Annotated in this window: 50 protein-coding genes (2 of these 50 only partly in view); 44 read left to right on the top strand and 6 right to left on the bottom strand. The window is 50.5% G+C overall.

Annotated features, from left to right (window positions below; translation table 11 throughout):
* The 11 genes from E3U44_RS02790 to E3U44_RS02740 all read left to right on the top strand — a co-directional run.
* Positions 1 to 938, top strand: the 3' portion of a protein-coding gene (locus tag E3U44_RS02790; RefSeq protein WP_166804987.1) for a glycosyltransferase family 2 protein. Its footprint begins 139 nt before the window's first position; only the last 938 of its 1077 coding nucleotides appear in the window; the start codon falls outside the window, past its left edge; the stop codon is at positions 936 to 938.
* 261 nt (positions 939 to 1199) lie between these two features.
* A complete protein-coding gene (locus E3U44_RS02785; RefSeq protein WP_134356563.1) occupies positions 1200 to 1982 on the top strand; it encodes an ABC transporter permease in 783 nt (260 codons plus the stop codon).
* Entirely contained in the window at positions 1979 to 2704 is a 726-nt protein-coding gene (locus tag E3U44_RS02780) for an ABC transporter ATP-binding protein (protein WP_134356562.1), read from the top strand. Before E3U44_RS02785 ends, E3U44_RS02780 begins: the two co-directional genes overlap by 4 nt.
* A gap of 66 nt (positions 2705 to 2770) precedes the next feature.
* On the top strand, positions 2771 to 3643 hold the full coding sequence (locus E3U44_RS02775; RefSeq protein WP_134356561.1) for a sulfotransferase family protein: 873 nt from the start codon (positions 2771 to 2773) through the stop codon (positions 3641 to 3643).
* Positions 3644 to 3926: 283 nt separating this feature from the next.
* Positions 3927 to 7946 (top strand): glycosyltransferase, encoded by a 4020-nt coding sequence (locus tag E3U44_RS02770; RefSeq protein WP_134356560.1) that lies wholly within the window; start codon positions 3927 to 3929, stop codon positions 7944 to 7946.
* A 121-nt stretch (positions 7947 to 8067) separates the two neighbouring features.
* The gene (locus E3U44_RS02765; protein WP_134356559.1) at positions 8068 to 9159 is read left to right on the top strand and encodes a glycosyltransferase; all 1092 of its coding nucleotides are present in this window, start codon (positions 8068 to 8070) and stop codon (positions 9157 to 9159) included.
* A gap of 157 nt (positions 9160 to 9316) precedes the next feature.
* Positions 9317 to 9544, top strand: a complete 228-nt coding sequence (locus E3U44_RS02760) for a type II toxin-antitoxin system Phd/YefM family antitoxin (RefSeq protein WP_134356558.1) — start codon at positions 9317 to 9319, stop codon at positions 9542 to 9544.
* Entirely contained in the window at positions 9532 to 9933 is a 402-nt protein-coding gene (locus E3U44_RS02755; protein WP_134356557.1) for a type II toxin-antitoxin system VapC family toxin, read from the top strand. Before E3U44_RS02760 ends, E3U44_RS02755 begins: the two co-directional genes overlap by 13 nt.
* A 203-nt stretch (positions 9934 to 10136) precedes the next feature.
* Complete coding sequence (locus E3U44_RS02750) at positions 10137 to 10466, top strand: c-type cytochrome (RefSeq protein ID WP_134356556.1); 330 nt, start codon at positions 10137 to 10139, stop codon at positions 10464 to 10466.
* Between the two features lie 111 nt (positions 10467 to 10577).
* Positions 10578 to 11279 carry a glycosyltransferase family 2 protein gene (locus E3U44_RS02745; RefSeq protein WP_240761703.1) on the top strand — a complete coding sequence of 234 codons (702 nt, stop codon included), beginning with the start codon at positions 10578 to 10580 and terminating at the stop codon, positions 11277 to 11279.
* Positions 11272 to 11670, top strand: a complete 399-nt coding sequence (locus E3U44_RS02740) for a DUF2304 domain-containing protein (RefSeq protein WP_134359641.1) — start codon at positions 11272 to 11274, stop codon at positions 11668 to 11670. The genes E3U44_RS02745 and E3U44_RS02740 overlap by 8 nt, the downstream gene beginning before the upstream one ends.
* Positions 11671 to 11705: 35 nt before the next feature.
* Here E3U44_RS02740 and E3U44_RS02735 read toward each other — a convergent pair whose 3' ends face one another.
* On the bottom strand, positions 11706 to 13136 hold the full coding sequence (locus E3U44_RS02735) for a hypothetical protein (RefSeq protein WP_134359640.1): 1431 nt from the start codon (positions 13134 to 13136) through the stop codon (positions 11706 to 11708).
* A gap of 40 nt (positions 13137 to 13176) precedes the next feature.
* The gene (locus E3U44_RS02730; RefSeq protein WP_134356554.1) at positions 13177 to 15369 is read right to left on the bottom strand and encodes an O-linked N-acetylglucosamine transferase, SPINDLY family protein; all 2193 of its coding nucleotides are present in this window, start codon (positions 15367 to 15369) and stop codon (positions 13177 to 13179) included.
* A gap of 144 nt (positions 15370 to 15513) precedes the next feature.
* On the opposite strand from E3U44_RS02730, the gene E3U44_RS02725 reads away from it, so the two are divergent.
* The 11 genes from E3U44_RS02725 to E3U44_RS02675 all read left to right on the top strand — a co-directional run bounded on the left by E3U44_RS02725 (position 15514) and on the right by E3U44_RS02675 (position 27437).
* On the top strand, positions 15514 to 16230 hold the full coding sequence (locus E3U44_RS02725) for a prepilin-type N-terminal cleavage/methylation domain-containing protein (RefSeq protein WP_134356553.1): 717 nt from the start codon (positions 15514 to 15516) through the stop codon (positions 16228 to 16230).
* Between the two features lie 12 nt (positions 16231 to 16242).
* Positions 16243 to 17127: a type II secretion system minor pseudopilin gene (locus E3U44_RS02720; RefSeq protein WP_134356552.1), complete on the top strand. Its 885-nt coding sequence runs from the start codon at positions 16243 to 16245 to the stop codon at positions 17125 to 17127.
* A 142-nt stretch (positions 17128 to 17269) separates the two neighbouring features.
* The gene (locus tag E3U44_RS02715; protein WP_134356551.1) at positions 17270 to 18346 is read left to right on the top strand and encodes a PilN domain-containing protein; all 1077 of its coding nucleotides are present in this window, start codon (positions 17270 to 17272) and stop codon (positions 18344 to 18346) included.
* Positions 18343 to 18948 (top strand): type II secretion system protein GspM, encoded by a 606-nt coding sequence (gene gspM, locus E3U44_RS02710; RefSeq protein ID WP_134356550.1) that lies wholly within the window; start codon positions 18343 to 18345, stop codon positions 18946 to 18948. The genes E3U44_RS02715 and gspM overlap by 4 nt, the downstream gene beginning before the upstream one ends.
* Complete coding sequence (locus E3U44_RS02705; RefSeq protein ID WP_134356549.1) at positions 18929 to 19528, top strand: type II secretion system protein N; 600 nt, start codon at positions 18929 to 18931, stop codon at positions 19526 to 19528. The genes gspM and E3U44_RS02705 overlap by 20 nt, the downstream gene beginning before the upstream one ends.
* Before the next feature lie 278 nt (positions 19529 to 19806).
* Complete coding sequence (gene gspD / locus E3U44_RS02700) at positions 19807 to 22092, top strand: type II secretion system secretin GspD (protein ID WP_240761702.1); 2286 nt, start codon at positions 19807 to 19809, stop codon at positions 22090 to 22092.
* A 359-nt stretch (positions 22093 to 22451) separates the two neighbouring features.
* Complete coding sequence (locus E3U44_RS02695; RefSeq protein ID WP_134356547.1) at positions 22452 to 23015, top strand: Uma2 family endonuclease; 564 nt, start codon at positions 22452 to 22454, stop codon at positions 23013 to 23015.
* Positions 23016 to 23307: 292 nt separating this feature from the next.
* The gene (locus tag E3U44_RS02690) at positions 23308 to 23745 is read left to right on the top strand and encodes a hypothetical protein (protein ID WP_134356546.1); all 438 of its coding nucleotides are present in this window, start codon (positions 23308 to 23310) and stop codon (positions 23743 to 23745) included.
* Positions 23746 to 23946: 201 nt separating this feature from the next.
* Positions 23947 to 25359, top strand: coding sequence for a hypothetical protein (locus tag E3U44_RS02685; protein ID WP_134356545.1), 1413 nt, complete (start codon positions 23947 to 23949; stop codon positions 25357 to 25359).
* Between the two features lie 288 nt (positions 25360 to 25647).
* On the top strand, positions 25648 to 26280 hold the full coding sequence (locus E3U44_RS02680) for a hypothetical protein (protein ID WP_134356544.1): 633 nt from the start codon (positions 25648 to 25650) through the stop codon (positions 26278 to 26280).
* 200 nt (positions 26281 to 26480) lie between these two features.
* Positions 26481 to 27437, top strand: coding sequence for a peptidylprolyl isomerase (locus tag E3U44_RS02675; protein WP_134356543.1), 957 nt, complete (start codon positions 26481 to 26483; stop codon positions 27435 to 27437).
* Between the two features lie 71 nt (positions 27438 to 27508).
* Here the strand turns inward: E3U44_RS02675 and E3U44_RS19180 are convergent, their stop codons facing one another.
* Positions 27509 to 27682, bottom strand: a complete 174-nt coding sequence (locus tag E3U44_RS19180) for a hypothetical protein (RefSeq protein WP_166804985.1) — start codon at positions 27680 to 27682, stop codon at positions 27509 to 27511.
* 110 nt (positions 27683 to 27792) lie between these two features.
* On the opposite strand from E3U44_RS19180, the gene E3U44_RS02670 reads away from it, so the two are divergent.
* The 3 genes from E3U44_RS02670 to E3U44_RS02660 are packed head-to-tail and all read left to right on the top strand — an operon-like array spanning position 27793 to position 30696.
* Positions 27793 to 28572 carry an ABC transporter permease gene (locus tag E3U44_RS02670; RefSeq protein WP_134356542.1) on the top strand — a complete coding sequence of 260 codons (780 nt, stop codon included), beginning with the start codon at positions 27793 to 27795 and terminating at the stop codon, positions 28570 to 28572.
* A gap of 24 nt (positions 28573 to 28596) precedes the next feature.
* Positions 28597 to 29787: an ABC transporter ATP-binding protein gene (locus E3U44_RS02665; RefSeq protein WP_134356541.1), complete on the top strand. Its 1191-nt coding sequence runs from the start codon at positions 28597 to 28599 to the stop codon at positions 29785 to 29787.
* A gap of 12 nt (positions 29788 to 29799) precedes the next feature.
* Entirely contained in the window at positions 29800 to 30696 is an 897-nt protein-coding gene (locus tag E3U44_RS02660; protein ID WP_134356540.1) for a lysophospholipid acyltransferase family protein, read from the top strand.
* Positions 30697 to 30806: 110 nt separating this feature from the next.
* Here the strand turns inward: E3U44_RS02660 and E3U44_RS02655 are convergent, their stop codons facing one another.
* Positions 30807 to 31403, bottom strand: a complete 597-nt coding sequence (locus tag E3U44_RS02655; protein WP_134356539.1) for a methyltransferase domain-containing protein — start codon at positions 31401 to 31403, stop codon at positions 30807 to 30809.
* Positions 31404 to 31450: 47 nt separating this feature from the next.
* Here E3U44_RS02655 and E3U44_RS02650 point away from each other — a divergent pair, with 47 nt between their 5' ends.
* The 6 genes from E3U44_RS02650 (at position 31451) to E3U44_RS02625 (ending at position 41633) form a co-directional block, all read left to right on the top strand.
* Positions 31451 to 35164, top strand: coding sequence for a methyltransferase domain-containing protein (locus E3U44_RS02650; RefSeq protein WP_134356538.1), 3714 nt, complete (start codon positions 31451 to 31453; stop codon positions 35162 to 35164).
* Positions 35165 to 35279: 115 nt separating this feature from the next.
* Positions 35280 to 36200 (top strand): glycosyltransferase family 2 protein, encoded by a 921-nt coding sequence (locus E3U44_RS02645; protein WP_134356537.1) that lies wholly within the window; start codon positions 35280 to 35282, stop codon positions 36198 to 36200.
* Positions 36201 to 36235: 35 nt separating this feature from the next.
* Complete coding sequence (locus E3U44_RS02640) at positions 36236 to 37552, top strand: glycosyltransferase family 2 protein (protein ID WP_134356536.1); 1317 nt, start codon at positions 36236 to 36238, stop codon at positions 37550 to 37552.
* A 26-nt stretch (positions 37553 to 37578) separates the two neighbouring features.
* Positions 37579 to 38346: a class I SAM-dependent methyltransferase gene (locus E3U44_RS02635; RefSeq protein ID WP_134356535.1), complete on the top strand. Its 768-nt coding sequence runs from the start codon at positions 37579 to 37581 to the stop codon at positions 38344 to 38346.
* 7 nt (positions 38347 to 38353) lie between these two features.
* A complete protein-coding gene (locus tag E3U44_RS02630; RefSeq protein WP_134356534.1) occupies positions 38354 to 39565 on the top strand; it encodes a rhamnosyltransferase WsaF family glycosyltransferase in 1212 nt (403 codons plus the stop codon).
* Positions 39566 to 39584: 19 nt separating this feature from the next.
* Positions 39585 to 41633 (top strand): HAD hydrolase-like protein, encoded by a 2049-nt coding sequence (locus E3U44_RS02625; protein ID WP_240761798.1) that lies wholly within the window; start codon positions 39585 to 39587, stop codon positions 41631 to 41633.
* A 104-nt stretch (positions 41634 to 41737) separates the two neighbouring features.
* On the opposite strand, the gene E3U44_RS02620 is transcribed toward E3U44_RS02625, so the two are convergent.
* Positions 41738 to 43942 carry a glycosyltransferase family 4 protein gene (locus E3U44_RS02620; protein WP_134356532.1) on the bottom strand — a complete coding sequence of 735 codons (2205 nt, stop codon included), beginning with the start codon at positions 43940 to 43942 and terminating at the stop codon, positions 41738 to 41740.
* Positions 43943 to 44210: 268 nt separating this feature from the next.
* Between E3U44_RS02620 and E3U44_RS02615 the strand changes: the two genes are divergently transcribed.
* Positions 44211 to 46064, top strand: a complete 1854-nt coding sequence (locus tag E3U44_RS02615) for a hypothetical protein (RefSeq protein ID WP_134356531.1) — start codon at positions 44211 to 44213, stop codon at positions 46062 to 46064.
* Between the two features lie 6 nt (positions 46065 to 46070).
* Positions 46071 to 46619: a class I SAM-dependent methyltransferase gene (locus E3U44_RS02610; protein ID WP_134356530.1), complete on the top strand. Its 549-nt coding sequence runs from the start codon at positions 46071 to 46073 to the stop codon at positions 46617 to 46619.
* Between the two features lie 20 nt (positions 46620 to 46639).
* On the opposite strand, the gene E3U44_RS02605 is transcribed toward E3U44_RS02610, so the two are convergent.
* Entirely contained in the window at positions 46640 to 47362 is a 723-nt protein-coding gene (locus E3U44_RS02605; protein ID WP_134356529.1) for a polysaccharide deacetylase family protein, read from the bottom strand.
* Between the two features lie 181 nt (positions 47363 to 47543).
* Here E3U44_RS02605 and E3U44_RS02600 point away from each other — a divergent pair, with 181 nt between their 5' ends.
* From E3U44_RS02600 to flhB, 11 genes are all read left to right on the top strand, one after another.
* On the top strand, positions 47544 to 50072 hold the full coding sequence (locus E3U44_RS02600; protein WP_134356528.1) for a S8 family peptidase: 2529 nt from the start codon (positions 47544 to 47546) through the stop codon (positions 50070 to 50072).
* Positions 50073 to 50192: 120 nt separating this feature from the next.
* Positions 50193 to 51278 carry a glycosyltransferase family 2 protein gene (locus E3U44_RS02595; RefSeq protein WP_134356527.1) on the top strand — a complete coding sequence of 362 codons (1086 nt, stop codon included), beginning with the start codon at positions 50193 to 50195 and terminating at the stop codon, positions 51276 to 51278.
* 41 nt (positions 51279 to 51319) lie between these two features.
* Positions 51320 to 52369 (top strand): NAD-dependent epimerase/dehydratase family protein, encoded by a 1050-nt coding sequence (locus E3U44_RS02590; RefSeq protein WP_134356526.1) that lies wholly within the window; start codon positions 51320 to 51322, stop codon positions 52367 to 52369.
* Positions 52370 to 52958: 589 nt separating this feature from the next.
* Entirely contained in the window at positions 52959 to 53489 is a 531-nt protein-coding gene (locus tag E3U44_RS02585; protein ID WP_134356525.1) for a flagellar basal body-associated FliL family protein, read from the top strand.
* Between the two features lie 3 nt (positions 53490 to 53492).
* Entirely contained in the window at positions 53493 to 54542 is a 1050-nt protein-coding gene (gene fliM, locus E3U44_RS02580; protein WP_134356524.1) for a flagellar motor switch protein FliM, read from the top strand.
* Positions 54526 to 54984, top strand: a complete 459-nt coding sequence (fliN, locus tag E3U44_RS02575; RefSeq protein ID WP_134356523.1) for a flagellar motor switch protein FliN — start codon at positions 54526 to 54528, stop codon at positions 54982 to 54984. Before fliM ends, fliN begins: the two co-directional genes overlap by 17 nt.
* Positions 54981 to 55472 (top strand): flagellar biosynthetic protein FliO, encoded by a 492-nt coding sequence (gene fliO, locus E3U44_RS02570; protein ID WP_134356522.1) that lies wholly within the window; start codon positions 54981 to 54983, stop codon positions 55470 to 55472. Before fliN ends, fliO begins: the two co-directional genes overlap by 4 nt.
* Entirely contained in the window at positions 55469 to 56293 is an 825-nt protein-coding gene (gene fliP, locus E3U44_RS02565) for a flagellar type III secretion system pore protein FliP (protein WP_240761701.1), read from the top strand. The genes fliO and fliP overlap by 4 nt, the downstream gene beginning before the upstream one ends.
* Positions 56290 to 56559, top strand: coding sequence for a flagellar biosynthesis protein FliQ (gene fliQ, locus E3U44_RS02560; RefSeq protein WP_134356521.1), 270 nt, complete (start codon positions 56290 to 56292; stop codon positions 56557 to 56559). The genes fliP and fliQ overlap by 4 nt, the downstream gene beginning before the upstream one ends.
* Positions 56560 to 56563: 4 nt before the next feature.
* On the top strand, positions 56564 to 57340 hold the full coding sequence (gene fliR / locus E3U44_RS02555) for a flagellar biosynthetic protein FliR (RefSeq protein ID WP_134356520.1): 777 nt from the start codon (positions 56564 to 56566) through the stop codon (positions 57338 to 57340).
* On the top strand, positions 57340 to 57671 hold the 5' portion of the coding sequence (flhB, locus tag E3U44_RS02550; RefSeq protein WP_134356519.1) for a flagellar biosynthesis protein FlhB. Its footprint extends 802 nt past the window's final position; the window shows 332 of its 1134 coding nt (coding positions 1-332); it begins with the start codon at positions 57340 to 57342; its stop codon lies off the right edge, out of view. Before fliR ends, flhB begins: the two co-directional genes overlap by 1 nt.

Here is a 57671-nt window from a genome sequence, read left to right as displayed (position 1 = left end):
ACGCCTCTGCGGACGATTCCGTCGACCGGATTAAAGATTGGGCCAGGCGCCACTTCCAGCTGCAAGTGGATTCTCCAGCACAGCCACTGGGGGAGAGTGCCCCGCCTTCGGAGTGGGACTTTCTGCTGGTGCAAACCGGCGCCAATCGGGGTTATTCAGGGGGAAACAACGTGGGTATCCGTTGTGCCCTGGGGAGAGAGCAGTGCAAGTTTGTCTGGATTCTCAACAACGACGTCCTTGTCCACCCGCACGCCCTAACGGCATTATTGGCATGCGCCCAGCAGAATTCCCATGTGGGAGTCTTTGGCAGTACAATAGTCGATTACTATCGCCGCGATCGGGTGCAAATGGCTGGGGGATGCCGTTATCACCCCCTGACTACCCTCATGAAGCCCATTGGGAGGGGTCGGAGCTTAAATGAGGTGCTAGCCGGGGAGGGGGAGATCCATTTGGATTATATCGGCGGGGCCGCTATGTTCTGCCGCGCCGAGATGTTAACAAAGGTGGGTTTATTCGACGAGCGTTTTTTCCTCTATTACGAGGAAACGGACTTGGCCCGCAGGGCCTGTGCTAGTGGGTATGCCCTCCATTGGTGTAAAGAGAGCATGGTCTACCATAAGGGGGGGGTAAGCACCGGTGGAAGGTCGTCGGTCAATCGGAAAGAGTCCTGGCTGAGCAACTATTACGAAAATCTGAGCACGCTCCTGTATACGAGTAAGCACCACCCCAAGCTTCTGCCCATGGCGGCAATATTGCGGTTTTTTGGCAAATCCCTTATCTACCTCCTGCGCGGGCGTTTGCGGCTATTTCCCGCATTGGTGGCGGCCTATCGGGATGCGTTGACAGGAGGTCAGCAAACCGCTATCTCCCCGGTCAACCTTGAACCCATCCTATTGGCGCGAGGGTCGGTGCCGAAGCCTCTTCCTGAAAGGGGCTGAGCGAATGGACGGCTGTCTGCTGCAGCGTACCGAGATTTTTAAGTACCTATGAATAAAATATGAGGTGTTTTAGGAGCGAGCCGGAGGTGTTCCACCAACCCGTTTTTCCTCCCTGAAAAAAGGGTTGGTGGGGACTTCCCTGTCCCCTGGCTCCACGCCACCGGCTCGCTCCAGGAATACTGTAAAGCTTTTACTGAGATACTTAGCTCTATTTCGGCAACCATTTTGAGAAGTATGTGCGAATTGTAAATCGGCAAAAAGATGTTTGGAATCACCGTCCTTCAGCCACGTTATCGAGAACTCGTCCTGTTTAAGGCCTTCACCGGGCTGCGAGCCGAGGCGTCCCGCACCTACCTGAGCTTCCTCTGGTGGATCCTCGAACCTATCCTTTCCATGTCGGTCTATTACGTCGTTTTCGGCCTGCTCTTTCAGCGTGGCACGGAAGACTTCGTCGCTTTCCTGTTGGTGGGCTTGGTGGTTTGGCAGTGGTTTGCCAATTCGATCAAACATGGCATGAATGCTATCCATAGTAATGGTCGGCTGATGACCCAAGTGGACTTGCCCAAGGAGATCTTTCCCACCATCGAAATGGTGATGGACTTGGTGAAGTTCGGGTTCGTTTTTGCCCTGTTGCTCATTTTCCTCTGGATCTACGGATTTGATATCAGCCCTGCCTATCTGGCGCTCCCCTTGGTCATAGGGGTGGAGTTGCTGCTACTTACGACCTTCACTTATTTGGCGGCGGCGATTATCCCTTTCGTGCCGGATCTTAAGTTCCTCATCGATGCCTTGCTGCAATTGGCTTTCTTTCTTTCCGGCATCTTCTACGCTGGGGCTTCCATCCCTGAGCAGTATCAAACCTACTTTTACCTCAATCCCATGGCTAACCTCATCGAAGCCTACCGGGATATCCTCATGGACGGCGTCTGGCCGGATTGGGCCGCCCTCTTCAAAGTGGGCTTATTCGCCCTGGCGGGTGTTTACAGCGCCCAACTTTTGATCCAGCGCTTTAATCATCTCTACCCCAGGATCGTCGAAGCATGAGGCCCTTGAAGGTGGCAGATGGGATCGTGCTCTCGGTAAGGGGCGTCGGCGTCACCTATCGCCGCAGGACAGGGTTTCTGAGGCAGGACCGCTTTGAGGCCTTACGGGATGTCTCCTTCGATCTGTACCAGGGGGAATCCCTCGGCGTGATTGGCAGCAATGGGGCGGGAAAAAGCACCCTGTTGAAGGTACTCAGCGGCATCATCCTTCCGGACAAGGGGAAAATTATCAATCCGGGTCATTCCGTGGCCCTATTATCCTTGAGGCTGGGTTTCGACCCCAACCTCAGTGGACGTGATAACGCTATTGTCAGTGGTTTGCTGTTGGGATTCCGGCGCAAGCAGGTTGAGGAGAAGCTAGACGAAATTATCGCCTTCGCAGAGCTGGAGTCATTTATTGACTATCCTTTGCACACCTATTCTGCCGGCATGCGGGCCCGTCTCGGATTTTCGGTGGCCTTCCACATGGAGCCGGATATTCTGCTTATCGACGAAGTATTGGGTGTTGGCGATGCTGATTTTCAGCGCAAGTCGCGGGCCGAGATGGAGCGTAAGATTGCATCGGACAAAACCATCGTCTTGGTTTCCCATAGCGCGGCGGCTATTCGCAAGCTGTGTAATCGGGCTGTTTGGGTGGAGCAGGGGAAAACCCGGATGGAAGGGGAAGTGAAGGAGGTGGTGGGTGCCTATGAGGCGTTTGTTCAGAAAAAAAGCGCTAAGTAGGATTGATGATAGTAGGAATTGCCAAGGGTTTGAAAACGATTCGGAATAGTCAGATAGGGCTTTCGCTTGACTGCATCGCCTCAAGATAAAATTTCGGAGTTGCTAATTTTCCTGAAGGCTTGGTGGGGCAGGTCGGGTATTTTTTTTGGCGAAGGAGTCAATGAAAAAATGAAATTGCAGCGTTTATGTTATATTCATATACCGAAAACGGCCGGTACTGCTGTCACCGATGTCCTACAAAACATATATCCGGCGGATAAGATATTCAATGCGACTTTTATGCATGAGTATACTTCGGTGGATCCAAGTGTTTTTCACTATTATTTGTTATATAAAGGACATATCCATTATAGTTTTGCGATAGAGACATTACCCAAGGATACCCAATATATAACCGTTCTGCGGGACCCAGTTGAACGGGTTATTTCATTGTATTTCTTTATTCGTAATCTTCCAGATGATGTCTTGCTAGATGAAAATCTTCTAGAGCAGCAAAAAGCTGGAATTAGATTGGCAAAAGAGAAAGGAATCATCGAATATCTGCAAGCTTCTTCCCTGCCAGGCGTTATGGCCTCCACTCGTAACCATCAACTGAAAGTTTTGGTGGATAAGAAAAGTTTTAGTCAGATACGAAGGAATCCAGAATATGTTGTCGACGTGGCATGGTCGAATATTAAAAATTATTTTTGTTATGGAATCCAGGAATTCCTTCCTTTTTTTATTGATGAATTATCCACAAAGCTGGGTAGTTCGAAGGTGACTTTAAGGAAAGTTAATCAGAACACAGAGAAAGAGCAGCAAATAAAGCTGCTCCAGGATAGTGATTTGCAACATGTCAAGGAGGTTATAGAAGAATATAATCAGGCTGAAATAATGTTTTATAATCGGGTGAAAGAGGAGATTGTTTCCAGGATGCAGGAGACAGAACAAATTTCATGATTCATCATTAGGAATCGCATTATCCACGTCACTGAAATCCTGCCAAAGAAGATTCCAGAATCACCACGAATCAAGCTTCACCTTTTGACTATGTTGTACACACCGATCTCCCAGGGAAGCTATATTTATGACGGTATCTCCATGGGAAATTTCATACTGCGCTTTCTGTAAATCGTAGGCTTATCATATGCGTTTCCAGAAATAAGCACCTCAGTGAAAGTTTTGAAGTATTCCTAAAACAGCTCATATTTTATTCATAGGTACTTAAATCCAGGTGTGTTCTATGGCAAACAGCGATAAGACAGAACGACTTTTAATTTTTGTGCTAGGAATGCATCGCTCGGGGACCAGTCTTTTGGCTAAAGCAGTAGAGGTCTCAGGGGCCGATTTGGGAGACAAATTAATGCCCCCAGCCTTCGATAATCCCAAGGGTTTTTGGGAAGATAGGGATGCCTTTGAAATAAATACTGCTTTATTAGAGACCTTAGATTTACGCTGGGATATTCCTTCAACCGTTCCCTTTATTGACTTTACCAAGAGCGATCTTGCCCCCCTGAGAGCCCGCGTAGCCGCTTTGTTGGCGGAAAAAATGTCGGAAAGTCGAGTCGTTGCAATAAAAGATCCGCGATTAAGCCTGCTATTACCCTTCTGGCTTGCCGCAGCAAAGCAAGAAGATATTCAAACGCGTTTTGTGGTTTCTGTTCGGAATCCAATAGATGTGGCCAATTCACTGAATGTGCGCAATGGCTTCGAACAACAGAAGGGACTGATTTTATGGATTAACCACTATTATTTGATTTTACGTTATTTGCAAGAATTGCCAGTCGAGCCGCCTTTATTTATCGACTATCTGGGTTTATTACGAGAGCCACAAAGGGAGCTAACGCGGTTAATTCGATTTATCGAAGAAAATAAGAGTTTTAGTCACAAGAAAATTAACTGGTTTACCGAACAATTTGTTGATAAAGAGTTATGCCATTCAGCCTCTACGATGGAGGATGTCCGCCAGGAAAACGAAAATATACCTGGTTTATTGGAGATATATGAATGCCTTAATGAGTTTGCTGCTTCAGGGTGGTCAAGGGAGCGGGCTAAGAGTTTACTCGATAAAATCGATCCGCTTGCCTTAGAGGCAAGAAGTTACCGTTGCCAATTACGTTATTTCAAAAAGGAACTCGATGAAGGGTTAGCAAAAAAAGCCCAGGAGCTAGAAGAGCAGAAACAAGCTGAACTGCAATGGTTTAAACAACAGTTGGAGCGCAAAGATCAGGAGCTCAGTAGGTTGGCCTTGCGAATGGTAAAGGAAACTACCGCCTTGGTGAGGCAAAAGGACGAGGAAATAAATACCCTCCGTGCGGCGAAAGATGAGGAAATAAACACTCTTCGGGTAGTAAAGGACGAAGAAATAAATGCCCTCCGTGCGGCGAAAGATGAAGAAATAAATACGCTTCGGGTAGCGAAAGATGAAGAAATCAATGCCATTCGTACAACCAAGGATAGAGAGTTAAAAGAGCTCATTGGGGTTCAAAAAGAAATAGATGCGCACTTTCAAGGGGCGATGGGGCGGATAGAAGATATAAAAACCTCGTTAAGTTACCGTCTAGGAATGGGAATCACGTGGCCAGCAAGAAAGGTTTACGATAGGCTGTGCGATCCTTTTGCTAAGCATCCGAGTAATCTTCACTTGATGTTACAGATCACCCTGTTGGCCATTCGTTATCCCTACAAGAGCCTGAAGTTACTCAACCGGGAACGAATCCAGAATGCCTATATTACTTTCGTTAAGAAGCCAACCACGGCCAAAAGTGTAGTCAATTATTACACCCGGATGCTGCATGGTTCCCCCCTGGTGAGTTATGAAAGAGCAATCCAGGCATTTGAGGATCCAGATTCTTTTTTGATAAATGATTTGGAAAACAAAAGAAAAGTCAGCATCATCATCGTCAATTACAACGGGCGGCATCATCTACAGGATCTTCTCATTTCGCTTCAAGAACAAAGTTACCAAGATTTTGAAATCATATTAGTTGATAATGGCTCCTCTGATGGTTCCATTGGCTACGTTAGAGACCATTTTCCAACAGTGAAAATTGTGGCGTTAGCGGAAAATACAGGCTTTGCAGAAGGCAATAATATTGGGGCTGAAGTTTCCAATGGACGGTATTTCTGCTTAGTCAATAATGATATGGAGGCGGATAGAGATTGGTTAAAAGGGTTGGTGGCCTGCATAGAGCAATCTCCAGAAATTGGAGCCGTAGGTCCCAAAATATTGTTTTGGAAAAAATTCGCCCGGATAGAACTCAAAGCCTCGGCCAATGTGGATGTCTGGATGGATGTGTCGGCTCTAGAAGAATCAGCCCCCGTCTATAAGAAATGGTTTTTTTCCCAAGGCTGGGAACAGGAACAGAGTCTGGATGGTAAACAATGCCTACGCTTTAAGCAAAAAGCAAAGTTTCAATTCCCTATCTGCGAAGGGCAAACGTCAGTAAAGCTTCGATTGAAAGCTGAAGCGGATAGCGAAATCCCTATCAAGATTTCCTCTACCGCCCTCCATACTTCTGCAACTTGTTTTGTTAGGGGGGAACATTGGTCTGAAGTCACCTTAGATTTCAAAGACCAAACAAAGAGCCCTGCCCTTCGCTATCTCATTAACAATGCTGCTTCCGAAGCAGATGATTGGGGGGAAGTCAGAGATCGAGGATTCGGTGAACCCGACGAAGGCCAGTTTGACTGCACGGAAGCTGTAACGGCTCTTTGTGGTGGCGCAATGTTAATTCGGCGTGAAGCACTGAAAGGAAAACCTATCTTTGCTGGGCATTTCTTTGCCTATTTTGAAGATACAGAGCTTTCATTGCGCATCAGTGAAGGGGGTTATCGTTTGGCCTATTGTCCAGAGAGTATTATTTATCATAAGCATGCCTCAAGCAGTAAAGAAAACTCTGCATTTTTTAGGTATTACGTTAATAGAAACCGAATTTTATTTCTTGCATCCCACTACTCGGAAGACTTTTGGAAAAACCGATTGCAAGAAACTGAAGTGGAGCTTAATCATCTCCATTCCTATTATCAGAAGCCATCATGCACTCCGGAAGAACAAGAGTTTGCGAGAAAAATTCCAGAGATTTTTACTGATTGGGAAAGACTGCTTCCGATGATTGAAAGAGGAAGCTTTATAGAGCGAAAAAGTAGATTTCCAAAGATTGCAGTTTATAATAATTTCTGGAATACGCTCGGTGGCGGTGAGCATCACGCTTGTGTCATCGCGCAAACGCTACAAAAGCTGGGTCCGGTTGATCTGATTTCAGAAAATGATTTTAGTATTACTACACTTGAGAGGCAATTCGGTATAGAACTTAAGTTTTGCCGGAAACGGATGGTAAGCCCCGAATATATACATTACCATCCTGAGGCCACTTCACCATACGATATTTTTGTCAATTCTGCATTTGGCTCCGATTTGAAATGCGCAAGCCGTTTATCCTATTACATTGTGAGTTTTCCTTATCGGCTTGATGATAGGCCGGATGAAGCCAAAGATTTTCTCGCCACCTATAATGGCTTTCTAGCCAATTCCAATTATACCGCCTACTGGGTGAAACGGTGGTGGGGTGTTGACAGTCAGCTATTGTATCCATCGATAGCTATTCCGAACATTGATTTAGCTCTAATCCAAAAAGAAAAAAGAATTCTTAATGTGGGCCGGTTTTTTAAAGATGGCCATAGCAAAAAGCAATTAGAGATGGTTAGGGTGTTCAAATGGATGAAGAATGAAAATATTTTAGATGATGAGTGGCGGCTCACCTTTGTGGGTCAAGTTCATCACGACCAAATAGAATATTTGGACGCCGTGCGCCAAGAAGCAGAAGGCTATCCAGTAGATTTCCATGTTGATTTGCCATTGGATGACTTAAAATATTTCTATATGAAATCTGCCATTTACTGGCACGCAACCGGATTGAATGAGGATATCAATAAGCGGCCAGATTTGTATGAACATTTTGGCATAACTACCGTGGAAGCGATGTCATATGGATGTGTTCCCATCGTGATAAATGCTGCTGGGCAAAAAGAAACTGTGGAACATGGTCGCAATGGATTTTTGTTTAATAATGAAAAAGAATTAATAGAGTATACCCAATACTGTACAAATCTTTTTCTGACGAATAGGGTGCAATATGATCATTTATCTCATTCAGCGCTCCAACGGTCTTATCAGTTTAGTCGTGAAGCAGCAGGGGAACAGTTTTTAAAGATATTGAAAGGGGATGGGTATAAAGTTGCTGTTGATTTTATGTTGTACTAGAGCAGAAGCCCGCCGCCGATAAAGGAGCGGGATAATCCTAGGAGAAGTCGCCATTTATCTCATTTTTTGATTGCCAACGGGAGGAACGGAGAACCCTTGTCTATTTTTAGGAGTTAATGGATTGCCGCGGACAAAAGGAATAATTCTCTATGATTTCTTGCAGGTGCCAGGGGGGGCTGAACGGGTGACCTTGCTATTGGCACGGGCATTTCCGGAGTTTGACCTCTGTGTTGGCGCCCGCAACCATGGGGTGATTCCTGATGGGGAAATGGTGGGTTTGAAATGCATAGAGCTGGGAAGTATAGCCCAGTCTCCAGCCTGGCGTGCCCTTAAAACCATGAGGCTTTTTCATTCTCGTACAGCATTCTTATCCCGTTATGAGATAGTGCTGTACAGTGGCGTCTATGCGCCTGTAGCAGTGCATCACCATGAGGGCCATAATATTCTCTATTGTCATACCAGCCCGTTGCGATTTGCCTATGATCTTAAGGGTTATTATTTTGCTCAATGCCCATGGTGGCAGAAACCGGCATTTCAGGCCCTGATCGCCTATAGTAAACCTCGATATGAAGCGGCGATTGCCAAGATGGATTTGGTGATTGCCAATTCCGAGAGCGTTGCCCGCAAGTATCGGCATTATTTGGGGCAGGAGACAATAGTCATTTACCCCCCCTGCGAGGTAGAACAATTCTCGTGGCAAGGGCAGGGCAACTATTACCTTTCACTTGCTCGGCTTGAACCCCATAAGCGGGTTGACGTCATTGTCCAGGCATTTTTGCAGATGCCGGACAAGTGCTTGGTGGTGGTATCCGAGGGGAGTGATTTACCTCGCCTTAGGTACATGGCCGAGGGAGCCAGCAATATTCATTTTATGGGTTGGCCTAGACAGGATCAATTACAAGCTTTGTTAGGCCATGCCATTGCAACCCTTTACATTCCGAAAGATGAGGACTTTGGTATGTCCCCCGTGGAATCCATGGCGGCAGGTAAGCCTGTGATAGGCGTGGCAGAAGGGGGATTATTGGAAACCATTATCGATGGCGAAACGGGGCTATTCATTACCCCTGAGCCAACACCGATGGATATTATCTCTGCCGTTCAAACCCTTACCCCGAAGCGGGCTTTGGAGATGCGGGAAGCCTGTGAAAGGCAAGCACAGAGATTTAATAAAGAAATATTTTTGGAGAAAATGGGAACAGTATTGAAATATTAAAGGGTTTACTCAGCTTTGCCTCGATTCGAATGGCATCAACCCTGATTCGTAAAATCCAGGGACAAAACTTGCCTCCAGGGCCTGTCACCCCAAATATAGACGATGTCGTACGGTATTGTTATTATTGCGTACGTTTTTTTGTCAGAGGGCAATCCAGATGATCCAGCACCTTTCTCCATCGCGGCTCCGAGCCAATCTATACCGGATTCTCGATTACGTCCTTGAGTCAGGGGAGCCGGTTGAGATTGAACGCAAGGGGCGGCGGCTGCGTATTGTGGTCGAGCAAGGAGGAAAGCTAGATTTGCTCAAACCCCATCCCGAGTACCTTAAGACCCGACCGGAGGATATCGTGCACATGGATTGGTCCCAGGAATGGCGTCCCTGATTTATCTTGATACCCATGTCGCGGCTTGGCTGTATGCACAGGGGCGAGATGCAGTACCGCAGCAGGTAGCTCATCTACTCGAAACGAGTGACGATATCCGCATCTCGCCGATGGTACGGCTTGAGCTTCAGTATCTTTTCGAGATTGGGCGAGTAGGGCAACCACCGCTTCCAGTGCTTGATGTCTTGGAGACTGCTCTCGGACTGACGGTTTGCAAAGCCGCTTTTTCAGCGATCGTGCGCGAGGCTGAAGCGCAAATCTGGACGAGAGATCCTTTTGACCGGCTCATTGTGGCTCAGGCGACTCTATTTGATGCGCCCCTGGTGACGAAGGACGCGACCATCCACGCCCACTATGCACGAGCAATATGGGAGATTGCGAAATTCTAGTAATCGAATAGATACTGGACAGCTATCGTGCGAGTAGCGGCTGAGAACGGGAAGGGGACAGCCGGATGGAATGGTTGCTTTACATTGGTTCTACTCTCAGCCAGAATCGCCTGAGGTGTGTTTTTGGCACCCAAAAGTAACAAAATTTATAAGGATTTACATTTAGTAATTGTGTTTATTTTAAAATTGTGGAGGAAAAAAGAATGCTGAAAAAAGTTCTGCTAGCGGCAGCGGGTACTGTTATGGTTTGTTCTTCGGTTTCGGTTTGGGCCGGTGATGCTGAAGCTGGCAAGGCGCTCTATATGCAGAAAGGATGCGCGGCTTGCCACGGACCGCAAGGTCAGAGCACTAACCCGGCTATGTTCCCGGTATTGGCAGGTAAGGATGCCAATTATATCTCCGAGCAACTCCATGCTTTTAAGAGTGGTGAGCGGAAAGGGCAGGGACCTGGCGCCATCATGAACCAGGTGACAGCGTCCATGAGCGATAAAGATATCGAAAATTTGGCAGCCTTTGTGGGGAGCCTTAAGTAAAACCCGGCTTTCCGGAAATAAGGGGAAAAACGCCAGCTTTTGCTGGCGTTTTTTTTACCAATGAGGTTAATTGCTCTAGTTGAAATCGGAGGTTCCCTGGAAAAGGGCTCTGTGAACGTTGTGGTTTTAATTCCAGCGCACAATGAAGCGGCGACTATCGGCAGTATCGTGGGGGCGGTAAAGAGGCATTTGGCCTGCGAGGTAGTGGTGGTTGACGATGCGAGTACTGATAGAACTGCAGAGATTGCCCGTTCTGCCGGCGCTACCGTCCTGTCCCTTAGTTGCAATTTAGGGGCTTGGGGGGCAACCCAAGCCGGTATTCGTTATGCCCTAAAAGCGGGTTACAAGCAGGTGTTGACCATGGACGCTGATGGTCAACATCTGCCGGAGGCTTTTCCTTCCCTGTTGGTAGCCTTAGCCTCGGGGGAGGCAGATGTGGTCATTGGCGCCTGTACCCAGCGAGGTAGCCATGCTCGGCAGCTTGCCTGGATTTATTTTCGCAAGCTGACAGGGTTGAGGATTGAGGATTTGACCTCCGGTTTCCGTGCCTATAATGAGGCGGCTATGGCCGTCCTTGCTTCTCCTGAGGCTACATTGCTTGATTATCAGGATGTAGGGGTGTTGTTGCTATTACGCCACGCTAGGCTACGTATCAAGGAAGTTCCAGTCCCCATGCGTGAGCGGGATCATGGCAGCTCACGGGTGTTTCCTTCCTGGTTGATCGTTGGAAAATATATGCTGCAAACGAGCATCTTATGCTTAGCCAAGGTAGGGATGAATGGGAAGCGGCAGCGGGCATACAGTGATGATTGATTACCAATGGACATCCACCTTTATTGGGGTGTTGATTGCGGGTTTGATTCTCTTCCTGGTGCGCCGTGACCACTTACACGGTCCTTATGCTGTCTGGTGGCTGTTTGTCGCCGCTACGGTAGTGGTGTTAGGGGCTTTCCCGGAATTATTTGATAAGGTGGCGCCTTTTTTTGGCGTCGCTTATCCCCCTATTTTGGCAGTGGTATTGGGGATGGGGTTGCTCTTGCTTAAAGTGCTCACCATGGACTTAGAACGTTCCCGGCAGGAACGCAAGCTGCGTCGGCTAGTTCAGCGCCTAGCAGTGCTTGAAGCGAGCTTAGAAAAAGTCCAGCCGATCCAACATGCCCAAGGAGAGGGCGAGGAAGAGGTATCTTCCCGTAGGCTGGAATAAGGTCTAGGGCCGTTTCCAGCGGGGTTTTTCTGGACCTAGCTTTTCTTAGCAGGTAGGCTGGAAGAGGGCCTTAGGCCGTTTCCGGCATAGCTTTGCTGAAGTAATACCAGAATATAAAACCATAGGATGGGGACCAAGTGGAGTAATATCCGATTGATGCTGGTGTAATATTCAGCCCAAGCAGCGTTGCTGGTCAAGAAAAAGGTAACGAAGACCACGATCAAGCCACTGCCGATAAAGGAAAAGCCAACCAAGAGTTGACGATGGCTGATGATGCGGAGGGCGGAGAGGGCCAATACTCCGATGATCAGGTACCAAAGAAGATGCCAATTACCCATCACAAACAGATTTTGGTAAAACGGTTCCCAGACTGGAGACAAGGCTAACTCAAAGCGGCCTAGGGAAGGAATTTGAATCACATCAGGGGTGATTTCGAGTTCTCCAATACGGATTCCTCCAGCCATATACCAAGCCACCATGCTTGCCAATCCTCCCGCTCCTGTAAGTAGCATTGTCCTAAAGGAGAGGTGGGCAATAAGAAGGGGGGGGAGAAACGTGAGTATCCAGATCAGTCCTTCCCGTTTAATCAGAGGGCAGGCCAGGGCAAGCAGCAAAGCTAACCCGCCTTGCTGGGAATCGCCTGTGCGCAGCCACTGTAAAAAAGCCATCCCGGCCAGGGAATAGGTCGTTGCGAGCCACAGATCGGCATAGCCAGCAAGGGCAATATGGGTATTGAGCAGAGGGAGGGACAGTAATAAGTAAGTGCCAAGGAGACTAGTCAGCGGTGTTAGATTCCAATAGCGGAGCTGTCCGTAAAAGGCCAGCCCCAGTGCGCCGGCACAGAATAGCCAGGGCAGGTTAATTAAGGAATCGTCCCACCCCTCTAGGGCCAGGCTGATCCAGAGTTGGATGAGAGAGATAGTTTTGGGATAGTGCCAAGCCGGAATGGTATAGATTTCGTTGCTGGGGTTGTGGAGCCAAGTGGCGCTGTCAACGAAAGTCACCAGTTCTTTCAGTGTAAACCAGACCTGGGCCCGAGGCGCCCAAGTGGTCCAGGCATCCCAGGGGTAGAGGGGACGCCAAAGAATTTCTAAGCCTAGATTGACGAAGCGGAGGGTGAGAAAGGCAATAAGTAGCGCGAAAAGTCCCTTTTGCCAGGGATTCTGAAAATGGGGGATGCTGCGACCCAGGGTGCCTCCCTCTTTCCAAGGAAGATGGCGTCCCTGCCAAAATCCCAATAGGGTCAAGCACAAGAGTAAGCCTGCGAGGGGCCAAAAAGCCTGCTTTAACCCCACCGCATCCCAGAGGCGCATCACCAACGTGGTGACGAGAATGCCTAATAAATAAGCATAGCCAAGCACCAGGGGCCCGGTGCCTCTTGCGACCTGACGCCAACCCAAGCGTAGCCAAGCGATACCAAGCAGCCAAGGGAGAAAGAGCGCGGTAAAAAGCTGGAGAGGGATCATGGGGGACAATCACTCGCTACCTATAGGGTAATGTAAGGGGTTATTCTAAACTGCAAAAAAAGCTTGTGAGCGCTTTTAGAGGTTCTTTCTGCTCAAAGAGGCGTTTTTGCCGGGTGAAAATTTGTGCGCGCAGGGTCTCGTTTGCCGCTTTGTTCCTGCCATACTGGAGGGCTTGGGTGACATAGCCTTCCCCATTAGGGGCAATCAGCTCCGGTAGCTCCAGCAAAGTCAGCATGGCCGTGCTTTGCCGCCCCCGCATATAGGCACTGGGGAGAGTAATGATCGGCAGCCCGGTACTTAAGGCATCCAGAGCAGTGTTTCCCCCCGACCAGTGGGGTGGATCGAGTATGAGATCGCAGCAGCGATTAATTTGCAAGTAGCGCGAACGTGGCATGGTGGGTAGCAACAGCAGTTGGCGTTTTGGATCTGCGCCCGCCTTAGTTAGGGCGGTCTGGAGACGGCTGAGCAATTTGTCGGTAACCCGACGATCCTGGCCGGTAAATAATACCAATACTCCCTGGGTATCTTCAGCCAATACTTGGGCCACCAGGGGATCGGTTTCTGGATGGATCTTAAAAGGTGACTGGGGCAAGAGGTAGAGGGTATGATTTTCTGGCAGGCCCAGCTCCCTCCGGCCTGCCGCCGGTGGCTGAGGAGGCGCTGGATAACTCGTGCCTAGTCCAGGTAGGGGGACCAATTGTTCCCGGTAGTGGCGCTGCCCTTCAGGAGGTTCCATGGTGGTGCAGGAAAAGTAGATATCCATTGTCGGCAAGCCGCTGGTGATAGGATGACCCCAAGCACAACTCTGAAGGGGAGCCAACCGCAGGGCTGCCAGCACCAATACCCGGGTATCCATGCCAAGCTCCGGATAGATTAAGGCATCTAGTTGATCTTCCGCTATTTGGGTCGCGCAAGAGGCAAGATCCTGGTTCAAATAGCAAAATTTGCTGGCTGAATTGGCAACAGTCTGGGTGTGATGATCCCGGTGGGGACCTAATTGATAGACTATCACCTCAAATCCCGCTTGGCGCAAGGCCCCGGGCCAGCGGCCAAAGTAATGACCCACGGTGCAATTCCGGAAAGAACTTGAAACAAAGCCGATGCGGCGTGGTCTCCATCTTTTCGTATCAACTTGAGGGGGACTATCTTGGGCACGGCTAGCCCAGTGGTGTAACCAGTCTCCGTAATCCCGTTGCAGAGAGAGGTCGTTAAATCCTTGATAGGCTAACAAAAAGTTTGACCAGAGCAAATCCTCCAGAAGGGGGGGAGAGGCCGGTTGCCAGTTTTTTAAGGTCTCAAGGCCTTTCGCAAAGCGGTCACGCACCCTTGCCAAGTGGTGGGCATTTTGATAGATAACCGGCAGGGTGAGCGCCGACCCCAGTTTTGCTTGCCAAGAGCTGGGATTGGCCGTCAGCGTCTTTTGATAAACGGCAATCGCTTGACGAGCTTCGCCGGCTCTGGCCAGTGCGCGCGCGAAACCCAAAGACTGCTTGTCATTGGCGTGATTTTGTTTAAGCCAGTGGCGCAGCCATTGGGCTGCTTGCCAATTTTCTCCATGGCGGCGGGCCAAGGTTATGATGCGGGAAGCCAAGGTGCTTGGGTCCGTGCTGCGAGAGCGTTGTCGTTCTAGCAGCGCCCATGCGGGATCAGGCTGCTGGCAAAGCAGCCATTGCTCGGCGACTCCGATGGCGAGTTCATCAGGCAAGGGAAGATTTGATAGGATACTGAGTAGGCCCAGCCCGGCCGGGCGTTGGTGGTTCGCTAGTAGGGCCCGCGCCAACAACAAATGGGCTTCATGATCACGGAGATCGAAGAGGGTTGCTTGGCGGGCGCTGACCACCGCGGCCTGGAGCTGCCCCAGGTGGAGTTGAGTGAGCGCTAAATTGCGCCAGGCGAGCTTATTATGAGGATCGAGTTTCAGGGCACGTTGAAAATGGGTCAGGGCTGATGGCAGTGCTGCTGTTTCGAACAAGCGGGAGCCGCAATTACTGTGGGCCATGCTCAGGGTAGTCAGTAGTTGCTTTTTGGGGCCGATAACCTTGAGGAGGCGTTCTAACCATTGGGTCGCTCCACCGAAGTCTCTATTTTGCAGGGCGGCGTTGCCCAAGCCGAGAAGAGCATCGGGATGGTTGGGGTGCTTGGCCAGGATTTGGGTATAGAGTTGAGCGCTTTCATTGAAACGGTGTGTTGCTTGCAACCGACGGGCTCGTGCTAGCAGTTCCTTTATGCCCATGGTCTTGAGTTATGCTCCTGTGTGAAACTGGAATGTTCTATATTAACCTAGACAAAGTGGGTATGCTGAGCCTAGTCCCCCAAATTTACTCTCGGATTTCTTTAATACTTCCCTGCTGTCTTTCCCGATTGGAGTTTTAATATAATGTCTCCAAGATGGAGCCTTTGGCGGCATGGCGCAGGAAGCAAAGCCCCCCATTCCTGCCAGGGGTTCACGCTGGTGGAATTGTTAATTGCCATGACCCTGGTGGGCATGATGCTGGTGATTTTGTTCAGTGGCTTGCGCCTTGCAACCCGCAGTTGGGAAGCTGCCGAGCAAAAGTTGGAGGTCGTGGAGAAGCAGAGAGTCATTGAGGGGTTATTTCGGCGCCAGATTCGAGAGCAGAAATTACTTTTCTTTAATGATCCCGAACAGGGCCAGACTATGACTTTTGCAGGCACTGCGGAGGCCATGCAATTTGTCGCGCCTCTGTTAACCCGCTTGGGTCTTGGTGGGCTTTATTGGATTACTTTTGAGGTCGTTAAAGAGGGGGGGGAATCCCACTTGATGATGAGTTGGCGGCCTTACCGGCCCGAGGGGCAGGAAACGACGGGGCGAGAACGGGAAGTCTTGCTGGAGGCCGTGGAAGAAATTGCTTTTTCCTATTTTGGTAAGAAAGCAGTTGGGGAAGCGCCAGAGTGGTATGAGCGCTGGGAGGATACCCAGCGGCCGCCGCAATTAGTCCGCTTGCAAGTCCGCACTCAGGAGGCTGAATGGCCTGAACTGATTGCCGGTATTCAGTCTAGTCCGCCAGATGGTCAGGGGAGAGGGTTTGGCAGGCGCTTTCGAGTTGATTTTGGTCCTGGTCCCGCCGGGCAATAGTGGAGTCCGTCTATGTCCTTTGCTGAACGAGGGATTGCCCTGGTGGTGGTGTTATGGACGGTGACCTTGCTGGCGGTCATTGCCGGCAGTTTTACTTATACTTTGCGCATTGAATCCACCCTTGCGGCTAACCTAGTAGGACAAGCAAAGGCTCGGGCTTTGGCAGAGGCCGGCATCGTTTATGCCACCCTTGATCTTCTGCGCCCCCTTCAAATGCGCCGTTTTTCTCCGGATGGCCTCCCTTATCGGTGGAAATTCGGAGATGGAGAAGTGATGATTTCAGTTCGGGACGTCGGCGGTTTGGTTGACCTAAATACGGCTAGCCGAGAGCTTTTAGGCGGGTTGTTGGGGGTTGCAGGCGTCGCTGTAGAGGAGCGGGATTCCTTGCTGGATGCCATTGAGGATTGGCGTGACCCTGATGATGTGCCTCTCTTGCAAGGGGCAGAAGATAAAGACTATATGGCAGCGGGATTACCCTATGGTGCTAAGGACGGTCCTTTTGAGGATATTACGGAGTTGCAGCAAGTTTTGGGAATATCCCTAGAGCTCTATCAGCGCCTCGAGAATTTTTTAACCGTCTATTCGGAACAACCTGGCATTGATCCTGCCGTCGCGCCAAGGGGGGTTCTTCTGGCAATACCGGGGATTGATTTCGAGGCCATTGAAATTTATCTTGAAGAGCGAAGAGCAAGACAGATGATGGGGGAAGCGCCGCCGCCACTACCGCCGGTGGGAGGAGGATATTTGGCTCAAGCTCAAGGTTTGGCGTATAGTGTGCGCGCTGAGGCCAAAACAGAAGGAGGCGGGGCAGCTCTTATAAAGGCCGTGATATCTCCCGACTCTAGTACAGAAGGTCTCATTCCTTATTCGGTACTTGAATGGAGAGAAAGCCTGTAGGCATCTCTCGATTAAGCGCTTAAATTTTGGCGGGCATGGTACTCGCACCCCTTAACTCACTCCACTTAACCAGGGGTTTTCCAACCTTTTTTTAACCTCTATGAATGCTAATGCGACAAAACGTCAATCAAAGCGCCAGGGAATGGGAGCGCAGGCTCTTTCTAAGAATGTATTGTCGTCCTTCAATATCAGTGGTTTCTTGAGTTGGTGGGGACAAGGGCTGCTCTGTTGTCTTCCGTCAGGGGTGCGGCAGTTATTTTGGCATGAGACTACGAGATTAGTGCTAGAGCCGCAAGGAAAAGGGGTGCGACTCCATCGGGAGCGAGGCGAATCTAAGGAGGATCTTGGCTTTTATAATGGTATAGAGCGTGGGGATGAACGTTTTGAGGGGAAGGATAAGGTGTTGGTGTTTCGCCTATCACCAGAGCAGACACTTTCCAAGCCCATCACCCTTCCTCTAGCGGCCGAAGAGAATTTGCGCCAGGTACTGGGCTTTGAAATGGAGCGCCATACGCCCTTTGCAACGAACCAGGTCTACTACGATTTTGAGGTGATAAAACGCAGCTTAGAGGCCCACCATCTTATTGTCAGGTTAGTGGTGGTTCCCCGACGCATACTGGACGAATGGCTGGAGCGGTTGTCCCATTGGGGCCTACAGCCAGCCATAGTGGATGTCATGGGCACCGGTCCGGGGCGTATTAACCTGTTACCGGATGAAAAGCGTTCCTCTAGATCCAAGGCCTTGCCACGAATTAACATGGCACTGAGCTTACTGCTTATGGTTTTTACGGGGGCGGCACTCCTGTTTCCCTTGTGGCAAGAACGATCGGTGGTGATTGACTTGATGTCAAAGGTATCCGCTGCCCAGGAGAAAGCAGAAGCCGTCATTGCAATTCGCCAGCGGTTAGAAAAAGCCATTGAGGCTTCAGAATTCTTAGTTGAGGAAAAAGAGCAGTATCCTTCAGCAGTTGAATTTCTATACGAACTGACCCGCATCCTACCGGATGGAATCTGGCTCCAGCAGCTTGATTTTACCCGGGGAAAAATTAAAGTTCGTGGAGAGGCAACCGAGGCATCGGCCTTAATCCCTATTTTAGAAGCCTCTCCCTATTTTCAAGATGTTCAATTTCGTTCCCCGGTGACGACCAACGCCAGGACCGGCCGGGACCGATTCTATATTACCGCGCAGCTTCCGAAGTTGGAGTCACTGCCTCTATGAACTTGGAATTTTTGGAAAAGTGGCGTTGTGCGACCGCCGTGGGGTTATTATTGCTTGTCCTGCTGGCGGCTTATTTCGTCATCGTCCAGCCTGTTATTGCCAAGCATAGGTTTTATCAAGAAAATATCGCTTCCATGCAACAGCGGCTCCAGAAATACAACCAAATCATTGCTAGCCGGACAGCATTGGAAGCTGAGCTTAATCGGTTGCGGCGGGAACAAGCCGCAAATGCTTATTATTTGGAGCAACAGTCTGCCCCGTTAGCGGCTACGGAGTTGCGGAAATGGGTTAAAACAGCGGTGGAGTCCAGTAATGGCACCTTGGTGAGTACCCAAAGCTTGCCATTGGTGGAGAATGAGCCATTTCCGCGGGTCGGGATCAGCGTGCGAATAACGGGTGATACTGAAGTTTTGCAAAAGATTTTATATGATTTGGAATCGCGGCGGCCCTTGTTATTTGTGGATGATCTTCAAGTACGCAGCCGCCAGATCCGACGGCGTAGCCGGCATGATCGGCGCACCATTATCGAAGAAACCCGGCTAACGGTTAGTTTTGAGCTTTACGGATATATGCGGGGGAAGGGTGCATTTAGCGGAGCCTAACCACAAGGCGCTAGCGATTTTACTGGTGAGCTTATGCCTCGTGGTATTGGGGGTGATTGCATTGGAGGTGCGATACCCGCCTCGGTTTGGGCAGGCAGGGAACGGAGCCAATTCGAGTACTCCTTCTTCGAATTTGATCCCAGAGCGAAAGCCAACGGGAGATGTTGCCCTCCTTCCTTTTGATCATTATGAAGAAACTGTGGCCCGCCCGCTCTTTCGACCTAGTCGCCGACCTCCCGAACCGGAAGAAAGCGAGTCCGAGGCGCAGCAAGCGGCTGAGCAATCCCAGCAGCCGCAAGTCCCCGCTAAGGAATTGTTTGCTCTTAATGGAGTTGTTGTCACTGAGAAAAAAACGGTGGCTCTTTTGCAAGACATCAAAAATAATAAGAATTTACGGGTCCGTGAGGGAGAAAAATTAGAAGGCTGGCAAATTGTTCAGATCTTTCCTGATAAGGTTCTGCTTAAGAATAATGGTCATTCGGAAGCATTAGAATTGATTCGAGATTTTGAGCCAATGGCGCAGAAGTTATTACAAAGAAAACGGGCAGTGCGCCGAAATCGACAAAAAAGGCGACGTTAAAGGCCCAGCAGTTTATCTAAATATAGCGGCAAAGCCCAACAGCACCTTGGGCGGCAACGGATTAAAAAAATAAACGGCCAATGCAAAATTGGCTCTCACTTAAGGGGATTTAGTTGCGAGAAAAGAAAAAAAATGCGTGGCATTTACCGATTGGTGTGGGCATTTTAGGGGTTTTTCTCCTGGGATCTTGTGCGACCCAGCCAACGGGTTCCACTAACGGTAAGGCACATTCATCTATCATTTCTTCCTCTGGCAAAGGTAAGCAAAAGGGGGGGAGTTTGCCTGAAGGCCCTAAAATCGCCCAAGCTACTGAACTCGAAGCTGTGCCAGCCCCTGAAGAAGAGGACGCCATTGAAAGTACTGAGCTCTATCCTGGGAGTGATCAATTCATCAACCGTAACGTGGCAAGCAAGCCGCGGACCTTTGAGATACAGGAAGGCGAGATTCTCCTAAATTTCGAGAATACCAGTATCCGCGAAGTGGTGAAAACCATACTCGGCGATATTCTGGAGGAGAATTACGTTATTGATAAAGCCGTTCAGGGAACGGTCACTGTCCAGACGGGCCGCCCCCTGCCCAAGAGTGCTTTAATCTCTACCCTTGAAACATTATTGCGAATGAATAACGCGGCCCTGGTTCGAGCTGAAGGGCTGTATAAAGTGGTGCCTATTAATCAGGCCGTTCAAGGTCATTTGTCCCCGCGTTTAAAGAGAGCGGGAGCCGCTGCAGGTTATGGTGTGCGTATCGTGCCCCTGCGCTATATTGGGGCCACGGAGATGCAAAAGATTCTTGAACCTTTTGTTCCTCAAGGGACTATCCTTCGTATTGATCCAGCTCGGAACCTGCTTATTTTGGCCGGTACGGCCCAAGAACTAGCCCAGTGGCAAGAGACCATCGATATCTTTGATGTGAATTGGTTGGAAGGGATGTCGGTGGGGTTATACAAATTGGAATACGCGGATGCCGAGTTGGTAGTGAATGAATTAAATGCGGTGCTGGGACCTGAGGCGGCCACACCCCTGGCAGGAATGTTCCGCTTTATCCCCATTGAACGCCTCAATGCAGTTCTGGCCATCACTTCCCAATCTAAGTATCTGGAAGAAGCCCAAACGTGGATAGAGCGCCTAGACCGGGGTGAAGACGCGGAGGCTGGGCGTCTTTACGTGTATTCGGTCCAAAATGGCAGTGCGGAGCATCTGGCAGGACTGCTGCAGGAAGCGTTTGGACAAGGAGGAGGGCGCGGAATTACCCCCGCTGCACGAGTAGCGCCAGGCCGGGAGGCGACAGAACTCTTTGCGCCCCGAACGGGGGGGTTCGGGTCCTCGCGAAGGGGAGGCTTCGGCTCATCCCGAACGGGAGGCTTCGGCTCATCCCGAACGGGAGGCTTCGGCTCGTCCCCTATGGGAGGGTTCAAGGCCTCCCAGGCATTGGATCCCAGTGCATCGCAGGAGCCGGATCTCAGGGCGTTCCAAGCTGAAGCAGGAGGTGAAGCAGAAAATGGTGACAAAAAGCCAAGGAGACCGGGCCCTGCGGGTATTGAATTTGAACGCGCTGGCGCTGAGGATGCTGCTGCCGAGCTGGAGGTACGCATTGTCGCCGATGTGCAAAACAACGCCTTGCTTATTTTTGCGACACCCCGTATCTATGAAAAAATTCTAGCGGCCCTTCGCCAGCTAGATATCCCTCCTCGCCAAGTATTGGTAGAGGCCACTATTGCCGAAGTGCAGTTGACAGATAATCTCCAATATGGTTTGCAATGGTTTTTCAGAAACGAAGTGGGGGAAATTGGTGGCAATAAGTTCAGCGGTAGTGGCTCCATTAATCTGTTGGATGGTTTCAGTGGGTTGCAGGCAGCAGAGGCGGGAGGTGGTTTTACCTATGCCCTCACCGAGGGTGGCATGGTTCGAGCCCTATTACGAACCTTGGCTTCTGATAGCAAACTAAAAATTCTCTCCTCTCCCCAATTATTAGCGCTTGACAATCAAACTGCAGCGATTCAGGTGGGGGATCAGGTGCCTATACAATTGGGCTCCACTATCGGCATAGGAGGGGCACAGACTACCCAGATCCAATTTAAGGATACCGGCGTGTTATTAACGGTGACGCCACGGATTAATGCGGGTGGGCGGGTCACCTTGGAGCTCAGACAGGAAGTCACCGATGTCAAGACCATAAGTGGTGGGCTGCAAGGTAACCCTACTTTCTTTCAACGAGCTTTTGAAAGTGTAGTAACAGTGCAAAGTGGCGAGACTATTGTCCTAGGTGGGCTGATCCAAGACAGTGACAATTTCACCGAAACTGGTGTGCCTTTTCTTTATAAGCTGCCCGTTATAGGCTCTCTATTTGGCTCTACCACAAGAGATAGGCGGCGTACTGAACTAATCGTTCTCATGACTCCCCGTGTGGTGAGCAACCAACATGAGGCTCGCCTAGTGACTGAGGAGTTCCGCTGGAAGCTGAGAAATGCTTCGGATATTGTGGAGGAGATGGGAGGGATTGTCCCTAAAAAGGTCAATGAAGAAGAAAAATCGTCTGCAACCGATGAACAGCACTCGGAACCTTGAGTTTTGTATTTTTTTGTGATGCACATCGCGATGCTCCGTGCACCCCATCTCGTAGGATGGGTAGAGCGTAGCGACCGATTCGCCAAGAGCGAATCGGGTCGTGCTCAGCACGCCCGCAGGGTGCGGGCCAGGGACCAGGGATGGCTTGCAACAAACCCACCGTCTCTAAATTTAGGGCCATTATTATGAGCGTTTATTGCGTCGTCAATATTTGGTGAGCCTGTTTTAACCTAATTCGATTCAAATCATAGTATTGTGTTTTCCAGTGACGGGCTAATTGAATATTTACTTGGCGTCCATTCTCGGCTAAACATGAAGTAAGGACAATGACATTAAGCGGTCATAGAGGCGGAGTTGAGATGCTGGCCCGTAAGCGACATCCTTTTACCGTACAAGATTATCATCGAATGGCCGAAGTGGGTATCCTTCATGAGGATGACCGGGTAGAACTGCTAGACGGGGAAATCCTGGAGATGAGTCCCATTGGGAGCCGTCATGCGGCGGCAGTGGATTATCTAACGGCCTGGCTGAGTCGCGAGGTGGGAGAACGGGCGATTGTGCGGGTGCAAAGCCCTATCCGGCTTTCTCTTTATTCCGAGCCTCAGCCCGACCTTACTCTACTCAAACCGCGCTCAGATTTCTATGCCAGTGCTCATCCGGGTCCGGAAGACGTGCTGTTGCTTATTGAAATGGCAGAGAGTTCTCTAGATGACGACCGGGACCTCAAATTGCCCCGCTATGCCGAGGCCGGTATTTTAGAGAGTTGGATCATTGACCTTCCAGGGCAGCGGCTTTTGGTTTATCGAGAACCTGTGGGACGAAAGTATCAATCTATTCAAGAATATCACTGTAGCGGCAATATTGCCTTAAGGGCTTTTCCCTGGATTTCCCTAGATCTTAAGACGATTTTAGAACTCGACTAGTATAGCAAGCAATCTAGTCGGCATGAAATATGCCTAGTAATCAATAAATACTCACAAATTGCATAATTTTGTTGCTTTAATGCAACATATTGTCTTTTTTGTTTCATTTTGACAAAAAAGACATACAATTGAGTATTGAAGTTACTTGCGAGCGGAGTTATTCTCTGCTAAATAAAGTTAGCTTTCAGGATAAAAAGTGACTTCTAACTCTTTGTATTTAAATCAGCGTCATTAGCGCCAAGTTAGAAGATTGAAAACAGAAGACTTGAAACAACAAGGGGACCTCTTATTCTTGCAAAGTCTATTATTTTTCATTGATGCGTCTTTTCTAACGTATTCAAGAGCTATTTTAATTCTGCCAATTGTCGGGCTGCTGTTGGGATTAAGTGGTTGTAGTTCTCCTCCTCCTGAAGAGGAGGTAGGGCGTCGAGCCTCTGAGCGATGGCAGGCCCTGATCCAGGGGGATTTCAATCGGGCCTATGAGTACTTGAGTCCTGGCTATCGCGCGGTGAACTCTTTTGACCTTTATCGGGCGCGCATCGGCCAAGCAGTCCAATGGAAAGAGGCTACTTTGAAGAATGTTTCCTGTGCTGATAAAGCTTGCGAGGTAACCGTCAACATCCGCTATCGCTATGCCAATCCAAGGGTGGGGAATTACGAAGGGGAAAGACCCATTAAGGAAAAATGGACCGAGGTAGATGGGGAGTGGTGGTTTCTTCCAGAAGATTAATCTGGAGCTTTCACCACTTTAAGTTTTTGATTGCTTTGCACCCTTCGCGCCTTATGAGATGAAGGCAGGAGGCTTTACTAATTTTATGAGGAAAGATAACTAAAGAATCAATTGCCTTAGGCGAATTATTAAGCTAACTTCTTAGGTTCCGTTTAGGTCCTGTTCGGTGGTACTTGACACTCTAAAGAAAAGGAGAATGTGATGAAAAAAACGAAATTGGCCACAGCCGTTTCGCTGGCGCTCGCTGGCTCTGCCGGCGCGCTGAATACTGCCCAGGCGGTAAATATCAACCCCGATGGGTTGGGGGAAGTGCTGCTCTATCCCTATTATACGGTCAGAGATGACCACGATACCTTGATAACCGTGACCAACACCACGCCTGACGTCAAGGCCGTTAAAGTGCGCTTCTTGGATGGCCAAAACACCAAGGAAGTGCTGGATTTCAACCTTTACCTCTCCCCCTTCGATGTTTGGACCGGGGCGCTAGTGGCGACTGAAGAAGGCACCCGGTTAACTACCCCGGACACCTCCTGCACGGTGCCGACAATACCAGAGGCAGGGGTGGAATTCCGGAATTTTGAGTTTGGTGATGATGAACCCGAAGGAGTGGATACCTCCTTAAACAGAACCCGGGAGGGACATCTAGAAATCATCGAAATGGGGGTGGTTGTTGACGAAGGTCCTGACGCTGACTTTACTCCTGCCACGGCGGCCACCCATGTGAACGGCCAACCGGCGGATTGTGCTGCCCTGGAACAATCCTGGGCCAATGGAGTGTGGTCAACCTCTCCTAATGCGAATGTAGAACTCAATCCTGGCGGGCTGTTTGGTCATGGCCTGGTCATCAATGTGAGCCGGGGGACCGCCCATGGCTACAAGGCGACCGCCGTGGATAATTTCTTCTTCTTTGAGCCTTTCCACACTAATCCAGGGAGCTTGCTTCCCGGTGTTGAAAGTGCGGATATAAGTAGTGATGTCTTTGTTTCCCAACAGGGAGCGACCAATGTCCCGACGGTGGTGCAATCAACTTGGAACAGGGGGCTTGATTCCACCAGTTCGGTGCTAATGCATGATTCGGTCATGAACCATTTCGTGACCGATGAGTCCATTGGCGCCGCCACCGATTGGGTCATTACCTTCCCCACCAAGCGCTTCCATATTGCTGGCGACGTTGCTACTCCTCCGTTTACCGAAACTTTCACGGTGAATGGCGCCTGTGAGCCCGTGGGGCTAGCGATTTGGGATCGGGAGGAGCAGACGACCGGGGGGGGAATAGACTTCTCGCCCCAGCCGGCCGGAGGAGTCAATGCCCTGTGCTGGGAGACCAATGTCATTACCTTTAATAACGGCAGCGTCTTGGGTTCCGAGCTGGAATTGAACGTGGATACCTCCTCGGTGGGAGAGGATGGCTGGATGCGTCTTACCTTTAATGATGAAGACCATCGACTGTTAAGCAATGAAGGGAATGAGTTTTTCGGCTTGCCGGTGATTGGCTTTGCGGTCCAGGAATATGTCAATGGCGTCGACCAGGAGGGTGTGCTCATCAACTATGGCGGGATGTTCGACCATAGCTTTAGTCGGCAGATTTCAGGTTCAGGCGCCGAGCTCCAGTAACCTACCTAGATTTTTTATTGCGGCTTGAATTAAAGAGCGGACGGGCCTGCCGGCCCGTCCGCTCTTTATTTATGCCGGCTTGGGCAATGGAAAGTGGGAGAGAGTTGGCGGTTTGCGGCTTAAGGAAGTGCTACCCTGGTCGCTAAGTTAGGCTAGTGTGGGGTTACGTTCCGGTCCCATGGCTTGGGATGATAGGGGCACGCTCACGCTTATATATGGCGAGATTTGCTTTCTTTGAAAGCACGAGGGCGATATAGTGGTATTGCCAGTTATCAAGGAGACGATGAGATGAAAAGTCGCTGTTTTTTAGCTCTAGCGGCCCTGGTAGCAGCCCAGAGCAGTAGTGGTGAGGTTAGAGTGTTTGTGGATGGGGAGCTATTCACTAATTATAAAACCATTGAGATTGTAGCGGATGATTCCGCTGCCCCTCCACCCGTTGATCCTTCCCCAGACCCGGTTGATCCTCCCCCCGACTCGGACGACGACCCTAATACGCCGCCCATTCCGGATGGCTGCTCGACTCCCGAGGGGCTAACGGTCCTGGAAGAACCCATTCCTAATGTGATTACTACTTTCAAAATCAGGCGGAATCAAGCCGTTGCCTTGTCTTTTGACCAGCGGCATTTCAGGGGTGGCAAGGGGCAAATTCAGTTTGCGGAAAACACCCTAGGCCCCAGCCCCCTTAAATGGGCCGTAGTTAGCAGTTGTCCGGGGGACTTCACGGTGACGCCGGGCTGTAGTAAGGAAGCTTTGAATGATCGGATCTTGGTGGATTTCAGCGGCCGGCACAAGGGAGATTCCAGAGTGTGTACCTTGGAAGAGGGCCAGACCTATTGGTTTAATATCCGCCATTTCGATATGACAATGGGACGAGATTCCTGCCCCCAGGGTAAGGCCTGTGCCTTGTTTGTCCGGCCCTAGTCTCCGGAAAAAACGGGGGAAGTAGAGTATTGCGTTTCTCTTTGCCCCTGTTGCTTGCAACCTGCCCCATGCTTATGGGGCAGGTTTTTTTGTGCACGGGTGTTTTGGGGACAGATCCTGCTAGGCGGCCACTTGGGTTAGGCGATAAAATAAGCCCTTATAATTCTGGATGGAAGCTAAAAAATCAAGGGTGATAATGTATGCATGAGATATTCAATTTAAGAGGGCTAGCGTCAATCTTAATCGGGCTGGTGGCGATGGCTTTCGAGGTAGGAGCGGCCAAGCCAGAGAAGGAAGTGCTGATTCGATATGGGGATGTGGTGGTGACGGGGGCGGACTATCGAGCGGAGCTGGCGACGGTGCCTGAGCAATACCGGGCGAATGTGGACGCCAGCGGAGAGCGGATTCACCAATTGCTGGATAAAATTTTTGTCTACCGGGTGCTGGCTCAGGAAGCCCGGGAGCAGGGCCTGGACCAAAATCCGTTGATACAGCAACGAGCCAAATTAGAAGTGGAGGAGATTCTGGGCAAGGCCCGTCTCAGGCAGTTGCGGGAGCAGGCCTTGGCGGACAATCCCGACTTTGAGGCCCTGGCCCGAGAGCGTTATCAAGCCAATACGGAACAATACCAACTGCCGGAGCAGGTCAAGGTTTCCCATATCCTTATCAAGGCCGAAGAGCGTTCCGAGGAAGAGGCAAAGCAATTGGTGGAAAAAGTGCGCAAATTGGCCCTTACCGAAGAAAAGCCCTTTGCAGAACTGGCGGTTGAATATTCGGAAGATTCCTCCGTAAAACGGAACAAAGGGGATCTAGGATTTATCGCCAGAGGCAACACCGTCAAACCCTTCGAAGAAGCCGCTTTTGCCTTGCAACAGCCCGGCGACCTCAGCCCGGTGGTAAAAAGCCGGTTTGGATTCCATATTATCCGCCTTGAGGAACGGCAGCCTGCCCGGACGCAATCCTTTGAGCAGGTTAAAGATAAACTAGTCCAGCAAGCCCAACAAACCTATTTGAACAAAGTGGTACAAACCCATCTCAATCAGATTCGAAATGCCGAAGGCATTCAGATGAATCGGAAAGCCTGGCAGAATCTGAAGCAAGGGTCTCCTGGACAGCGGAGCCCAGAGGCCACGCCTGCGTCGAACTCCGGGGATTGATTTTTTGTTCGCTTTCTCCCTGGAGTCTCAGGGTTGTTCAAGGCTATTGAATATTAGGGTAGAGGCGTGTTTTAGCCGCGATTTAATCCCGAAGGTTCTTGGCGGCTAAAAGCCGCCCCTACATATGTGCAGGTCAGTGGATGGAGGGCGGATAAGCGCAGCGCATCCGCCAAAAACCCCAGGATATCCGCTTTCGCAGGTATGATGACTCCGGGTCTTTTGCGTAAGTCCCAAACATTTTTCATTAACCCCCTCATCCTCACCTTCTCCCGCCAGGGGAGAAGGGACAGAAAAGAGTATTACCTTTGTATTGTGTGAAAAATTCAGTCTAGCAACGGAAGGGGTGTAATTACGCATGTCAGTATGGCAACATCGTGCCCTTTTCCGGCACTTTCTGGTGCGCGAGATCAAGGGCCGCTATCTGGGTAGTTTTAGCGGCTATTTCTGGGTGCTACTTCAACCCTTGGCCCAACTTGCCATCTATTCGCTGGTGTTTACCACCATTTTTCGGGTACGTTTTCCGGAGTTGGAACAGCACAGCTTTGTGGTGTTTGTGGCCATTGCCCTATGGCCCTGGCTGGCTTTCCATGAGGGAATATTACGGGCGACGGTAGCGATTACCAATAATGCCGGGCTTATTAAAAAAATTGCCTTGCCCTATGAGTTATTGGTATATACGGCAGTAGGGGGCAGTTATGCGGTTCATGGGGTAGGATTTTTACTGGTACTGGGGGTGCTTACGATTCTTGGCGCTGAGCTGTCTCTCAGTGCTTTGCCTTTAGTTTTGTTGCTGTTAGGTCTCCTTTTGTTGCTGACTATAGGGGTCGCTCTGATCCTGTCGGTCTTCCAAGTGTTTCTGAAAGATATTGAGCATGTGCTGGCGCCTGTATTCATGCTTTTATTTTATGCTTCGCCGATTTTGTATCCTCTCTCTCTAGTGCCAGAGCCCTTCCGCACGTTGATTTTGGCCAATCCCTTGAGTTATTTTTTCGACCGCTTGCGGGCCTTACTGATGTTTGGGGGATGGAGTCCCTCGGGGGCCGATGTTCTGGCTGTGTTGGGCAGCGTGCTGGTCTTTATGGCGGGGCTTCGATTGTTCCGGCGTTGCTCTGGGCGGTTTGAGGAATTTTTATAGCTGGAGGAGGAATACAATAAGGCCATGACTAAAGAACCTCTAGTGCGGCTTGAGCAAGTCAGCAAGATTTATCCTAAGCTGACTTCCTCCCGGGATCGGCTCCGTGCGCTCTGGGGAGTGTTAAAGAGTAAAGAGGGGTATTCAGGCTACCCCGTGCTGCAAGATATTTCGTTGGAGGTTTACCGGGGGGAAACCCTGGGGATTATTGGGGAGAATGGGGCCGGAAAATCCACTTTGCTAAAACATGTGGCGGGAATCGTCAAGCCCTCCACTGGCAAGGTGCAGGTTTCGGGCCGGATTGGGGCTTTGTTAGAACTGGGAGCGGGTTTTCATCCAGAGTATACGGGACGGGAGAATCTCCAGCTTTCCGGGGCCTTGATGGGAATGAGCGACGTTGAACTTTTGGATAAGCTTGGGGAAATTATCGAATTTGCGGATATCGGTTCTTATATCGATGAACCTATCAAACATTACTCCTCCGGTATGGTGGTGCGGCTTGGATTTGCCTTGATTACTGCGCTGCAGCCTGATTTGCTTATTACCGATGAAGTGCTGGCCGTTGGCGACGAATCGTTTCAGAAGAAATGCATTCGTTGGATGGAAGGTTACCTAGGAAACGGCGGGACCTTACTGCTATGTTCCCATAGCATGTTCCATGTCCAAAAGCTCTGCCAAAAGGCCTGTTGGATCAAAGAAGGACGCATGGTTTCCTATGGGGAAGCTTTTCAGGTCACCCAAGAATATCTAGCCTATCATGAGAAAAAATCTCGCCAGGAAGTTCAGCCCCAGGCCTCCTTATTTTCCGCTGCCTACCAGGTGAAAGCTTTATGGTTGGAGGAGGCTGAGAATAATGAACTTCCTGTGATTTCCATGGGGAAAGATTTTAAAATCAGCGGTGAGCTGTATTCGCCTGATGATAGGGTGCCGACAGTAGCCGTGGGGATTATCCGGGCCAACGGCACCGAAGTATATGGGTTTACCTCCGATATCGATGGTTTTGTACTGAACCGGCGAGAACTTAAGCACTTTCTATTTGCCTTGACGTTTCCCCGTCTTTCTCTCCTGCCAGGCAAATATAAGCTATGTGTCCATGCCATGGATCCAGAGGGAATGCGGCTGTTTGATGTGGTAGAAAGGGAGTTCCAAGTTGTTGGACAGACCCGGGAAATTGGCTTGTGCCGCTTAGAGCATGAGTGGCAAGTAGGCCTGCCCTAGAAAAAAGTTGTAATGGCGATGGGGACGCGGCTGTGTATTCGGCTACGGCAGGAATTTAAGGATCTGGTGGAATTAGTGCTATTGCCAGGGACTGCGATTTTCCTCCCTTGGCCTTTGTGTTTCCGGCTTTACCGCTATTTGAGTCGATATTCATGGCTTTATGGGGAGCAGACGGCACAGGCCCTAGCAGCAGCACAAAGTATTATTCCCGTGGCAGATCCCGCTCGTTGGTGTGCCGCTTACCGCTTAATTCAGCTTGTGGATCATGGGGATCTTTACCTCTCCCTTTTTCGCTCCGATCGTTGGATGTGCAAATACCTGAGTTTTACCGGGTCGGATTGGCCTAAAAATACCCCTTTTCTGGCTATTACCTTCCATTGGGGGACAGGATTGTGGTCTTTGCGTCATCTGCGCAGCCAAGGGATAACGGCGGCCTTTTTATCTGTCCGCCTTGATAAAAAGATTTTTGCTCATCGTCGGGTGGCTTATTACTATGCACGGTTACGACTCCGGGAAGTGGAAAGGGTGGGGTCAGCCCAGGTGATTTATAAAGGAGGCAGCGTGCCTCGCCTGCTTGCAACCCTACGGCAGGGAAAATCTGTGGTGGCACTGATTGATGTTCCCCCTAGCGAAGGGGGGAACTGTTTGCCAGTACAGCTATTTCAGCGCCAGGCCTGGTGGCCCAGTGGGCTGGTCCGGCTAGCGGTGAACGAGGCTATTCCCGCGGTGGCCTTCACGGTCTCCCTCAATCATGCGACGGGACAGCGGTATTTGCATGTTACCGGTCCGTTGCCTAGCCAGGATCAGCATCAACTTGTAGAAGCGTTGGCGGGCTGTTTCTCTGAGGCCATTTCACGGGACTCCCCTGCTTGGCACTTTTGGTGGTTGGTACAAGGGTTTTTTAAATAATAAAATGCCATGGAATTAGAAGCCGTAGGAGAATCTTGCCTTCAGCGAAGAGGGGATTACGCCCGAAGGGTAGTCCCGCCAATAAGGGTTAAATGTTGGGGGTCCCTGTCCTACTTAAATAAGCGAGTTTCTAAGAGCCGGCGCAGCGCATATTGAGCTCGTTCATAGAAACGGGCGGTATAATTGCGCCTGGGTTTCATAAATACCCCGACCGTATCTCCCCAGGGCGCACTATCGGGTTCGGGGTGAGGTTCCCAGTCTGTGCGAACTTCAATCAGTTCTAAGGCGCCGTACTTGGCTAAGGCGGCAAAGCCATCGGGGTAGAAACGCCAACAGTCCACGGGGTAGCGGTGTTCGGGACCCCGGGAGGGGGCAATCAGGAAGATCATCCCGCCAGGCTTGAGCACCCGCACCATTTCTAGCCAAGTCAGCCAAAAGAACTCGATGTGTTCGAAAGCCTGCCCGGAAATAATCAGATCCATATCGTCTGTGGAGAGGGGAAAGCGGTAGGGGGAGGAGAGGACAATATCCACATTGGGGCCTGGGGAAAGATCCATTCCTCTATAGCGCCAGCTTGGCTGCTCGAAAAGGGGGCGGTAACTTCCATTGACGTCATAGCTGCCCAAGTCAAGAATATCGAGGGAGTCGCGGTGACTGAAATAAGCCTCGACGAGGCGAGACATGTGTTGGTAAGAACTAGCGTGCATTATTAATTAACGGTTATAGGTTGTAGTACCTCTCCCAATCAATCATTATGGACCAGTTTTTCTCAGAAAGTCATCTCTATGCCCGGGAGTTAGATCCCCAGGGAGACGATTCCCTGGCTAAAATTGCCCGCCTTATCCGACCCAATACCCAGGTATTGGATTTAGGTACCGGCCCTGGGGTTTTGGGGAAATATTTATCCACAGCATTAAATTGCATTGTGGATGGCGTGGAATTCAGTCTTGAACAAGCCCAGCTAGCCGAACCTTTTTATCGGGATTTGCGGATAGCCGATCTGGAAGGAGTGGATCTAAGGGCGCTTTTTCCCAATTGCTTCACCGGGACCGAATCGAGACATCCAGAAAATGTTCAGAGGGAGGACGAGCATCGCCGTTATGATTATATCGTCTGTGCCGATGTCCTTGAACATTTAAAGGATCCAGGGGCGGTAGTTTCCCAACTGCCCGCCTTATTGAGGCCAAATGGGCGAATCTTGCTATCCATTCCTAATATTGCCCATGCGGGAGTGATTGCTGAACTGCTATCGGGAGAATTTCGCTACCGTCCCGAGGGATTGTTGGATGCCACCCATTTGCGGTTTTTTACTCGCAAATCCCTATTGGAATTTCTCAATCGCCATGATTTGGTTCCCCTTGCGGTAGAGGCAATCCCCTGCGATATGAGAGCGAGTGAATTCCGAGGCTATTATTTAGAGACCTTGCCCCCCGCTATTTATCATTTATTGAAAGCCTACCCTGATGCTTTGACCTATCAATTTATCGTTGAGGCTACACCGGGAAAACAAGCAATTCAAAAACCGGAAGCGACCCCCATTACCCCTGAGTTCCATTTTGCTTGCCAACTCTACTGGCGTTTCGGAAAGGCAGAATATCACCAGGAAAATAGCTGTTGTACCCTCGGTTGTATTGGCGCCGAACACCAGGTGATCCGTTTTTCTATTCCTCCCTTGGCTGAAGTTCCCACCGGGATACGGCTCAATCCCGCCGATCGGCCGGGTTTCATGCGAATTTACCAAATAGACCTTTACGATAAGGAAAATCGCAGTATTTGGCGATGGAATGGTGATAGGGCCCCTTTGCCGGTGAATAAAACCCACCAGATGGAATTCTCCAGTAGTTGGATGACTGCCTTGGGGGTCAATGTCCTGTTAATGGGCAAAGAGACTTACTTTGAATTGTCTCTAGAGACTGAAACCTTAGCGTTATTGCAAGCGGGGGGCGTTTTGGAGTTCCAAATCTCCTGGCCTCAATCCGCTGATTTCATGGCATTGGCCCAACGCCTGGGGCAGAAGGATCGGGAAATACAAGAGCGGGATCGATTATTGCAAGAAAAGGGTCAATTCCTTGCCCATCATAAACGTCAGTTGCAAGAAAAAGAGCAATTGCTTGCAAGTAGTGCTCGAGATCTGCAAGGGCTTCATGAACAAGTCGAGCAGCAGCAGCGGGAACTCGCCGCCTATGAACAGCAGTTGGCCGAAGCCAATGCTTTGGTCCACTATTTAGAAACTCGGCTTGCTTATCAAGAAAGTTTTCGCGGCTGGATGCGCCGACCTTTTCGGCCGTTGAAACGTTGGTATCTAAACCGCCCAAAAATCGAACAGGCCGATTCCCCGTCCATTGATATTGTGATTCCTATTTATAATGCTTATGAACCTCTGTGTTCCTGTTTAGAGAGCATACGCCGCTGCACGGATGAACCTTATCGACTGGTGCTCATCGATGATGCTTCGACCGATAGCCGGATTCAGACCTTATTTGAAGAGCTTAGGACAGCGGGAGAAGAGAATATTGTGCTGCTGCAAAATGAGCACAACCAGGGGTTCGTCGCCACCGCCAATCGGGGAATGTCCATCGGCAGAAATGACGTGGTGCTGTTAAATTCCGATACTTTGGTGACTCAACATTGGCTTAGAAAACTCAAGCGTTGTGCTGCTTCGGACCCCAAAATAGGCACCATTACTCCTTTCTCCAATAATGGGGAAATCTGTTCTTTCCCTGATTTTTGCCGGGAAAATCCCTTCCCTGAAAATCCAGAATTGATCAATCTCGCTATGGATGAGGCCAGGATAGCCGTCTATCCGGAGCTTCCTACCGGGGTTGGGTTTTGCCTATATATCCGCCGGGCGCTTATGGATAGGGTGGGATTATTTGATGTGGATGCTTTTGGCAAGGGGTACGGGGAGGAAAATGATTTATGCATGCGTGCCATAGAAGCGGGCTTTCGGAATGTGCTCTGTAGCGATGCTTATGTGGCCCATAGGGGCGGAGGCTCCTTTGGCCAAGAAAAAAAGGTCATCGCAGAAAAGCAAATGGCGGCGCTGCTGAACAAGCACCCCACCTATTTGGAACAGGTCAATGGTTTTATCAAACAGGATCCGCTCCAGCCGATTCGGCAATTGATTAAAACCCAGCTCCAGATTCTTTCTACCCCTGAAATGCCGGGAGTCCTGCATATTATGCATGGTCATGGGGGACCTGCGGTGCTGCGGGGCCGTGGTGGTGGGATAGGGGCCTATATCAGAAATCTGGCAACATTGATTGGGGGTGAATTTCGACACTATTTGCTGATTGCCTTAGAGCAGGAGTGGGTGGTCAAAGGGCTTATTTCTGGAGAGGAAGAGCAACATTATCGTTTTCAACGCCGGGATGGTGAAACCTGGACTGATTTTTTGGAGACAATGTGTGGGTGGTTGGAGATTAAACTGTGCCACATCCATCACCTTGCCGGTTGCCGTGATGGTTTGCTGGAGGCCTTTGCAGGAACAGTGATTCCCTATGGCGTTAGTGTCCATGATTTCTTTTTGGCATGTCCAACGGTTAATCTTTTGGATGGCAGTGGCCATTATTGTAATGCCACGACCGATCTGGAATTGTGCCGTCAATGTCTTGGCGCGCAAGGATCTTTTGCCCATATCGATATGGAAGAATGGCGCTGGAAACATCAGAAATTTTTATCCAAAGCCGCTTTTGTGTTTGCCCCGTCGGCTTGGGTTAAGCATACCCTTAACCGCTATTTCCCTACGGTTCCTATTACCGTCATTCCTAATATCCCCCATCTAGATCTTCCCAAGCTAAGAGGGGGCGCTCTCCGCGCTTTTTTGCTGCCAAAGGATGGCATCAAGTCCATTGGCGTGCTCGGTGCTATTGGGCCGGTAAAAGGTGCCAGAAAGCTAGAGCAGTTGGTGGCAAAAACCCGGAAGCGAAAATTGCCGCTGCGCTGGGTGGTGATCGGATACACAGATCGTCAAGGCGATCCGCCCGTACCTTATCAAAGCGAGGACCGGGTGTTAACGCTCCATGGCCCTTATGGGCAGGAGGAGTTGCCTGCCTTGCTAGATCATTACGCTGTTTCTCTGGTGGTGTTCCCCTCGGCAGGCCCTGAAACCTTTTCTTATACCCTTTCCGAGGCCTGGGAGGCTGACCGGCCAGTGTTAGCGCCTCCCATAGGCACACTCCAAGAGAGAGTAGTGGAGACGGGGGCAGGTTGGATAATGGAGGATTGGCAGGATGTGGATAAAATCTTGGACCAAATCCTGGAGTTGGTGTCTTCAGAAACTCGGGAATCTTTTATGGCGACCCTGGCGCGAGTCAAGCAGGCCAGCCGTGATGGCGAGGCCCATTTAGAGCCTATAAGGCATCTTGTTATCGAAGGTTACCGACGTTCTTCGGCCCCCTCGCTACCGCCTCGGTTAACAGGAATAGACCCTTTGCGAGTCTATGAAGCCGCCTGTCATGGCCGCTAGACAAGGTTTTTCAATCACCCCGTGGAGGGGCGGCTTTAGCCGCGATTTGTTCCCAAACGTGCTTGGCGGCTAAAGCCAAAGCCGCCTCTATCATGATTTTCAATGGTGCTTAGGGTTGGAGCGAGGAAAAAATTATTGCTGCATCGCGGTCATCATCACTTACCAGCCGGATCGGGAGGACCTGGAACGGCTGCTCCTCGCGGTCTCGCCTCAGGTCGAAGCGGTAGTGGTCGTCGATAACGCCTCGGGAGGGGACATTCCCCAATGGCTGAAGCAACGGGGCGTCGCCAATCTCCATTGCTTAGCGTTGCCTGACAATCAGGGAGTGGCTGCAGCCCAGAACAAGGGGATCGCCTGGGCCAGGGAGCGGGACGCCACCCATGTGGTATTGTTCGACCAGGATAGTTGCCCTGCCCCTGATATGATCGAGCAGTTGTATGGAGCATGGAAGCAGTTGGAGCAGAGGGGACAGCGGGTTTGCGCTCTAGGTCCCAATTATCAAGATCGGAGGCGGCCTCGATCACCGCCCTTTGTTCGGGTGCGGGGACTGATGATCGGGCGTTGCCATTGCCAAAGGGACGATGAGGTGCTGGAAGTGGATCACCTCATTTCCTCCGGGAGCTTGATTCCAATGGCAGTATTAGACAAGGTAGGCGGCATGGTGGAGGCGCTGTTCATCGACTACATCGATATCGAGTGGATATTGCGGGCCAGGCAGAAGGGATATCAGGCCTATGGGGTCTGCGGCGCGAAGATGTTCCACACCCTGGGAGAGGAACCTATTCGCTTTCTGGGGCGTGAAGTCGTGGCTCGAAGCCCCTTGAGGCATTACTACCTGTTCCGTAATGCGATTTGGATCTATCGGCAGAATTGGATCCCTCCTCTTTGGAAGCTGGCCGATGGGTTCCGGTTGTGGCAACGCTTTTTTTTCTATGCCCTGTTCGCTCCACCCCGGCTGAAACAGATCAAAATGATGACTTTAGGGCTTTGGCATGGTCTTTGGGGGCGTATGGGAAGATATGGGGCAGTGGAGTAATCTATGCAGCTCTCTCATTGTTCAAGGACATCGATATGCCCCTGGTAAGCGTGATTATCCCCGCCTACAATCACGAAGGCTACGTCTCCTCGGCGGTGGAGAGCGTGCTTGGCCAAACTCATCAGAATCTGGAACTCATTGTCATCGACGATGCCTCCCAGGACGGTACGTGGGAGAGACTGCAATCTTTCCAGGATAACCGCCTACGCCTGCGCCGACATGATACCAATCGGGGGGCTGACGCCACCCTTAATGAGGCGATGGCCATAGCCCAGGGGGAATACCTTGCTATCCTGAATTCGGATGATGCGTATGACCCCCACCGGCTCGAGCGGTTGCTATCAGTGGCTGAGCAGTCGGGCGGGAACGATGCTTTTGTTTTCAGCAATGTGAACTTCATTGGCCCCTCGGGAAACCAGGTTCACCATCACCCTCGCGCCCAAAGCTATAAAGCATTGTGTGGCCATTGTGAAACATTGAATCCAGCGAATTGGTTCTTCGCCGGCAATCTCGCCATTACCACCTCCAATTTCTTTTTTTCCCGCTCTCTAGCCAATCGGGTCGGCGCTTTTTTTCCTCTGCGCTATACCCACGACTGGGATTGGGCCTTACGGGCCAGCCGGTACAGCGCACCCATCTGGATTCGGGAAAATTTGCTGGCCTATCGTGTCCATGAAGCCAATACCCTGTCCGAAGATGACCTCTGGCGCCATATCCATGAAAACTCCTATATTCAGGCCAAGGCGCTGCTCTCACCGGGATTACGTTTAGGGAATGGCTCGGAAGCGGAAGCCCGGGCGGAAGCCCTCCTCTTGGTATTGATGCAGAATGAGAGCTTACATCCGGTTTCTCTTTTATGTTATTTGATTTATGGTCTTGTGGGGGTGAAAGAGCAGCGCTTGCTGGAGTTTGCGGGTGGCGATGGTGCAAGTTGGCGATTGCAGCAGATGGCGAAGGCGGCTTCCTGCCCCCCAGAGATTTTTCGTTCCATTCAGCAGCTCGCTGATCAGGCCTCCATGCTGGCTGAACGTTGGCAAGTGATACAACAGATGAATGGCGAAATCGCCAACCGAGATCAATGTATTGCCAGCCAAGCGACAATGATTGAGGAGCGTTGGCATATTATCCAGCAGATGAATGATGAAATTGCCAACCGGGATCAGTGTATTGCCAGCCAAGCAGCCATGATTGAGGAGCGCTGGGATATTATCCAGCAGATGAATGGCGAAATTGCCAACCGGGATAGTCAAATCGAAGCGATGCAGGCGGAGATAGCAAAACTGAATGGGAATTTCTTTATCCGGGCAAATCGGTACCTTAAACGGATATGGTCGAAATTTTTGGTGCTTTAGTGGATTGCTGATGAGGGAGGGTATCAATGAGTAGTGAGAGATCTCTGAAATTCCGGCAACGCCAACACAATCGCTACTGGTGGCACCAGGCACCCAATACGGATTATATCCCCATTCCCTACAGCTTTCTTGATGAGAGTGAGTGGTTGTTAGTTCAGGATTGGTTTGAGGATACAGAGCGTCAATACCCCAGTACGGGGGAGGCTAATGTGCCGCCCCTGTCTTTGTTGATTGGACTGATTTCCGGCAGCGCCATCAACCGGATCGTGCAATGCGGCCATTATGTGGGGTACTCGACTTTGCTGTTGGGGTTTCTTCTGCGTAAGATGAACCAAAAAAACGCGCTTTTTTCCATCGATATCGATGAAGGGGTAACGAGATATACGGCAGGTTGGGTTGCCAAGGCGGGATTGGAGGAACAAGTGCGTTTATGTGTTGCCGATTCTGCTGATAGGGAGGGACCTGCCCGGGCATCGGCGTATTTTGGTGATTTGCCGCCCCAACTGGTGTTTATTGATTCCAGTCATCAATATGAGCATACCTTGAAAGAGCTGGACCTATGGTACACTGCGCTGCCCCTGGGGGGGTTGTTGGTTTTGCACGATACCAGCCAGTTTGCGGCAGCGTTTGATTCCACTGGTAAAGGGGGTGTGTTCCGGGCAGTGAGCGAATGGTGTGCGGTTCGGGGGATGACAGGGTTGATGCTTAATTCCTTTGTTACTGGAGGCTCGCCGGGGGATTTCCCCTATGGGGATGGTTGCGGTTTGACCCTCATTCAGAAAAGCTCATTATAGATAGAACATGGCTAGCATAGCCTGGCTTATTCCTAGTCTCATCGAAGGTTCCGGGGGGCACCGTACTTTTCTCCAGCACGCGGATTATCTGCAACAACAGGGTCACCGTTGCTTCTTATACTTGGAAAATCCCGAGCAGTTTTCCAGCGCTCGTCTGCGTAAGGACATCAAACGGATGTTTGGGTATGACTTCCAAGAAGTCCATACCGGTTGGTCCAATATTCAGCCGGTCGAGATGGTGTTCGCCACCGTGTGGTATTCGGCCCGGGTGGTTCATGACCTGCCCTTCCCTTGCGTGAAAGCCTATTTCGTCCAGGATTTTGAAGCCCAGTTCAATCCCATGGGAGATGGCTATCTCATGGCCGAGAACTCTTACCGTTACGGTCTTTATCCGATTACCATCGGCCGCTGGTTGCCGGCCTTGTTGGACCGCCAATTCCGCGTAGCCGCCAGCCATTTCGATTTCTGCGCCGATTTAGAGATTTATCGCCCGCTGCCAGAGCCGAAACGGGAGCTGGCGGTTTGTCTCATCTACCAGCCGGACAAACCCCGCCGCTGCGCGGAACTAGGCATCGAGACCTTGGGCATTATCAAGCATTGTATGCCGGAGGTGAAGGTTTACCTATATGGGTCCAAGGCCAGCAGCCGGGTTTGGTTTGAGCATAAAAACCTGGGTCTATTGAGTCTGGAGGATTGCAATCGTCTCTATAACCGCTGCACCGTAGGCCTGTGCATCAGTTCCACCAACCCCTCCCGTGTTCCCTTTGAAATGATGGCCGCCGGTTTGCCGGTGGTGGAGGTACACCGAGACAACACATTATATGATTTTCCAGAAGAAGCGGTGTTGTTGTGCGAACCCACTCCGGAATCCCTTGCCCAGGGAGTGATGGATATTTTGGTTTCCCCCGAGCGGGCCCAAGCGATGGGCCGAGCAGGGAGCGCTTATATGGCGAACCGGCCCCTGGAATGGGGGCTGGAGCAATTCCAGGCGACGGTTAATCAGTGGCTGATGGGCGTGCAATCGGTACGGCCAGCGCCTACCCCCTTGTACCGCCGGCCTCCCCTGGTCGCCAAAAGGGAGGTTGGAAACTCCCGCCTTCCTGTCACCGAAACTGGGGTGGATCGGGGGCGTCTGGCTTTTTTGCCACCTGCTCCCCGCAAGCTGGTGCGCTTTGTTTACTATCGGCTGCGGCGGGCGCTGGCGGCTGTGAAGGTATAAACAGGGAATGTAGAAAGTGATGGGCCAAAACTATGAATTACTGACCATTGATGTCTGGGATACCCTGCTGCGTCGCCGTTGTCATCCCGATAGTGTGAAGCTGCAAGTGTGCCGTTATGTGGCGCTGAATTATGCCCAATACCTACTTCCTGAGAAGCGGGATAGCTGGACGCTGTTGCGATTGCGCCAGCAGGCGGAAAAGGAGCTGGGAGACGGCAGCCGACAACAGGGCATGGATGACGAATACCGCCATTTGGATGTTTACCGGCGCTGGTTGGCACTGGCAGGACTGGAGCCTTTTCCCTTGGGCAGTGAAGCGCTGGAACAGTTGCTACTGGCCCTGGAGCAGGTGGAAATTTCCCAAGAAAAATTTGTTTCTTACCCGGATCCGACTATTGCCGGGGCGTTAGCCCGCTTTCCTGCCGCTAGGCGGTGCTTTCTTTCGGACTTTTATCTGCCGGCCGTAGCTGTTCGGGCCTTGCTTGCTCATCACGGTATCGTTCATCTAGCGGCGGAGGGGGTGGTGTCCTGTGAGGTGGGTCTGAACAAGCGCTCCGGCCGGCTCTACCAATATCTGCACCAACAGTTTGGTGTCTCGCCAGACCAACATCTGCATGTGGGAGACAACCCTGATGCCGATGTTCGGGCGGCAAAGAAAACCGGTGTTGCGGCGATTCATTTCCAGCCGGAAGAGGAGCACCAAAGACGGCGGCAGCGGGAGGCCCATTTTGACGCTCGTCCCCAGGCGCTACAAGCGGCGATCCAAAACCTGCTCACTTTTTCTCCTTCCTCAGAGTGCGAGCAGCAGGAGATTTACAACTATGGCCGAAAGTGTTCCTTGCTGTTGGTGGGCTTTGTCGCCGGTATCATGGAACGGGCGGTAGCCGATCAGGTAGAAAAGTTGTATTTCTTCACTCGGGAAGGTGAACTTTTTATGGAAATCTACCGCCGTCTGGCAGAATCGGATTTGCTAGGGTTTTCACCGCCGCCCGCCCAGTTGCTCCAAGTTAGCCGCATCGCCACTTTTGCCGGTTCCCTGCGAGAGTTATCCCTGGGGGAGTTGATGCGTCTGTGGAACCAATACAGCATTCAGTCTCTACACGCACTGTTGAAATCCCTGGGGATGGAGTCGGCAGCATTCGCCGAGCAGGCAGTTCGCCATGGTCTGGAGCTGAAGCAACCTATCCGCTATCCTTGGCAGGACGAGCGGGTCAAGGCTTTCCTTGATGATCCTGAGGTCCGAACGGAAATTGAGAGCCATTTAAATATCAAGCGGGAGCAATTATCCGCCTACTTGGAATCTACCGGTTTATTGGATACAACCGGCCGAGTGGGGATTGTGGATATCGGCTGGCGAGGGACGATACAGGATAATCTGGCCCATGCACTGCCCTCAGTGGAGTTGCGGGGCTATTATCTGGGTCTGAATCATTTTCTTAATATCCAACCAGAAAATGTTTGGAAAGAGGCTTTCGGTCCTAATTTGAACAGAGGCGACCCCCATGGGCACTTGCTAGATTTCGTCGCTCCTGTGGAGATGCTGTGTAATTCCCCCTATGGCAGCGTGATAGGCTATGAGATAGACAAGGAGGACGTTCAAATTCATCGTCATGTGGATGAGGGGGAAAATCAGATATACGAAGCTTGCATCCGCCATTTTCAGGCCGGGGTATTGGATTCGGTACCCTTTTGGGCCGATTTTCTGCGTACCCATGCCTATTCATCTGATGAGCTTCGGCCGATGTCCCTGGACATCTGGTCGGAAATTATCCAACGCCCTCCTTCTTTCCTAGCTCAGGCTTATTTTCAACTCAATCATAACGAGACCTTTGGTACGGGGGGGTTCTCCAACAAACAGCAGATGTTAGCCTCCGGAGATGTATTGAAGGCTTTCATTTCCAGGAAACATCGGGAGAAACTACACCAGTTTCTGATGGAAAATGGTTGGGTCTCTGGATTACTGGTTTGCCCCGATGTTGATTCGAACTTTCGCTGGGTGCTGGGTTGGTTTCTGCGGGCACTGAGTATCCGGCGCTGGATTCGGCGTCGATTCTCTCCAAGCCTCTAGTCAGAGGGGTCTCCTGGAGGGGAGAAGAAGGCTGGGGATTTCTTCCCTTAACCCTTAACCATTAAAACTTTTTTCCAGTCTGATAAGGAAAGAACGAACCGAAGTCAGTCATGGCGAAATTCCAATAATGCCGTTGCCAGTGTTGCGGTCAAATCATTTCCCGCCGGAACACTTATGACCGGCACCTTGAGCAGTGCTATTTCAGCCGCCGTGGGCCAGGTTGCATCGCCCGCCTGGGGGAGGTAGATTAAGTCTGAAGCTGCCAGATAGTCTGGGAGGGAAAAGGCGGTTGCTTTATTTGCTCCCGGCGAATCGGTGGCAAAGTGCAAGCGGCGGGGAGCCATCGCCAGTCCCCTCGCTTTTAAGCTCGCTGGGATGGGGAGCATGTTATCTCTTTCCAGCCACAAAAAATACAGATTCCTTTGGCTGCCTGCTTGTTGGATTGCGGCTTGGATAAACACTTGCGCCGCGTCAGGCTGGTTTTTTTGGGCAATGCCCGAGACAATGCGAGCGGCGTCGGGTATTCCAAGCTGTTCTCTCAGACGGGTACGGAGCTTGAGACGGTGATGGGCGCTTTCCCTGATTTGTTCCCCGAGAGCCCGGTCGGGTTCAAGTTCATTCCTGGGGAGCTTGTCTGGGCCCTCCAGGCTGGCGGAAGTGTCACGGGGCGGAGGAGGAGATGTCTGGTTCACTGAATTTTGGTGGCAGCGGGTACGGAAGGCACGGAAAGCCAGGATGATGGCCCGGATGGGCGCAGTCACGCGCCAGGAGTTGGAGTGGCGCAGGGCTGTCAGTTCCCGCTCTAGCACATCGGCACGGGTTTGGTGATGAATAAGGGTATGACTTGTTTGCTCAAGCTGATGGCGGTTTTTTTCTAATTCCCCAGCCTGGCGAATAACTTCCTGTTCCAGCATTGTATAGTTTGAATGGTAGTGGGTCTGGGCGCCTTCGATGCCTAGGGCCAGCCAGCTTCCGGGACCTCCAGTTTTGCTCGGGGTCGGCAGCAGGGCCTGGTAATCCTTTACCATGTCTTTCGCCTGGCGTACGGGGTGGGTGCCTAGATGGCGGGCGACGTGGATGAGGGGCGTGGGATCCTGGGCCAGGGAAGCAACCAATTCGGTCAAGCTGTGAACGTCAGGTTCGTAGAGGAAGCCGTTTATGCCGTGGTGGATGCGCTCGGCGAAAGCGCCTAGGTTGGTGGCGAGAGTAGGGATGCCCAGCGCCCACATTTCGCTGAGGGTATAGCTGAAAGTTTCCGGCAGGGTGGAGAGGAGGAGAGCACAATCCGGTGCGAAATCCTGAACTAAGGGACCTAGATCGGCGAAGTCGTAGTCCGGGATGAGAGTGATACCCTCCATGGCAGCGAAGGATTGGCCGAACATGCCACAGCCAAGGAGGAGGAGTTCAGCCTGATCGGCGAGTTGAGGTAGGGCGTCCCGCAACAGTGGTAGGCCCTTATGAGGTTCCAAGCGGCCGGGGACGAGGAGCCGCAATTTGCGGGTTTTATCTGCTTGGATGCGCTTTCCCCCACCTTCTTCTGTAAGAGGTAGAGGGGGGCGATTAGGGCAACCCATTCTTGCTGGGTCAATGCCGTGGGCAATGAAATGACAAGCTTTGCGGGCGATTTCGGGATAAAGCCGGTACAGCCTATCCTGTGCCGTGTAGCTAGGGGCCACAAGGCGAACTTCGGGTTTGAGGAGCGCGGCCGCGTAAGCCCGGCGCATAGCGAGCCAGTCTTCGGTTACGGAGTTGTGCCAGCATTCGTTCTGGGGATTGGACCGTAGGCAAGTAGTGAGGCTTTCCTCATTGCATTGCTGGCAGGGGGCGTTGAAGTAACCGAACATAGCCGGGCAGTAGGGATAGAGATCGTGCAGCACTCGCAGGGTGGGTAGGCCGGTTGTGAGGGCTTCCAGGGAATGCCCAATTAGAGAGGAGACAACAACGGTCTCCACCGCCAAGCCGGTGAGGAGGTCTGAGAGTATGGCCCCATATTGGGAGTGGGTAATACCGGTAGCAGGAATCGGAGGGGTGAGTTTCCATGCCGCAAGGGGTGTTTCTGGATAGGCCGGGTCCACCAGTTCTAAGGTATGGCCGAAAACATTGCGGTCGCTGCGAGAATACAGGATGAGGTTGCGCTGCTCGGGACAGTGTCGGATAAAGTCCTCAGTCCAGCGGGCAATACCACCGCCCCAGCTGTGGAGGATGTGGAGCAGGACCCCTTTCGGGATATGAGCTGCGGTTAGGGGCGATGCCGGGGACGGTTGGGCTTGCTTCCTGGCGGTAGGCAGGTCGGTGCTGTTTTTGTCCAAGTTTTACTCCGGTTTATTGTTGGTTATACTGCCTCTGGGTAGAGCCCTCGCCCTAGAGGGTTTATGGCTGCATGATTACCTATTCAGTTCCAAGCTATTTTAAATTATGAGCGTACCCTACGGCATCGCTGCTTCAGGGTTATAGGGAATTTCCCTAGCTAAAACCAGATATGAATTAGCGATCGGGGATAGGGTATTGGATTCCAGTAGAGGATTTCTGGCATGAACCCACATTACCGGCAAATTAAAGAGGCTGGACGGAAAAACGATGACTGAGAAAAATGACAATTATTCCCGGAATTTTAGCCAGGGCCCCACTACAGTTACTGCCGCCCACCAGGCACAGGGATTATGGGCGTTTGATAATTGTGTTGTTTTTCCCTTACCAAGACGGCGGCTCCTTTTAAAGAGTAAGCGGACTGATAATAGGGTAGTAGTTTCTGTAGAAGTATTTCAGATCCTCCAGCTTTGTCGGCAGTTTAGAACACTTGAAGACCATATTGCCCAAATAAAGAAAATGAATCCGGCGCTGGCGGAGCGCCAGTCTGAAATCAGCCAAGTTTTTAATAAATTTATTGAACAGCACTTTATGATTTCAGCCAAGGATTTAGTTGCAAATTTGCAGTATAAGGGCAGAGTTTCCCATCAAACCCCTTTGTTTGGGATTTTGGTGCGTACTTGCGACCGACCCAAGCAGTTAGCCCGTTTAGTGAAAAGTTTTGCTGAGAGTGAATCTCACCATGGGCGGCACTATCGGTATTTAGTAATGGATGATTCCAGAAGTCCAGAAAATAGGGCTAAGAATCAGATAGTGGTAGGAGAGATCAGCAAGAATCATCATCTCGATATCCATTATTACGGGCGGGAAGAACAGCAAAAACGCATCACTACCTTGATCAGTGCCTTTCCAGAACATCAGGAAACCATCCAATGGTTGTTAGGCGGCCATGAGGAGGATACCCGTTTTTCTGGGGGCAGACTCTGGAATTACATGTTATTGTTAACTGCTGGGAAGCGGTTTCTGACCATTGACGATGACATGATTTGCCAGACTCGCCTGGCCCCCCACCATCAAAATAGGTTGGAAATTTCACAAAGACAACGGGAAGTTCAATTTTTTCTGGATCGGGCTGATCTATTAGCAAGAACTACGGTATCCAATATCGATCCTATCGAACAATCTTCCGAGGTTCTTGGCTGTTCTATCGATAAGGCGATTCATCATTTTTCTGCAGTTAAACTGCAGGAGCAGGCCTTTAAAGATCTTGGCAGTGATCAAATAGAGACTTTACATGCCGATTCCAAAATTCTTTTAACTCAATGTGGGGTTTTCGGCGATCCTGGAACCGTCTCAACCAGCTGGATATATGAACTTGAGGGGTCAGCAAGATCGCAGCTGGTTGAGAATCTAGAAGCTTATGAGATATTACGTGCTAGCCGGCATTTATGGTTGGGATCTTCCTCATTTCATTTTTTACCCACTACTTCGCTGCTCAGCACCCTTACGGGGTTTGACAATCAGGAGATGCTGCCCTGTACAAGTCCCTATTTTCGCAACGAGGATCACTTATTTGGAACCTTAGTTAAAGCTTTATATCCGAGTTCAGTGGCACTTGAGTTTCCGTGGGGATTACTGCATCTTCCTGAACCTGAACGAACTTGGAATCAAGAATCCTTAGACAAGCCTGAAAATGTAGGTGTGCTAGGGTTTTTAGCGGATGTGGCCAACAATTCCATGGGGAATTGCTATGCCAATGATTCCTTCCAAAGGTTAACTTTTTTAGCAGAAACTTATTTGGGTTTAGCGGATGCGAATGAGGATGTTCTTACAGCGGGGATTGAAGAAAACCTTATTCACGCTAGAGTTGGAAAGGTAAATCATTTGCAAACCCAATTAGATACCTACCAAAATCAGCCCCCCTATTGGGCCAGTGATGTGAAACGCCTATTGCTAGCGGGCAGTAACGCCTTAGTCCATCGTGAAGAGCAGCTCATTCCCGAGGTTGCTGCAGGCAGTGAGAGAGCCGTCCAGGTAGCGCTAGTCAGAACTATGCTTCGCCAGTTTGCTTCGGCATTGAAGATATGGCCGTTGCTATGGAATTTTTGTAAAGAAAACAGCTAGAAATTTATGGTCAAGATCAATTTCGGTTGTGGCCAAGAAAAGTTAGAAGGTTGGATTAACGTTGATTTGGACGCCTCCTACAGGCCCGAGGTAGTGGCGGATCTATCCGCTAACATGCCTTTTCAGACTGCATGTGCAGGCTTGATGTATTCCGAGGATTTTATAGTCCAGCTCGATTTGGACTCCGCTTATCTTTTCTTGCGAGAATGCCACCGGGTCCTGAAGCCGGGTGGTATCATACGGCTATTGACTCCAGACTTGGAAAAGTTGACGAGGGCTTATCTCTATGAGCCAGAATGGTTGGTTGCCACTTGGAAGCAGTTTGTCGGCATACCCTTGAAAACCCAATCTGCATGTGAAGTATTTAATCTTGGCATCCGTTTGGCGGGGCAATTTCATTATGATCGCAAAACCTTGACTGGGATACTTAATGAGTGCGGGTTTCATGCTAAGGAAGTCAATTATAGGCAAAGCGAAGCCCCAGAGCTACGAGGGTTGGATTTGAGGCGCCCTGATGAGAGTATCAGCATGTATTTTGACTGTTACCGCTTCTGATAGAGATTATTTTTGGAGGTCTAGAATTTGCCACGAATGATTGCCTCTAGCTCCATGCCGCTTTGCCAGTGCTCGAGGAAGGCAAATCGAGGTAAGAACCAGCGCTCGCTGTTTTTATGGACATATTCCGGTTGTGTTGAAAAGGCCGCCCGGATTCCGTGTATAGGGATAAAGTGGGGGAAGAATTCATGCCTGAGATAGTCGCTCGCTTGCCCATAGGGATAGGCAAATAAGTTGGGCCTCTTCCCACCTAGCCGCTCTCGGATGACTTTACCTGCCTGGATAACTTGAAGTTTGCAGCTGTCAAAGTCATCAACACACCAAAAATTACCAAGCATGTCTCCTCTATCTAAATTAGCAAGGCTTGGGTGTCGATGATCCCAGCTATGGTTTTGTATTTCAATTAGGCTAGATTGCTCAGCTTTTCTCCACCAGTTGTCACTTAACCATCCTTTACCCAACAGGGCACTATTATCTATCGCTGTGCGCGCCTCGGGGCTAGCTATCACAAAGCTAGTCGCCTGTATCTTTGGTTGTTTGTCGCCGACCTCTTCTTGAAACTCATTGAGGATATTAAGAAAACTGCGCTGTAGCCCAAGGCCGGGATACTCAAGATCATAAAAATCAAAATCCGGCCCATCATCAAAGGTGATGCATATGGAGTGATCAAGATCAATATTGCATTGGCCTAATAAAAAATCTACAAGCAATTGAAGGGGAATGATTTTTTTTTCCTGTCCCATGAATACGCCTCAAATCTTCAGCTAACGCGATATGGGCATTTTGGACATAGGATGCGCTTTCGATAACTTGCGAGTGATAGGTAAGAATGGGGCATATATTCATGCTATGTTTCTTTAAAACGTAAATTTTACTAATTACTGCCTTTCTCAAGGATTATCTAAAAGTGACTGGAGCAAGCAAGTGAGCGAAGAAATTATCTGTAAATTAGTCCAGTATTGCCTGCTGACGGCCTTTACGGCGGGTATCAGCTTAACGCTCATTCCAGCACATGGAAATGACATTAGCAACAATAGGCTAGAAAACAACGAGGTTTTTTCCTCCAATTCAGGAGCGTCTAGGCTCTTACACTCCCGTATCGAATATCGCTTGCAAAAGATGCTAGAGGCAAGGAGCAGCCCAAAAGGAACATCGCAAGAACAACCTGTACAAATCCATATTCTCCTGGATGGACCCCTGACGGCAGAAACGCGTTCAGCCATTGAAAAACTGGGGGGTAGGGTGGAGATCGAGCGTGGTGAACAGCTACAGGTGTTGTTGCCTCTAGAGCGAGTATCCGAGCTGGCGGCCTTGCCTCAGGTGCGGTATGTACGGCTACCCCACCGTGCTGAGCCCCGGCAAGAGACTCGTCCTGAACTTTACCGGTTTGCCGGGGATAAATCGGGACATCCAAACAAAGGCGCACATCCGGATTCATCCAGTGAAGGAGTCTTTGTGACTTCCGCTCACAGGCTCCACCAGCTAGGCATAACCGGAAAGGGGGTACAAGTCGCTATTTTAGATAGGGGATTTCAGGGATATCGGAATCTCTTGGGGGACGAATTACCCCTTGAGGTTACCATAAAAAATTTTAATCTAGGCGAGGGATTTGAAGGAAACAATCACGGCACTGCAGTGGCTGAAATCCTCTACGATATGGCTCCGGATATTGAGCTGACCTTGGTTGCCGCTGGTACAGAATTGGAATACATGGCGGCACTAGATTGGCTGCGCACTCAAGAAGTTTCTATTGTTTCATTTTCCCTTGGCTTTGATAATCTTGGTCCACTAGATGGTAGAAGTCCAGTTTCTACAGCTGCAAGTCGATTATTCGATGAAGCAGGTATTTTGTTTGTTACTGCTGCTGGGAATGAACAGCAAAACTACTGGAGCGGCACTTTTCGTGACGTGGATGGTAACGGTGCCCACGAGTTTAGCAATAATGATGAGGCCTTAAATCTAGAATTGCGGGCAGGAGACTTGGTGCGTGTCATCCTTAACTGGGACGATTGGGGCGAAGATCCGTCCCGTCCTCGCTCTGACCAGGATTATGATCTTTACATCTTTTGCCCAGGTACAGTCCAGTTTTCTCCGGATAATGCCTGTGCCTCATCAGTGGGATTCCAGACAGGGTTGTTAGGTCAGGAGCCGATAGAACAAGCTTTTTTTGCGGCGCCAATGACGGGTACGTATCATGTTTTTATCGTGGGCGCGAGCCTTGAAACTGGCGAGAATTTACTGCGGTTATTTATCGGCGGTAGCCAGGGAAAGGCCTTTCCTATGGAGTATCAAAATGCCGATAGCACCTTAGTTTTACCAGGCGATGGCCGTGGTGTATTCACTGTCGGTGCCATGGATGTCTTGACCCAGCAACTAGAGCCGGTGTCCTCCCTGGGGCCCACCTGGGATGGTCGCATTAAGCCTGATATTATTGCGCCTGATGGGGTGAGTACAGTGGTTCTAGGCCCCTTTTTTGGTACTTCTGCTGCGGTTCCCCATGTCGCGGGCGCGGCAGCACTGCTCAAATCCCAAGATCCCAATCGTAGCGCCCAGAAACTTAAGCTATTGCTGCAACAGGCGAGTATAGACCGCGCTTTTAGGGGTAAGGATAATGAATATGGGGCTGGCACATTGGCCCTTGAGAATTTTGTAGCCAATGGGAGACGCTCACCCTTTTCTGGAATATGGTGGAGTCCATCACAGAATGGGCATGGTTTCTTTGTCGATGTCCGTAATGATACCTTAGTGGCGGCTTGGTATACCTATGATAGGGTGGGCAATCCATTTTGGTTGCTTTCTGCGGGTCCCATGGGGACTTCAGATCAGTATTCGGGTATTCTATACGCTTTTCAAGGGCCAATATTAAAGTCATCCTTGAGCTCTTTTTTTGATGGCCATGGCAGCACTGTGGTCTCAAGAGGGATGGGGCGCCTTGATATTGATTTTATCAATTCTGATGAAGCGGCTATTAAGATCCAACTCAATGGCGACAATTTGATCTCCCCCAATACCTTTAACCTTCAGGCCCAGCCTTTTCTAGGATATCCAGCGGCTGAGCAAAACCCTCTAATCCCCTATACTTCTAAGCATGATGGTTTATGGTGGAATGGGCAACAGAATGGACACGGGTTTTTTATTAATATTCAAGGTACTGTGTTAACTGCGGTATGGTATGTTTATGATAGCAGGCGGGGAGAGCCGTTTTGGATACTTACAGCGGGTCCTATGAAGTCTGCGACGACCTATTCGGGAACAGCATATCGGTTTTTGGGTCCATCTCTCCCGTCTGGCACAGATATTGCCCATCATTTTGATGCTGCAGGGTCTACAATTAATGGAGTAGCGAGTGGTCACCTCTCTATTTCTTTTACCTCGGATACTACCGCAACGGTGGCCATTAACAATGTGCTTTCGGTCAATGAAACTTTGCAATTAGAGCGTTTTGGCTTTTAAAACTTTTAAAATTGATTTGATAATCTTAGGGTTAGCATAGCGGTTTTAATAATTTTTTGCCCTAGCCATGCTAAACTGAGAGAAAATTCATTCCAGAAAACTGCGCGGGCAGGCCCGTTCATGAAAAGTATAAATGGGGAGCATAGGACCAAGCAAAAGGGGGTGAGGCAGCGTCCACTCGTCTCTGTGGTGATGGTGAACTTTAATGGCGGTTGGTTGCTGACCGAGGCTGTGCGCTCTGTGTTAGAAGCCGATATCCCATTAGAAGTTATCGTTGTGGATAATGGTTCCCAGGATAGCAGCCTAGTGTGTTTACAAAGTGTGGTGGGTAGAGATCTTCGAGTCCGGGTGATTGAAAATGGCCGTAACCTAGGATTCGCCCGGGCGAATAATATTGCGCTCAGGCAGGTGGTGGGGGATTATGTGCTGTTGCTAAATCCCGACTGTGTTATTCGCCCAAATACTTTTTCTAAAATGCTTGAAGAAATAGCCAGCCGCCCAGACGTGGGAATGGCCGGTTGTCTGATCCGTAACCCAGATGGAACTGAGCAGGCAGGGTGTCGCCGCAGCGTGCCTACGCCGTGGCGGAGTTTGGTCCGAATCCTTCATTTGAATAGATTTTTTCCCCATCATCCGAGGTTTCAAGGGTTTGTTCTTAGTGGTCAGGCTTTGCCTAGAGGATCGGTTTTTCTGGAAGCCATCTCGGGAGCTTTTATGTTGGTTCGGCAAGAGGGGCTAAAGCAGGTAGGCTTGTTGGATGAGAATTATTTTCTCCATTGTGAGGATTTGGACTGGTGCATGCGATTCCGGCAGGCCGGTTGGAAAATTTTGTTCGTCCCTAGTGCAGAGGTGGTTCATTATAAAGGTACCTGTAGTCGGAACCGGCCTATCCAAGTGCTTTGGCATAAGCACAAAGGGATGGTGTATTTCTACCGGAAATTTTTCCGCCACCAATATCCTCTGCCGCTCATGGGGTTAGTGATCAGTGGGGTGTGGGGTCGCTTTTGTGTACTGGCTGGATTGGCCTTGCTATGGCAGCTTGTCACAGAAACTAAAACTAGGATCGGGTTTAGAATGCGAAATACTTTTTATTTGGCCACGCGTCCGCCAAAATTGCCTGCTAACCCTTCAGACGCCACGTGCGGGGTTAACCCGGAGAGTTCTGGCGCTTCAGAGGTGCCAACGAAACGAGCTCATAGTAGTTAGTAACCTTCCCTCTTGGTCTATCGAAAGCGTCTAATTTTAGGATGAGGGCACTGATTACAGGTGCGACGGGTTTTATCGGTCAGCGCCTAGTCGCCCTATTATTACCGAGAGGAGATTCGATCCGAGTATTGGTGAGAAATGTAGAAAAGGCTAAAGCAATATGGCCTACCGATTCACTAAGCGTGTTTCGAGGAGATCTCACTGAGCCTCGAATGCTCGGTAACTTATGCAAAGATGTAGATACGGTTTTTCATCTGGCTAGTGGCAGCTTTGCCGAAGATGATGATAGCGGTGAAGTAGAGCAACTCCATCGAAAAGTTATCGTAGAGGGGACCAGGAAACTCCTAGAGTTGGCTGCACAAACCGGTGTTAGACGATTTATTTTTATAAGTAGTGTTAAGGCTATGGGCGAGGGAGGACGGGAGTGTCTCGATGAGGCCAGTCCTGTTGCTCCTCAAACCGCCTATGGTCGGGCGAAGTTAGCCGCTGAGCAGGTGGTACTGGAAGCGGGCCGTATTTACGATATGCAGGTTTGTAACCTGCGGCTTCCCATGGTATATGGGGGTGACCATAAGGGAAACCTCCCCCGAATGGCCATGGCAATTGATCGAGGGTGGTTTCCGCCATTACCTGAGGTGGAAAATCGGCGTTCCATGGTCCATGTGGATGATGTGGTGCAGGCAATGTTGCTTATAGCTGAAAACCCCCTGGCCGATCATCAAACTTATATTGTGACCGATGGCTATATTTATTCCTCTCGCCAAATTTATATATTGCTTTGCCAAGCATTAGACCGACATGTCCCCTGGTGGTACTTTCCGGCAGGGCTACTTCGAACGGGAGCTAAGGCGGGGGATCTTGTGGAACGGGTATTGAAGAGAAGAGTTCCTTTGAATTCTCGGGTTTTATACAAGCTCATCGGTTCTGCCTGGTATAGCTGTGCCAAAATACGGAAGGAATTAGGTTATAGGCCCCAGCATTCGCTGGAGACGGCCTTGCCTGAGATCCTCGCAAATCTTGGTTTGTTGCGCTCCCCTCCGAAATCACTGGAATTGCCTCAGAATAGCACGGGGGATCGAGAGCAAAGTTAAGGTGACGGACCCGCAGGGTGTCTTTCGAAAAACTATAGCGGCTCCCCTTGAGCTGCAACCCAGTTGGCCCGGAGTAAGCCTGACCGACCTCTTTTAAATCCCTCCCTTCCAGGAACGGGCGTTTACCGGTCTGCATGGGTCCACAGAGCCCACGGTCCCGATCACCCTTGCCCGCCAATGGTCTCGTCACGCTGACCTCAAACCTAACCTGATAATTCATGAGATCACCACAAAGGCACTAAGAGGTCAAAAAGTTAAATAGATTAAAATAAGTTGCTTGGTTAGCAATGAGCCTATCCATCAATTTCTCCCACCTGAGTGAGATTCCCTCACCTTCGTGTCCTTTGTGTCTTGGTGGTGAACAATTCAGGCTAATAAAGTTCCATCTAAATGGGAACCGCTGTTAGAGCGGAAAGTCAATTTTTTGTCAAAGTACTGCCAAGAAGAGGGGTCATTTATTTGACGGTTAAGGACCCCTTTGCGGTAAGGTCATTTAAATCAGTAAGTTCTTTTATCTTCACAGGAACTGGCACGGGGTTTGCTCAAAATCAAGAGTAATAATTCTTGCTTGAGAAGAGGAATAGACCCCATGGCTCAGAGTAGTGAGGTGGATTGGGAGGTTAAGGGCAGCGGTATCTCTAAAAGGACCCTGATTATTCTTGTCAGTATTATCATTGTGCTAGTGGTCGTAATAGCGGTGGGAGTAGTTTTATTTCTAACCGGTGCGCTCACGCCTAAAGCCGCTATCAGGGAGGCTGCTGCTGATAGCGTCGAAGTATCAAAAGTCCCTCAATATCCTGCCATTTATCATTCCCTAGCCCCTGCTTTTGTGGTCAATTTCTATCGCCAAAGCCAGCGTCAGGTGCGTTTTTTGCAAGTTAAGATGGAAGCGATGGCCCGTGATTCAGAAATAATCGAAGCCATAAAAAACCACAGGCCAGCTATTCGCAACAGCCTATTGCTGCTGTTAAGCCACCAGGACTACGAAACACTACATACCATTGAAGGTAAGGAGCAACTGCGGGAAGCTGCACGGCATGAGATCAATCAGGTTTTGGAAGATCAGGCTGGGATCAAAGGAGTAGAAGCAGTTTATTTCACCAGTTTTATAATGCAATAACCCATGGCTGCTACCGACATTCTTTCTCAGGATGAAGTCGATGCCTTGCTGTCAGGCATGAGCGATGGCGAGGTTGATATCGAGACCGAAGCTATAGCAGGTGAAGAGGCGGTTCGCCCCTACGATTTTGGCAGTGAAGACCGCATTGTTCGAGCCCGCCTGCCAGCTTTGGAGATGATTAATGAGCGTTTCGTCCGTCAGCTTCGCCGCAGCCTATTTAACCTATTTCGGCGCGCTATCGATGTGACGGTGTCGGGTATGCAGATGGTTAAGTTTTCCGAATATATCCACACCTTGTTTGTTCCTACTAGCTTGAATATGGTGCAAATGTCCCCCCTACAGGGCACTAGCTTGCTCGTGTTTGACCCGAAGCTGGTGTTTATGATGGTGGATAATTATTTCGGTGGTTCAGGCCGAACTTATGCTCGCCGCTCCCAGGCCTGTATTGAAGGTCGGGAGTTTACGCCCACTGAAGTACGTATTGTCCAGCTCGTCCTCAAGAAGGTGTTTGCAGATCTGGAGCAGGCTTGGGAGCCCGTACTCGCGGTGCGTTTTGAGTATCTACAGGCAGAACCTAACCCTCTGTTTGCCACCATTGTTAGCCCCAGTGAAGTGGTGGTGGTCTCCACCTTTTACGTGGAGTTCGATGGAGGGGGGGGGGAATTCCATATTACTTTGCCCTATGCCATGCTGGAGCCCATTCGTGAATTATTGGAGGTGGGAAGGCAAAGTGGCGCCAACCAAGTAGACGAACGCTGGGATCAGGCTCTGCAAGAAAAAATTCTGGAAGCAGAGGTCGAGCTATCCTGTACCCTTGCAGAGACCCAACTTTCCTTACGAGAAATATTAGCGCTTGAGCCGGGTGATATTTTGCCCATTGACTTGTCCTCTACCCTCACTGCCTTGGCAGATGGGGTTCCGGTGTTTCGTGCCCGTTATGGGGTTCATAACGATAATTACGCCTTGAAAGTAGTCGAATCTTTGCCCCATCAGGGATTGTTTGCGGAGAAGCCTACTTTAAGCCAGAAGGTCGCCTATGACCGATCATCCTAAAAATCAAGATCCCACTGCCGCTGATGAATGGGTAGCCTCGCTGGCGGGAGAGCAAATTGGCGATTTGGGTTCTAAGCAAGGGCAAACGTCGACCTCCAAGGCCCAGGCGGAGTCATCTGCCGAGCCCTATACCCCGGCAGCATTGGAAGAGTTGGCAGCTGATCCCACAGCAGCTGCCAAGGATATTAACTTGGATCTTATTTTGGATATTCCGGTGACCATAGCCATGGAAATAGGGCGTACCAGGATTAGCATCCGAGATTTACTGAAATTAACTCGGGGTTCGGTCGTGGAATTGGATCGGCTCGCTGGGGAACCCCTAGATGTGTTAGTCAATGGCTGTCTTATTGCCCATGGCGAAGTCGTGGTGGTCAATGAGAAATTTGGTATTCGTCTTACCGATGTGATCAGCACCACCGAGCGGGTAAGGAAGTTAAAATGAGTAAATTCCCTTATCCTGTTATTGTCTTTGCCTTATCGCTGTTGGTCTCTACAGGGCAGGCGGCTTGGGCCGCAAGCATAACCGCCCAGCCGACCACAATATCAGGAGAACAAGCCCAGGGAAGCGAGGAACCAACCTCGGGATTTTCTGCCCAGAAAGTTGCTGCGGGTGAAGTGCTGCAGATGGTTTTTGCACTGGGGCTAGTGCTGGCAATTATTGCCTTAGCGGCTTGGCTTTTGCGTCGGCTTCCTGGCTTGCAACGTGGCGCGCATCGCAACCTACAAATTCTGGAAGGGATCTCCCTGGGGACCCGGGAACGGGTCGTATTAGTGCAGGTTGGCGAGCAACAGTTGTTGCTTGGGGTTTGTCCAGGGCAGATACGGACCCTGCATGTGCTGAAGACTCCTCTCCCGATGCCTCCTCACTCCTCGAGAAGCCCCTTTGTCCAGCATTTGGAACGAGCGTTGAGACCAGGGGAGTCGCCATGAGGGGGGAAAGAAAATTCTGGCAGAGGAAGAAAAGGCAAGCCAGCGGGGGGGAATTCAAGCCCGGGGGAGGCAAGTTAGCGCTCTGTGTCTGGTTGGCTGCGTTGCTGTTGCTGCCTCCAGCAGTAAGTTTGGCTGCACCCGGTGTGCCGGCGCTAGCGGTGACGACAGAGGGGAGTGGCGAGCAGACCTATACCGTCACTTTGCAGATTTTAGTACTTATGACAGCCCTTACCCTACTCCCGGCGGCGGTCATGATGATGACCTCCTTTACCCGCATTATTGTGGTGCTCTCGATCCTGCGCCAGGCCTTGGGATTAGCCCAGAGTCCCTCTAGCCAAATTCTGATTGGGCTTACCCTATTTTTGACTTTCTTTATCATGGGCCCGGTCCTTGATAAGGCCTACCAGGAGGGGGTAAAGCCTTACCTGCAAGAAGAAATTCCCGTAATGGAGGCTTTGGTACGGGCAAGAGAGCCATTTCGCCATTTCATGATGGCCCAGACTCGGGAGACTGACCTGCAGCTATTTGCAGAGATCGCTGGGCAGAAAGCCTTTGAGTCCCCGGCTCAAGTTCCCTTTTCCTTGTTGGTGCCCGCTTTTATTACCAGTGAACTCAAGACGGCTTTTCAGATTGGCTTCTTGCTGTTTATCCCTTTCCTCATTATCGATCTAGTGGTGGCCAGTGTGCTCATGGCCATGGGAATGATGATGCTCTCTCCTATGCTGGTGTCGTTACCCTTTAAGCTCCTGCTGTTTGTATTGATTGATGGCTGGTCCTTGCTTATGGGAACCTTAGCCTCAAGCTTTTATATAGCGCCATGACTCCCGATACCGTGCTTTCCCTTCTCCACCGTAGTCTTGAAATTATCACCCTCTTGTTGCTGGTCCTCTTGTTACCGCCGTTAGCGGTGGGCCTCTTGGTGAGCATGTTTCAAGCAGCTACTCAGATCAATGAGATGACTCTGAGCTTTATCCCTAAACTCTTGGCTATCTTGCTTACCATGGCCCTTGCCGGCCCTTGGATGCTGCAGTTGGTGCTGGATTATACCCAGCAGTTGTTTAGGGATATTCCTGCCCTTATCGGGTGAGGTAATGCATTTTACCAGCGACGAAGTTAGCACTTTGATCGGTGCTTATCTGTGGCCTTTTTGCCGGATCGGCGCATTCGTGATGGCGGTTCCGCTCTTTGGGAGCACTGTGGTCCCGGCGCGCGTGCGGTTAGTCCTCGCACTGGCCTTAACGGTAGTCATTGCCCCTGTGATCCCGAGCACTCCCGTCCCTATCTTGAGTTTGCAAGGAGGGGGGCTGATTGTCCAACAGTTCCTGATTGGGATAGCTATGGCCTTGGTACTACAGATGGTGTTCCAGGCCTTTGTCATTGGTGGTCAAACTGTAGCAATGCAGATGGGGCTAGGGTTTGCCTCCATGATAGATCCCCAGCATGGGGTTTCGGTTTCAGTAGTTTCACAACTCTACCAAATCTTAATCACCCTCGTGTTTTTGGCTTTAGACGGTCATTTAGTGGTGATCCAGGTGTTGGCGGAGAGTTTTTATAGGTTGCCCCTTGGGATGGGTAGTTTGAGTTCGGATAATTTTTGGCAACTGGTCGGGGGAGGCAGTTGGATGTTTGCCGGCAGTATGCTGATTGCTTTGCCGGCCATTGGGGCGTTGCTGTTGGTTAACTTAACCTTTGGCGTGATGACTCGCGCTGCTCCTCAATTGAATCCCTTTTCCATCGGCTTTCCCCTCACCCTCATCCTGGGTTTTGGGATACTTTTATTCACTTTACCCAGTGCCTCCAGTCATCTAGTCAACCTTGTTGATACTGCCCTGGACCTTATTCGGACCCTGCTGAGAGAAGAGGGTTAATGGCGGAATCTAGCGCCCAAGAGCGGACGGAACAACCGACTCCGAAACGTCAGCAGGAAGCCCGGGAAAAGGGCCAGGTTCCCCGTTCCCGGGAACTCAATACGACGGCTTTGCTGCTGAGTTCTGCCTTGGGTTTGTTGTTGATGGGAGAGTTTTTTCTTCAAGGGCTTGCTGGACTGATGCGGCAGGGCCTGCGCTTAGAGCGGGCCCAGATCTTCGAGCCAACTGCTGCCATTTTGCAGTTTCAGCAAGCCATCTGGGAAGCCCTCAAAACGATAATGCCTTTTCTACTCTTGACGCTCATTGCCGCATTAGCAGCGCCCCTGCTGAT

It is taken from the genome of Nitrosococcus wardiae, from assembly GCF_004421105.1.
GTDB classification, from domain to species: Bacteria; Pseudomonadota; Gammaproteobacteria; order Nitrosococcales; family Nitrosococcaceae; genus Nitrosococcus; species Nitrosococcus wardiae.
This window is presented reverse-complemented; position numbering and strand designations above follow the sequence as displayed.

Coding starts and splice junctions, on each gene's coding strand:
- E3U44_RS02785 (WP_134356563.1), top strand. CDS start 1,200: ATGTTTGGAATCACCGTCCTTCAGCCACGTTATCGAGAACTCGTCCTG.
- E3U44_RS02780 (WP_134356562.1), top strand. CDS start 1,979: ATGAGGCCCTTGAAGGTGGCAGATGGGATCGTGCTCTCGGTAAGGGGC.
- E3U44_RS02770 (WP_134356560.1), top strand. CDS start 3,927: ATGGCAAACAGCGATAAGACAGAACGACTTTTAATTTTTGTGCTAGGA.
- E3U44_RS02760 (WP_134356558.1), top strand. CDS start 9,317: ATGATCCAGCACCTTTCTCCATCGCGGCTCCGAGCCAATCTATACCGG.
- E3U44_RS02755 (WP_134356557.1), top strand. CDS start 9,532: ATGGCGTCCCTGATTTATCTTGATACCCATGTCGCGGCTTGGCTGTAT.
- E3U44_RS02750 (WP_134356556.1), top strand. CDS start 10,137: ATGCTGAAAAAAGTTCTGCTAGCGGCAGCGGGTACTGTTATGGTTTGT.
- E3U44_RS02740 (WP_134359641.1), top strand. CDS start 11,272: ATGATTGATTACCAATGGACATCCACCTTTATTGGGGTGTTGATTGCG.
- E3U44_RS02735 (WP_134359640.1), bottom strand. CDS start 13,136: ATGATCCCTCTCCAGCTTTTTACCGCGCTCTTTCTCCCTTGGCTGCTT.
- E3U44_RS02730 (WP_134356554.1), bottom strand. CDS start 15,369: ATGGGCATAAAGGAACTGCTAGCACGAGCCCGTCGGTTGCAAGCAACA.
- E3U44_RS02725 (WP_134356553.1), top strand. CDS start 15,514: ATGTCTCCAAGATGGAGCCTTTGGCGGCATGGCGCAGGAAGCAAAGCC.
- E3U44_RS02720 (WP_134356552.1), top strand. CDS start 16,243: ATGTCCTTTGCTGAACGAGGGATTGCCCTGGTGGTGGTGTTATGGACG.
- E3U44_RS02715 (WP_134356551.1), top strand. CDS start 17,270: ATGGGAGCGCAGGCTCTTTCTAAGAATGTATTGTCGTCCTTCAATATC.
- gspM (WP_134356550.1), top strand. CDS start 18,343: ATGAACTTGGAATTTTTGGAAAAGTGGCGTTGTGCGACCGCCGTGGGG.
- E3U44_RS02695 (WP_134356547.1), top strand. CDS start 22,452: ATGCTGGCCCGTAAGCGACATCCTTTTACCGTACAAGATTATCATCGA.
- E3U44_RS02685 (WP_134356545.1), top strand. CDS start 23,947: ATGAAAAAAACGAAATTGGCCACAGCCGTTTCGCTGGCGCTCGCTGGC.
- E3U44_RS02680 (WP_134356544.1), top strand. CDS start 25,648: ATGAAAAGTCGCTGTTTTTTAGCTCTAGCGGCCCTGGTAGCAGCCCAG.
- E3U44_RS02675 (WP_134356543.1), top strand. CDS start 26,481: ATGCATGAGATATTCAATTTAAGAGGGCTAGCGTCAATCTTAATCGGG.
- E3U44_RS19180 (WP_166804985.1), bottom strand. CDS start 27,682: ATGAAAAATGTTTGGGACTTACGCAAAAGACCCGGAGTCATCATACCT.
- E3U44_RS02670 (WP_134356542.1), top strand. CDS start 27,793: ATGTCAGTATGGCAACATCGTGCCCTTTTCCGGCACTTTCTGGTGCGC.
- E3U44_RS02665 (WP_134356541.1), top strand. CDS start 28,597: ATGACTAAAGAACCTCTAGTGCGGCTTGAGCAAGTCAGCAAGATTTAT.
- E3U44_RS02660 (WP_134356540.1), top strand. CDS start 29,800: ATGGCGATGGGGACGCGGCTGTGTATTCGGCTACGGCAGGAATTTAAG.
- E3U44_RS02655 (WP_134356539.1), bottom strand. CDS start 31,403: ATGCACGCTAGTTCTTACCAACACATGTCTCGCCTCGTCGAGGCTTAT.
- E3U44_RS02650 (WP_134356538.1), top strand. CDS start 31,451: ATGGACCAGTTTTTCTCAGAAAGTCATCTCTATGCCCGGGAGTTAGAT.
- E3U44_RS02640 (WP_134356536.1), top strand. CDS start 36,236: ATGCCCCTGGTAAGCGTGATTATCCCCGCCTACAATCACGAAGGCTAC.
- E3U44_RS02635 (WP_134356535.1), top strand. CDS start 37,579: ATGAGTAGTGAGAGATCTCTGAAATTCCGGCAACGCCAACACAATCGC.
- E3U44_RS02630 (WP_134356534.1), top strand. CDS start 38,354: ATGGCTAGCATAGCCTGGCTTATTCCTAGTCTCATCGAAGGTTCCGGG.
- E3U44_RS02625 (WP_240761798.1), top strand. CDS start 39,585: ATGGGCCAAAACTATGAATTACTGACCATTGATGTCTGGGATACCCTG.
- E3U44_RS02615 (WP_134356531.1), top strand. CDS start 44,211: ATGACTGAGAAAAATGACAATTATTCCCGGAATTTTAGCCAGGGCCCC.
- E3U44_RS02610 (WP_134356530.1), top strand. CDS start 46,071: ATGGTCAAGATCAATTTCGGTTGTGGCCAAGAAAAGTTAGAAGGTTGG.
- E3U44_RS02605 (WP_134356529.1), bottom strand. CDS start 47,362: ATGGGACAGGAAAAAAAAATCATTCCCCTTCAATTGCTTGTAGATTTT.
- E3U44_RS02595 (WP_134356527.1), top strand. CDS start 50,193: ATGAAAAGTATAAATGGGGAGCATAGGACCAAGCAAAAGGGGGTGAGG.
- E3U44_RS02590 (WP_134356526.1), top strand. CDS start 51,320: ATGAGGGCACTGATTACAGGTGCGACGGGTTTTATCGGTCAGCGCCTA.
- E3U44_RS02585 (WP_134356525.1), top strand. CDS start 52,959: ATGGCTCAGAGTAGTGAGGTGGATTGGGAGGTTAAGGGCAGCGGTATC.
- fliM (WP_134356524.1), top strand. CDS start 53,493: ATGGCTGCTACCGACATTCTTTCTCAGGATGAAGTCGATGCCTTGCTG.
- fliN (WP_134356523.1), top strand. CDS start 54,526: ATGACCGATCATCCTAAAAATCAAGATCCCACTGCCGCTGATGAATGG.
- fliO (WP_134356522.1), top strand. CDS start 54,981: ATGAGTAAATTCCCTTATCCTGTTATTGTCTTTGCCTTATCGCTGTTG.
- fliP (WP_240761701.1), top strand. CDS start 55,469: ATGAGGGGGGAAAGAAAATTCTGGCAGAGGAAGAAAAGGCAAGCCAGC.
- fliQ (WP_134356521.1), top strand. CDS start 56,290: ATGACTCCCGATACCGTGCTTTCCCTTCTCCACCGTAGTCTTGAAATT.
- fliR (WP_134356520.1), top strand. CDS start 56,564: ATGCATTTTACCAGCGACGAAGTTAGCACTTTGATCGGTGCTTATCTG.